Source organism: Mesobacillus sp. AQ2, from assembly GCF_030122805.1.
In the GTDB taxonomy this organism is placed as follows: Bacteria; Bacillota; Bacilli; order Bacillales; family Cytobacillaceae; genus Mesobacillus; species Mesobacillus oceanisediminis_A.
This window is the reverse complement of record NZ_CP126080.1, coordinates 1,983,624-2,039,124: the sequence shown is the minus strand read 5'-3', so window position 1 is coordinate 2,039,124 and position 55,501 is coordinate 1,983,624. Positions and strand designations below refer to the sequence as shown.

The following is a 55,501-nucleotide window of genomic DNA, read 5'->3' as shown; positions in this document are numbered from 1 at the left end:
GCTCAGCAAGGTCGAGTTCTCCTCACAGGAAAACCTATTAATCATTGCCTGTTCAGTTGGAATGGGCCTCGGAGTCACAGCAGTACCAGAGTTATTTTCACAGATGCCATCCAGCATCCGTATCTTGACAGACAACGGAATCGTCGCCGGAAGCCTGACAGCGATTGCCTTGAATCTAGTTTTTAATGTGTTTAAAGAAAACAAAAAAGTTCAACAAACCACATTTGCCGGACAAAAAGCTTCATAGGTTTATAGAAATGTAGAAAAGAGGTGCCCGCTTGTTGGCGCCTCTTTTCATTGTGAAAAATATAGGTGACATGATTTTCCCTACATTGGACTTTTCGGGCGTAATCGGCTTTATTGGTGACTTCTTTTTCCTAATACTAGAGTTATTGGGGACCATTAAGCTCTATTGGTTACACCGTTTTCCAAATACTGGATTTTCAGGGTCCCAATAAGCTCTATTGGTTACATCAGTATCCAAATACTGGATTTTTAGGGTCCCAGTAAGCTCTATTGGTTACACCATTTTCCTGAATATGGATATTCAGAGCCCCAATAAGCTCTATTGATTACATCATTATCCAAATAATGGATTGCAAGGGTCTCAATAAGCTCTATTGATTACATCATTATCCAAATACTGGATTTTCAGGGTCCCAATATGCTCTATTGGTTACACTTTTATCCAAATACTGGTTTTTCAAGTTCCCAATAAGCTCTTTTGATTACAGCGTTATCCAAATACTGGATTTTTAGGGCACCAATAAGCTCTATTGGTCACATCATTTCCCTAATACTGGAGTTTCAGGTATCCAATCGACTTCATTGGCGACCTCTTCTTCCTTATACTGGATTGCAAGGGCACCAATCAAGCTAATTAATTACCTTTTTCAGATTCTAACAGACTAGTTTTCCTTCTATTGTAACGCCTGACTCAAATCCTCCAGTAAGTCCTCTACATCTTCAATCCCGACTGATATGCGGATCAGACCGTCGGTAATTCCCAATTCTGCTCTTCTCTCTGCTGGAATAGAAGCGTGGGTCATTTTTGCCGGAACGGAAATCAAGCTTTCGACTGCCCCAAGACTTTCAGCAAGTGTGAAATATTTTAGTTTTCTAAGTACCTCTGCTGCTTTTTCAGCGCTCCCTACATCAAAGCTGACCATCCCGCCGAATCCGCCTGCCTGTTCTTTGGCGATTGTATGCTGGGGATGCGATTCGAGGCCTGGATAATAGACTTTTTCCACATTCTTATGATCAGATAGAAACTCGACGATTTTCTTCGTGTTCGCTTCATGCGCTTCCATTCGCAAGCCCAAGGTCTTTATTCCCCTGACTAATAGCCAGGAATCTTGAGGGCCTAATATCCCTCCGGTCGAGTTTTGGACAAAATGAAGATCTTCAGCAAGCTGTTCATCATTAACGACAACCAGACCAGCTACCACATCACTATGGCCGCCAAGATATTTAGTGGCCGAATGAAGGACGATATCTGCACCAGTATTTAACGGCGTTTGCCAGTATGGAGTGCTAAAGGTGTTGTCAACTATTGTCAACAGTCCATGTTCTTTTGCCAATCCGGCACTTGCCTTTATGTCTGTAACCTTCAAAAGCGGATTTGTTGGCGTCTCGATATATAAGGCTTTTGTGTTTGGCTGGATCGCCGACTTTATTGCATCGAGATCTGTTGTATCTACAAATGTTGACTCTATGCCAATCCGGTTAAGCACTTTATTCATGACCCGATAGGTTCCGCCATACACGTCATCTGTCAGGACAATATGGTCTCCTGAATTAAATAGCATCATAACGGCTGTAATCGCAGCCATTCCTGACCCAAAAGCAAATCCTCGCTTCCCGTCTTCCAGGTCCTTGATCAGTTCTTCCAGGGCAAACCTCGTCGGGTTCCCTGTCCTTGAATATTCATAACCGCTATGGACCCCGACATCTTCCTGTTTGTAAGTACTTACCTGGTATATTGGAAAGGAGACAGCACCAGTTGTTTTGTCACCTGGAATACCACCGTGAATCAATTTTGTTTTGCGTTTCATTTATATTCCCCCCTCGTATATTTTTTTGCTCAAATAACGCTCACTTCCATCAGGAAAGATCGTTACGATTTTTGTGCCTGGAGGGGCTTTCAGTGCTTCCAGTAATGCTGCATGAAGAGCTGCGCCAGATGAACTCGCAGCAAGTATTCCTTCATTAGCCGCAAGTTCTTTCACACGATCAAATGCATCCTGATCTGAGACAGTATGAATCTCATCAAAATAAGAAGTGTCCATATAAGACGGAAGAAATTCCATCCCTATGCCTTCTGTTTTATGGGAGCCAGCTGCGCCCCCGTTTAGAATCGAGCCTTCTGGTTCAACAATGACCGTCTTTACTCTTGGGTCCTTCTCTTTTAAAAACCTTGCAGTACCCATGAAAGTACCTCCCGTGCCAGCACCAGCTACGAAAATATCAATCTCCCCTTCCAAGTCATCCCAAATTTCCGGTCCTAACGTTTTATAGTAGGTTTCCGGGTTGGCTGGATTGGAGAATTGTGACGGCGAATAGGAATTTGGGATTTCTGAAAGCAATTGGTCTGCTTTTCGGATGGCTCCCTCCATTCCCTCCGAAGTCGGCGTATGGATGATTTTCGCACCGAGTGCCTTCATGATTGCCTGCTTTTCAAGGCTGAATTTTTCCGGGACGACAAAGATTACATTAATGCCTTTGTTGATCGCCGCTAATGCGAGCCCAATCCCGGTATTTCCTGCAGTCGGCTCAATCAATGTGCCACCGGATGCCAATTTCCCGGTACGGAATGCCTCGTCGAGTAAATCGATTCCCAGGCGGTCTTTAATACTGCCGCCCGGGTTCAGATATTCCAGCTTTGCAAAAAGACGTACTTCGGCAGGCAGATGGAACTGGGTAAGTTCGATCATAGGTGTATGCCCAACCAATTCATGGATACTGCGGTAAACCGTCATTGTATTTAACACTCCCTATTCAGCAAAAACCTGGCGCCATTCATCTTTCTTTTCCAGCATTTTCGCAGCAATTTCTTTAGCACCCTCTAAGCTGTGGCTTGCAGCCCAGCCGCACTGGATTTCGTTGCATGCTGGCACCTCATCTGCCTCAAGTACATCATTCAGTGTTTTTTCCAGTACATTGAGGATATTGTCGTAATCATCATGATTGATCACAGAAAGGTAGAATCCAGTCTGGCAACCCATAGGACTGATGTCTACAACTGTATCATGATGGTTGCGGATATTTTCAGCCATTAAATGTTCCAGCGAGTGAAGACCTGGCATTTCCATATGTTCCTTGTTCGGCTGGCAGAAGCGGATGTCATACTTATGAATGACATCCCCATTCGCACCCTGAGTTGTCCCAGCTAGCCTGACATATGGGGCAGCAACTTTTGTGTGATCAAGATTAAAACTTTCCACATTCATTTTCTTAACCATTATTCTTCAACTCCTCTAACATTAGTAAGATTAGTTCTGCGGAATTTTTAGCGGCCGTTTCAAGGAATTGATCGAATGAGACATTCGAGTCTTTCCCTGCAATGTCTGATAAAGACCTGATGATGACAAATGGCACTTGAAATTGATGGGCAACCTGAGCGATTGCTGCTGCCTCCATTTCCGCAGCATACAACTCAGGCATCTTGCTTCTGATGAACTCAACCCTTTCAGGATCGTTCATAAATGAATCACCAGATGCAATCAAGCCCTTCACAACCTGAATGTCATTGATTTTTTCAGCGCTCTTTTCAGCGACACTTACCAGGTTGTCATCCGGTGAAAAATAAGCCGGCATCCTTGGTACCTGGCCATATTCATACCCAAAGATTGTCACATCTACGTCATGGTGTCTTACCTCAGTTGAGATGACGACATCACCGACATTCAGCTCCTTATGGAAACCGCCGGCCGACCCTGTGTTGATGATGACATCAGGATGGAACTTTTCAATCAACAAGGCTGTTCCCATTGCCGCATTTACTTTCCCAATTCCCGACTTTAGCAGTACAACTTCCTGGTTATCAATCTTGCCATTGTAAAATTCACTTCCGGCAAGATTAATCTCTTCGATGTCTTCCATTTTACTGCGAAGCAAATCCACTTCTTCATCCATTGCACCGATAATTCCAATTCTCATTGCTGCAACTCTCCAATACTGTCTTTAATTTTTGTTTACCTTAACAGCCTCCATCAGCCAAACATAGGGATTCATCTTTTCAAAACGAACCTCAAAACCGTTTTTTTGAAAAAGATGTTTCAGTACTTCAAGAGTTGTATAGTACTCACGCTGAAGGTCTTCAAGGAGATTATTGAAACCCTGCTCTTTTACGATGCGATGCCTTTCCTCGCGATCCTTTTCATCCAAAAAGGCGGTATCAGCAAATACAATCTTTCCTTCAGCCTCTAACAATCCACTATATAATTTGATTGCGGAATCCTTTTCTTCATCTGTTAAATGATGAAAAGCATAGGTGCTGACGATGGAATCAACTTTTTGGGGTAATTCAGGGAAATGAATAAAATCTCCATCATACAAGTCCATATCCAAAAATCTTGCTTTCGTTTTCTCCCTCATCACTTTGGAAGGTTCTACACCGTAGACCACTCTTCCCAGAGAAATCAGCTTTTCTGTCAGGTTACCTGTTCCGACTCCAAACTCCAGTACTGTCCCTGTTGACTTAGATGCTACTGCATGTAATATTCTATCATAATCTTCGAATACTTCTTTATACTCAGCATCATGTCCTGATACGGTTTCGTCATAAAATTCAGCCCAATCATCGAACAACGGGATAAATTCTCTCCCCATTTTACCTCACCCGCTTTTAATTATTATAATTCCTATCAGTATAGTATGAATTAAAATATTATAAGACACATACTAGCACAGAAAAAATTTGAAATCAATTTTTTCTCGTCATTTTACGCTCAGCAAACAAGAAAACAACCCGGCAATAGTGTATACTTAATTCATATTAAGAACTTTCAGGGGGAAAATATGGGGAAGAGAGTATTGGTTGCAGAGGATGAGCAGAGGATTTGCCAACTGCTAAAGATGTACCTAGAGAGGGAGTCTTTTGAGGTTGAGGTTGCAAACAATGGTGTAACAGCACTGGAGAAAGCAATCCAAGGGTCCTTTGATATCATCATTCTTGACATTTTAATGCCTGGAAAAGATGGTTTCACAGTCTTGGAAGAAATCAGAAAAACCAAAGCCACGCCCGTGATCATGCTTTCTGCTAAAGGGGAAGCAAATGACCTTAAACGAGGGGAAGAATTAGGGGCCAGCGATTATATTTTAAAGCCCTTCAGCCCAAAGGATGTAGTGTCAAAAATAAAGGATTTAGTATAAACAAAAGGCATTGTGCAGTTACAATGCCTTTTTAGCTTATAAAAACTGACAGTTCCGAATCTCCTGCAATTCTCCATAAAATTCTATTTTGTCGTTATCGATGACGATACCATCACCATCGTTACAAAGGTATATTCCTTCATCATTGAGGGCGGAATAATCCAATAGCTTTTCGTGACGAGCTTCCAGCCGGCCCCCATGTGGCATGAATTCAAATCCTACCAGTCCCAAACCATTCAGACAATCTAACTCCACTTCATTTTCATCCAGAAATGCCGCTATTTTAATGGAATGTGACATGATCATGCTTCCTGCACTGACACCGATTAACAGCTTACCCTCGAGTGCCATCTTACTTATCAGTTTAAGCATATTCCGTTCCTGAAGGTTTTTCAAAAAGGAGAATGTATTTCCGCCAGACAAAAAAATCCCGTCACAACCTTTGAATTCCTCCAGCTTACTTTCATCGAACTCCTGATCGACATCGAAATATAAGAAGTCCGAAACACCCAGCTTCTCCAGCTCCCGCTTCCCTTTTTCAAAATACATTCTTTCCTTATCGGTTCCCGACGGGACATAGGCAAGCTTAAAAGGACTTTGAGACATTAATTCCCCGATTCTGCTCACCAGAGCTGGATTATTATTACTGACCTCACTCAGCAGTACTAATTTTTTCATCAAATCAAACTTTCAAGAATTTTTACCAGTTATGTTCAACATTCATCTCATTAAGTCCTTTAAAAAGCTGAAAAAAGAGCCTGGAAATCCAGACTCCTCATTTTTTATTCGACCAAATCACAAATGGTATCAACACAAGCGATAGTACCCCGCCTGCCAGAGATAAGAACGCAAAGCTCGAATTAGCCACGACCATGCCCGATAGCATCCCGCCAGACGCTCCTGACAACGCGACCATAACATCAATCGTTCCTTGCATTTTTGCCCGGTTTGTTGGATTTGTTGCATCGACTAGCAATGCTGTACCGCTGATCAAACCGAAGTTCCAGCCCAGCCCAAGTAAGATGAGAGCCAAAGTAATCCAGAGCATGGACTCACCCGGGGCAACTGCAGCCATAACGCCTGAAGCGAGCAATGTAACTCCTGAAGCAACCGCCATTGCCGCGCGTCCGATTTTATCCACAAGCACACCTGTCAGTAAAGATGGAAGATACATGGCTCCAATATGGAAACCGATGACCATCCCCACTGCACTCAAACCATGGCCATGACTCCCCATATGAACTGGTGTCATGGTCATGATCGCAACCATCACCATTTGGGTCAACACCATGATCAGAGCAGCCACGGCAATACCCCGTTTATCCGTTGCTTCTTCTTCCTCGATAAACTCCCGTCTGGCGACTCTTGCATTCCGTTCTGCCAACGCTATTTCCCTTGCAACGACAAACGGGTCAGGACGAAGGAAAAATAACAGGATCAGACCTGCAACAATATAAGCTGCAGCAGCCAAAATAAAAGGTCCGGATAAAGCCGGAACTCCTACCGATAGTGCGAAGTTCCCCATAACATCTACAAGGTTCGGACCGGCCACAGCACCAAACGTTGTTGAGACCATTGCAATACTGACAGCTGTCGCACGCTGTTTAGCACTGGCTAAATCGGTACCTGCATAACGAGCCTGCAAATTGGTCGCACTACCTGCACCATAAACCAACAGAGCTGCAAACAGCAGATATATATTATTGGTAACAGCAGCAATAATGACTCCAATTGCACCGATTCCACCCGTCAAAAATCCGGAAGCCAGGCCGGCGCGCCGTCCATACCGCTGGGAAAGCCTTCCGACTACGAGGGCTGCCCCAGCCGATCCTAAGGTAAAAAGAGCGGTCGGAAGCCCGGCCACAGTATCAGTGCCAAGCATATCCTTTGCCAGCAACGCTCCTACCGTGATTCCAGCAGCGAGACCTGCACCCCCAAAAATCTGTGAAAGGACAACGATGATTAATGTCCTCTTATATAAAGCTTTCTGCTTTTCGGGAGATTCCACGTAAGCTTGCAGCCACTCCGGCTGACTCTCCGCCGCCGCTGCTTCATCATATTGTTTTGACATTTTTTCAGCTCTCTCTTTCTCTTCATAGATAAATCAATTATACCACAAAGGGTATATTTCGGAGTGCAAATGAATCAATAATTTTCAAGCTCAGCCAACAAAGACTGTTGTAAGACGTCGACATCCACCACTGCAGAGTCTATGTCCGCAGGAAAATTCGAGGGCTTGATTCCATCAGCCTTCATCCCTGGTATCCATTTTTCAAGCAAATCCTCCAGCTCAATCCTTTTTGGGGTGCAAGCTTCCCATTCGTCCTTTACAAAGGCTTCAGCGAATTTTTCATTAGGGAATAATGGCAGCAATAACCTTTCCATCTCATCCTTAGCGGTTGCCCATCCATCATGGTATAGGCCCCAAACCTCTTCATAATCTGCGGCTTTTTTGATAAAGTACTCGTATCTAATCTTAGCAGGCTGCCGTATTACAGCCTCAAATTCTTTTTGGTTCATAACCGTTCGTTTCTCCTATCTATGCCCGTCTTTTCTCGCCTGAATATATCCATAATAGGCGCAAGTCCCGTTCTGACTAAGATCCTTCACCTCGAAACCGCATTTTTCATAAAAAGTGAAGTTGTTCGCTGAAGTATGGGCAAACCAGTCTCCGTGAGGCAATTTTTGAAGACATAACTGCACTAGCTTCTTTCCGATACCCTTTCCTCTGTACTCCGATAGTACAGCCAGATCCATAATATTTGCAGCCATAATTTGATCTGAAATGACTCTGACCATACCAACCATTTCATTATGGTCCCATACCGTGAAAGCCCAGGTAGAATTTCTAAATATCAATGTAAACTTCTCCTTTTGCCATTCAGGAGTATTCCTTGACCATCCAGCGTCTTGGAATAACTTCTCTACCTGACCTGCAGGAACCCCATTTGTACCTTCGCGGATCACCAATCCGTTAAAATACTGATACATACTTTTTCCCCTTTTTTATGTTTGTCAGGGAACTATATTCTTTATCAGCCACAAGATGTCCTGCCATAGTTTCACATTTACTTTTGCCGGTTAAATTCATCTGCAATGACAAAATCTAATTAAAGGAGGTGCTTTATATATGGTCAGAATCCATAATCCTATTAATGCTGATAAAAACAAGCGAGGCACAGACGGACAATTACATGGCGGAACATTAGAAACGGCAGATGAGTTTTTTGACTCGATTTTTCAGCAAGGAGCAAAAAAGAAGGCCGGAGACAAACAAAAATAACGCCGATTTTGGCGTTATTTTTATTGATTAGTTGAATCAGCCAATTCAAGATCCCCTCTATCCTTTTAAAAGGCCATTAAGAGAGTTTCTTAGACATTTCACCTTCTGTGCCACTTCAAATTGTCCATTAAATCCGGTTTCTTAGACATTTCCACTCCTAATCCACTCCGAAATGTCCATTAAATCCAGTTTCTTAGACATTTCAGTTCCTAAGCTACTCCAAAATGTCCATTAAATTCGGTTTCTTAGACATTTCAGCTTCTTAACCACTTCAAAATGTCCATTAAATTCGGTTTCTTAGACATTTCAGCTCCTTACCCACTTCAAAATGTCCAATAAAACTCCACTAATAAGAAAAGCACCCATCCATATGATGAGTGCTTGTCCTTCTTTATTATTTTCCTGTCTGCTTGTTCATTGCTGACATCATTTGATTGATTTTCTTCTGGGATGGTTTCATACCCATTTGCATCATCATCATTTTAAGCATTTGTTCGTTGATTGGCGGATTTTTCTTTAAGTAGCTCTCCATGTATTTACGAGCAATGAAAAATCCTAGCGCTACACCGACAACTAATGCCAGTATACCAACTAGAATTATTGTCCACATAAAACTTCCTCCTTCATGTTGTCTAACATACAGTGTACTAAACCAACAGCTATTATACAATATCTGTGTATTTTTTTCTCTATCAAAAACACTCTTTAATGAACTTTTTCGTCATTTTCTATAAAAAAGCTACCTCTAAAATGTACAGGTGAAAATATCACACGTATTTCCGCTCTTTGATCGGCTTCAGCCATCCATATTTGTTTGATTCAAGGTCGATCGCAAGGAATGATGATTCACATTTGCGGAGGATTTCAAAGAAGACTGTTTCAGTATCGACTTGACCATCGGAATCCAACTCGAGCCACCTTTCATGGACCCTAAGTATGGCTAAACTATTGTTTGTTTTGTTTTCATATACATATGTTCCGTTCTCGACATAAAACCCTTGTGTTTTGGAAAGCTGCTGATGCAGAAGCTGATGGATTCGAAGGGCAGGAATGGACCTGGTCACGAAGTCTACTTGTTTTGATATGATGGATTTCAAATAACCTTTTGCTTGACTATATTCTAGAAATAATTGATAAAACATCCGTTCTCTTCCGAAATAATGGGAGGCAAATTCATCTTCTATTAGATATAGCTGGTAGGATCTCACCTGATCCCCTCCTCTGCAGACAAGCTTTTGTCTTTATTATAGAAAAACCATCGGTCTGCGTTTGTCTAAATATGCCGAAAATATCCACTAATCTTGTCGAATTCAAAACTTTCTTACATTTTATTATAAATTTTTTCTCTTCTATTGTCACCACTTTCACAGCAATGCCAATTTTGGAGTGAATGATACCTTTTTTTGGAGCGAGAACCCTTGCATAAGGGTGTTTTTCGACTTAAATGGTACCCTTATTGGCGCAAGAACCCTTCCATAAGGGTACCTCTTGCCTTAAATGGTACCCTTATAGGAACGAGAACCCTTCCATAAGGGTATCTCTTGCCTTGAATGGTACCCTTATTGGCGCAAGAACTCTTGCATAAGGATATCTCTTGCCTTGAATGGTACCCTATTGGCACAAGAACCCTTGCATAAGGGTATCTCTTGCCTTGAATGGTACCCTTATTGGCACGAGAACTCTTGCATAAGGGTATCTCTTGCCTTGAATGGTACCCTTATTGGCGCAAGTACCCTAGCTTAAGGGTATCTCTTGCCTTGAATGGTACCCTTATTGGCGCAAGTACCCTTGCTTAAGGGTATCTTTTATCGAAAAAGAGGAATAGTGGGTCCTATTTAGGGGAATATATCAATGTTACTTTGAAATAGAAAGGATGACTATACATGGCTACTGTACTTTATATTACTGCTAATCCGAAAGCCGTTGAAGAATCATTCAGTTTAACGGTTGGTGAGGAATTCATCAAGGCTTACCGCGAGAACAATCCTGCAGATGAAGTCGTTAGACTCGATCTTTATAAAATGGACGTTCCGTTTATCGATACAGATGTTTTCAGCGGCTGGGGCAAGTTACAGAAAGGTTCTGCTTTCGAACAGCTCAGTGACGATGAGAAGCAAAAAGTTAGTGCAATCAATACCCTTACTGACCAATTCGTTGCAGGAGACAAATATATCTTTGTAACTCCGTTCTGGAACTTCAGCTTCCCTCCGAAAATGAAGGCTTACATTGATAATATTGCGATTGCCGGAAAAACTTTTAAATATACAGCAGAGGGACCGGTGGGCTTGCTTGGCGGAAAGAAAGCTCTCCATATCCAGGCGCGCGGCGGAGTCTATTCTGAGGGCCCGGCTAAAGAAATGGAGTTTGGTGACCGTTACCTGCGTACCGTCCTGGCATTCATGGGTATAGAAGATGCAGAAACACTTGCGATTGAAGGAATGGCAGCTATGCCTGAGAAAGCAGAGGAAATCAAGCAACAAGCCATCCAGCGTGCAAACGAACTGGCAAAACAATTTTAGACAAACAAAAAAGCCTGTTTTCAGGCTTTTTTTACTGAATTATTTAACTCCGTCCAATGGAATGTCCTTACGGTGGTCAAAGCTGTAAATGGTTCCTTCGCTAATTTGCTGTTCTACTGCCTTTTCCTGCTGGGCAGCCTGATCCACTAAAGCACCCTCCAACGGAATATCTTTCCCATACTCAAACATACGATACACCTCCTGTATCATATTATGGGTATTTATTACTAATATATTTACCTTTTTGTTTCTTTTTCCCGCAAATTTTCTCCATCTAGCAAAAAAAAACACCCATTAGATGGGTGTTAAGTTTTAAATGTGTCTCGATAAATCTGAATATAAATCTAAATCTAGTTTCAAATCCATCTGGTACTTTTGCTATTTGCAATAATCTTACAAAGGTGATTAAGTTATGCGAATAAACATTGGAAGTTCATGTACCTGTTGATAGTCATATGATAACCGGAGATGAAAGCTGTCACAAAGGGAGTTTCTCTACTTTCATTCGTATGAACGAAAAGCAAACATTCCGGTCTTTTCAATATTGGAACAGTCAATTGGAACAGTCAATTGGAACACTCAACCAGAAAAATTAAAATGCTCGTTTAGTTGAATCTTCATTTAAACTCCCAGGACTGTTGACCGAAATGGTTTCCATATGCCTGGCAACTTTTGTGCTATAGGTGAAATCTCCATAGCAATATGGATAGCGGAAATTATTCTTGTCCCCTCCACAATTATAGGTTTGCGGATTTTTCTCAACCTGGATCATCGAAAACTTCTTTGCGAGTTCCTCGCTGTGCTTGTTGCCATTTTGAGCAACAAAATCGATGTAGCCGATTCCCATATTATATGCCTGGATAACCGTTGGAAAATCGACTTGCATCTTTTTGCCATAATCCATAACCCGGTGAAAATACTTAACACCCTGCTGTATGCTTTGTTGGGGATCCTTGATCGAATTTGGCGCTAATCCCATGGATTCAGAAGCTTGCATGGGATCACCACCCTTTCCTTTGCTTTCCTGCATCATTAGTGCGGCAACAGTAACAGTATGTTCCTCGAGGCCGACCTTTTGCAATTCCTCCGCAATCAACGGAGTATATTTAGCAACCTCACCAATAGAACTGGTCACCCCGACATTCATCTTCTTTAGGTTATAAATATCTAAATCAAGGAACCTATCAAATAGGAAGAAACCTATAAAGGCAAGAAACAATAAAATTGCCAGATTGAAGTTCCTTTGGACTTGATTTTTCTTTTTAGGTTTCTTTTTGGTGTACTTCATTCGTTCTCTCCCAAATGATTTTCTATTTCTATTTTATTAGAAATCATCTGAAGTTAAAAGGGAGCAGCCATCATTTTTAGCAGCTCCCTGAATCCTTATTCTTCATAAATCATTTTACGAGTCATTCCTCCATCAATGACGAGGTCCTGCCCATTTATAAAATCATTATCCTTGTCAGCCAAATATAAGCACGCTCTTGCAATATCTTCCGGTTTCCCGACACGATTGGACCAATGCTGAAGATGGTCCTTCTCACGCAAATCTTCATAATCTACTGTCTGGATCCACCCGGGGCTTATTGAGTTGACTGTAATCCCTTTCTCTTGAAGCGAAGCGGCAAGTGCATGTGTCAAGGCAACGATTCCGCCTTTAGAGGAAGCATATGCTTCTGAATTTGGTTCAGACATAGTTGCCCTCGTTGATGCGATATTTATGATTCGTGCACCTTCATTCATCCTTCTGGCCGCTTCACGTGAGCCGATAAACACACTCCTGAGATTGGTAAATACAACATCCTCCCATTCTTCAGTAGTAAGCTCGAACAACGGCTTGAACCGCGACACTCCGGCATTATTTATCAATACATCTATCTGCCCGAAGTCACTCAACACACTGTCCACAAGATTGACAATGTCCTTTTCTTTTCTGACATCTGTTTGATAAAATCTTGCTTTTCCGCCGATTTCTTTAAGATCGGATATTAATTCTTTTCCCCTGGATTCATCTATGTCTGCGATACATACATTTGCATGTTCTTGCGCAAATGCTCTTGCAATCCCTTTGCCGATTCCATTAGCACCGCCCGTTATAATTACAGTCTTTCCTTTAAACCCACTCGACATAAACAATTCCCCCTCCTAATTTACCAAAGTTGATATATATAGTGATTCCACTTTGCGTAACCATTCAATCTCTTTATGTAAATAAAATAAGCCAGACTGCATATGCAGTCCAGCCGGGGATTATTTACTTTCTGTTGATACTTGCCACTCGATGCCAAACTTATCGGTCACCTGGCCGTAAGCGGGACTCCAGAAGGTTTCCTGAAGGGGCATTGTTACCTTTCCATCCACCTGCAATTTATTAAAGATTTCTTTTGCTTCAGCAGCATCATCCACCAGAAGCGCGATTGTTACCTGGGAACCAAGCTGGTATGGGTGGCCAGGGAATGTATCTGATAGCATGAGGCCAGCACCGCCAATTTTCAACTGGGCATTCAACACCCGGTTCTTCGCTTCTTCAGGAAGAGGATGATCAGGGTTTGCAGGCATATCACCGAATGTTTGCAGACTGATCACTTCTGCTCCCAATGCTTCCTGATAAAATTTCACTGCTTCCTGGCCATTCCCGTTTGTTACTATGTAGGGGACAATTCCTGTTACCATAACAGCACTCCTTCCATTTTTCAGAACATCAGTTCGTTAACATTTTAACATTTACTGTCTCTTTTTTCAAATTCTATATAAAAGAAGGTTATTTCCCCAAGGAATATAGTTTTGCTAAAATAGTCTAAAAAAAAGCGGAGGTTCTTTTAATCACAAAAGCACGCAACCATTAATGGTTACGTGCTCTTTTATAAAGTTAATTTTAGTCTTGCTCGATCAATGCTTTTACGCGAGCGACAACATTGTTGACAGAGAATCCATACTCTTCCATGATCTTTTCACCAGGCGCTGATGCACCAAATGTATCGATCGCAAGTACTTCTCCCTCGTCACCAACATAACGGTGCCAGCCAAGTGAAGAGCCCATTTCGATTCCTAGACGCTTCTTGACAGACTTTGGAATGACACTTTCTTTGTATTCCTTTGATTGCTGCTCGAAGCGATCCCATGCAGGCATGCTGACAACCGCAATGTCGATGCCTTCAGAAGCTAAAGCCTCTTGTGCCTTAACTGCAAGTCCTACTTCTGAACCTGCTGCAAGGATCAATGCATCTGCTGTTTCTTTTCCAGCTGGAGAGATGACATAAGCACCTTTTGAAACGCCTTCGTACGCATTCTTGTCCGTATTCTTGATTGTCGGCAGGTTTTGGCGAGTCAGCACCAGAGCTGTAGGATTCTTAGTTGATTCAACTGCCAGCTTCCATGCAGCTGCTGTTTCGTTGCCATCCGCAGGACGAATCACTGACAGGTTTGGCATTGCGCGAAGTCCGGCAAGCTGTTCTACAGGTTCGTGGGTTGGACCATCTTCCCCAACCGCGATGCTGTCATGTGTGAACACAAAGGTTACAGGCAATCCCATTAACGCAGCAAGTCTGATTGCTGGTTTCAGGTAATCAGAGAATACGAAGAATGTTCCGCCAAACACCTTAAGGCCTCCGTGAAGTGCCATACCGTTCATAGCTGCTCCCATGGCGAATTCACGCACCCCGAACCAGATATTGCGGCCTTCGAATGAACCTGGGAAGAAATCGCCTGTTCCCTTGATCATTGTTTTGTTTGAACCAGCAAGGTCAGCTGATCCGCCAATCAAGTAAGGAAGGTTTTTCGCAATGCCGTTAAGTGCTTCACCAGAAGATGCACGGCTCGCAAGGCTCTTGCCTTCTTCGTATACTGGAATGTCCTTATCCCATCCATCTACTAACTCACCCTTTATAGCTTTTTCAAGCTGGGCACCCAGTTCTGGATACTCCCTCTTATATTGAGAGAATTGTTCATTCCAAGCTTGTTCTGTTTGTTCACCTTTATCAGCGATTTGCTGTTTGAAGTGATCATAAACTTCACTTGGTACATGGAAGTCTTCTTCAAATGTCCATTTGTAAGCTTCCTTTGTAAGTTTCAATTCATCGGCGCCAAGTGGGGCACCGTGAACATCTGATTTACCAGAGAGGTTAGGTGAACCATATCCGATGATGGTCTTAACTTCTATCATGGTCGGACGATCTGCATCTGTTTTTGCTTCCTCGATCGCCTTTGCGATTTCATCGAGATTATTGCCATCTTCAACGCGGATATATTGCCATCCGTATGCTTTAAAACGGCCCTCAACACTTTCAGAGAATGACTTATTAAGATCGCCATCCAGTGAGATATCGTTTGAATCATATAGAACAATCATTTTACCCAATTTAAGGTGAGCTGCAAGTGAAGCTGCCTCAGCAGAAACGCCTTCCATAAGATCGCCATCACCGCAGATACTATATGTATAGTGATCAACGATATTGTAGTTATCCTTATTATAAACAGCAGCCAGGTGACGTTCAGCCATCGCCATACCAACCGCCATGGCAATTCCCTGGCCAAGCGGTCCGGTTGTTGCGTCTACACCGGCAGTGTGTCCAAACTCAGGATGTCCTGGTGTCTTGCTTCCCCACTGACGGAATTGCTTAATATCTTCCATTGATAGATCATAACCTGCAAGGTGCAGTAAGCTGTATAGCAGCATAGATCCGTGTCCGGCAGACAAGACAAACCGATCGCGGTTGAACCATTCTGGATTCTTAGGGTTGATATTCATATAACGAGTCCATAATGTGTAAGCCATCGGTGCTGCCCCCATCGGCATGCCTGGATGGCCGGAATTTGCTTTTTCAATCGCATCAATTGATAAAGTACGAATGGAATCAATTGAAAGCATATCAATTTCTTTAAACATTTAATACATCCTTTCTATAGGTACTGGCTACATCATTAATATTATAGCGAGAGAAATTATTATACAACAAATTATGCCTGAAGGAGACAGAAAACGCCGTATTGTTATTTATTTTGACACATACTCGCTGTACTTATGTAAGCAAACGCTTCAGATGAAGACGGAATATAGATTTTGACATAGAAGCTAAGAGGCCTTTAAAATTGTTCCATTGCTGATTTTTCACTTCAGTAGTCGAATATAACATTCAGTTTTTTCATCTGTCATGCTTCCAAAATAAAAATGGAATACATTCTCTCATGTATTCCAAATTGAATATATTAATGAAGTTTATTCTTCAATTTTTCTTCTTTTAGTTTTTCAGGTGTAACATCATTGCCTTCTGGATCAACAATGGTAACTCCCTTTAGTGTATTCAGCATAGAAGAACGGAATGACTGGAGATACTCGGCTCGAAGCTTTGTCTGTTCCTTTGCTTCCTCTTCTGTCAGCGTTGATGTTTTTGCTTTCCTTGCCAGTTCATTGATTCTAGCAATTTTATCACTTGATAGCATTGTAAAGCTCCTTTGTGTAAAAAATTACGTCAAATGACATCTTACTAAATTTTTTCTAGTTTTACAAGAAAGGAGCCTCATTCCTCATTTGATTCTATATGTTCAAGGTATCGCCGATTCACTGTTGCCTTGGATACATTGTAGCCAAATCCTTTCAGAGTAGCGGCAATTTCAGCAAAAGTAAGGCCATTATTCCGCAGCCTGACAATCTCTGCTATCGGCATATCTTTACGTTCCCTGCCGGAATGCTCGCCCTGATTTTTGAGATTGCGCTGAGGCTTGTATCCATGTTCAACCGCACGTTTCATTCCGCGTTTAATCTTTATGTTATGGATTTTCCTCTGATATTCTTCTACCATACTGACAATCTGGAGCACCATGGAATCCGATTCAGAAAGCTGAAGTTCCCCGCTGTGAGAGATGCTGTATAACTTAACGTTCTCCTTTAATATGCAATGGAGAATAGCTACCTTTGCATTACCCCTGCCAAGTCTGGTCTCATCCTGAATCAATACGGCACCGACTGACTTGTCCTTTATCAGCTCCAGCAGTTCAAGGATCCCGTCCCTTTCAAGGTCATACCCGCTGGCTTGTTCCTTGATGATGTTCATCACTTCAAATCCATACTGTTCTGCAAGGCGGAGCAATTCTTCCTCCTGCCTGGCAAGCGAAGTTTCCTGCGTTTCTTTCGTGGTACTTACCCGGCAATAAATAATCGCTTTCATGCTGTCACCTGATTCTATGTACAAATTATCTTTCAGCCCCGGCAATCTGTGTTGGCTCCAGATATTCAGCCGTCACCGGGATGACAAGTTCATCTCCCGGAAAAACCCTTTCTCCAACAATCCCATTTTCCTTTTCTACCCAGCTCACGAAATCATTTTTCGATAAACGATGCTCACTGGCGTACGTCTCTGCAATCTCCCATAGTGACTGCCCTTCTTCTATAGTAACAGTTATGTATGCATCATCGTTATGTAAATTTGCTTTTGCCACCAGCGAAAAAATCAGGCTGACAGCAAGAAGGATTAAAGCGTAAGAATAGTTTTCCCATAGTCTTTTCATAATCGACACTCCCTAACGAATATATGTTCGCCTATTTGATTTTTATTATAATACGAACATTTGTTTTGTGTCAACTCAAAATTCGAACTTATGTTTGTATCTATCAAATAGACATGGTATAATTAGGACAAGAAAAAATACGAGGTGCGTGAATATGACAAAGTTATCAAAGCGGCAACAAGATATTTTTGAATTCATAAAAGGTGAAGTCAAGAAAAAAGGATATCCGCCATCCGTACGTGAAATCGGCGAAGCAGTTGGACTGGCATCAAGTTCCACGGTACACGGCCACCTTGCAAGGCTCGAAAGCAAAGGGCTGATCAGACGCGATCCAACAAAACCGCGTGCAATTGAAATACTGGAAATCGAAGAGGAAAACCGTATCCCTAAATATAATGTTGTCAACGTGCCTGTTGTCGGTAAAGTAACAGCCGGTATGCCAATTACGGCTATTGAGAATGTTGAAGAATACTTCCCGCTTCCAGACCGCCTTGTTCCTCATGATGAGCAGGTTTTCATGCTCGAAATCATGGGTGACAGTATGATAGAGGCTGGTATCCTGGATGGAGATTATGTAATCGTCAAGCAGCAAAAGACAGCCAATAACGGAGACATTGTAGTAGCAATGACTGAGGATGACGAAGCAACTGTTAAACGTTTCTTCAAGGAGAAGGACTATTTCAGGCTCCAGCCGGAAAATTCATCAATGGAACCGATTATCCTTCGGAATGTATCGATTCTTGGTAAAGTCATTGGTGTATACCGTCATATGCACTAAAAAGCAAGCGGACTCCGCTTGCTTTTTTTCGTTCTATCAAACTTTTATTTTTTTAAAGGTTCTATGAAAAAAGCATATTCCTTTCCAAAGTAGGTACAAGCCCTGACAACTTGTCCCTTTCCGAATAAGATATCGTGTATTTTAGCTATGGAAGAAGTTTAAGCTCGAATGGGATCCAATCTAATAATAACGATTCAGCAGGAGTTTTTTACTCTAACCGCAACAACAAACAGGTAAGGGCGACAATTGATTTTGAAGATCTTTGCCGTGCTGACCGTCGTTGCATTATCAATGACTTGGTTGCTGGTGCTCAGGATGAGAATGATCGTGACCGCGATGATAGAAAGTGCGGATGCAGAGACTAATTTCCGCAAAAAAATCCCGAAAGGCTTGGACCTTTCGGGATTTCCCCTATACTAATGAATGCCACTAACAGGAAGCACTGCTGTTATTTCTTCCATAAATTCTGCTTTTTGCTTACCAGTAAGCCATAAATGGACGGCACCTTCGTCCTGGCTGCTCCTGATCAACCTGCCTATTCCCTGTCTTAACCGAAGCAGCATGTATGGAACGTCTACTTCTGCAGAAGGGTTGGCCGCATGCTTCCTTTTTGCCTGGAAGACCGGGTCATGAGGCGGGAATGGCAATGAAGCAATGATGACCTGGGTCAATGATTCACCGGGGACATCAAGACCTTCCCATAAACTGTATGAGCAAAGTACAGTGCTTTTGACATTCTGGAAGTCTTTTACGGTTTCACTAATCTCACGGTCGCCTTCAAACAGGATGTCAAAATCCCACTCCTGTTGATCGGACCATACTCTGAACCTTTCCATTTCCTGCATGGAAGAAAACAAAACCAGTGAGCTCCCGCTTGCAGTACGCAGATCCGTACCTATTTTCTCCCATTTTTGATTTTCAGCATCCTGAACATGCACTTTAATTTCCATTTGCTCTTGATAATCAAACGGTGATGCAACCGTGAAGGAAGTATATTTTTCAATTCCGAGACTCTTCGCTATATAGTTGAAGTCCCCTACCTGGGATAAAGTTGCTGAAGAAAAAACAAACGGGATATTTTGTGCAAAAACTTCTTTTTTCAGAATGTCCTCTACCAGACGAGGCATGATGACGAGTGAAGACTGAACTTCATTCTCTTCAAGCCAGAAAATCCCTTCATCGTTCTTCAGGAAGATCGATAGACCATATGCAAAAAACTCGAGATATTCTTCCATGATTTTTAAGTGGTATTCATCAATCAGGAACATTTCTGCGTCAAATACCAGCTGGTCCATTAATTCGCTGACCTTCTTTTCCAAAGTTTCAGCTGTCTTCCTGATTGCAGGATGCTTCGCAACTTCTTTTCGATTCGAACCCTCAACAGCAGTAGAGTTCTCAACCAGCAGGTCGAACCATGAGTCATGCAGCTCTATGATGTCCTCGATTAAATAGAGAGATTCCTCCCTGACATCCTGATGCATATAGCCTGTTAACACAGTCGTCAGAGTTTGCGAATTAAATCTGTATGTCAGCCCTTTTTGCGCTGCGAATTCAAGCAGATGACCTTCATCAAATATGACGGTGCTCGCTTCAGGCAGCAAAGGCATCTGGCCCTCTCTTTTCCGTGATTCTTTTGTCCACACATGCTCCATGTAAAAATCATGAGAACAAATAATCAAGTCTCCGGCATGCCGGTAGTAATCACGATTCAATGTTTGCCCGCAGCGATGGCGCCAGCTGCATGTCGAGCATTGCTGAAGTGGATCCCACGCCATCTGAGACCATTTTTCATTGGTGACCCAAGGATATTCCTTTCGGTCACCGTACCGGCTGAATGAATTCATGGAAATGCCTTCATCAAAAATAAAATCTGGCAGTTGGTCATGGACATCAAGAATTTCCATGTCGTCAGAGGTGTTCGAAAGCTCATCAAGCTTCTTGATACATACATATTGCTCTCTCGCTTTTGCCAGCCGGACGTCCACTTTAAGTCCCAATGCCTGCTCGAGTTTTTCGATGTCTCCGCCCTCTTTTACAAGCTGTTCGATCAGTGTTTCATCTGAGCAGGATACAATTGCAGGCTTCCCCATATAACGAGCGTAGAGGATCGCGTAAATCAAGTAAACGAATGTCTTGCCTGTTCCTACACCAGCTTCCGCAAACACAATCCCTTTGTTCTTAAAGGCCTGTTCCACCTGGAAAGCCATATAAATCTGTTCGTCGCGCAACTCATAGCCCTTTTCAGGCAAAATATCATAAAAAACATCACCAATGTAATCCCCTAATAAATCAAAGAATGTATCATTTTTAGTGATGGTAAATGGAAGATTTTTTGTCATTCAGGTTCTCCTTGAAAATTGATTCTGGCAAAAAGCCAGTTTTAATCATAACAGAAAAAAGTGCTGGAAGTGAAAGAATTCATTCTGGTAAAAATTCTGATTGCCCTTTTGGAATTTTCTGTTATTATTATCTCAACTTTATACAAAGGAGTGGTCATATGAAAACTAAATATTTTATAAACCTGACCAAATTCATTCTTGCTGCATTGATTTTACTCAATCTTTATCAGTATAAAAAAATCACTGACCTAGAAATTCAGGCAGGATCTGAATTCCAGCGGACAGTAAGAGACTCTATATTTCTACTGGAGAACGATGCTGATCCGACCCTATGGATAAAGATCTTGAAAGAAGAGGATGGCGAATTCACGTTTGCCAGTCATCTAGGGGAACTCTCTATTCTAAGCCGACAATATTATATGATGAATGGAAAGATTTCAAATTTAGGAGAAGTCTGGGATCAACTTGCAGACCATTATAAGCACTTAGCGTTCAATATTAGAAATGGCAGAGATTACACACAAATTGAAGAGCAAATCAACAAAGATAGGGAGTTTCTAGTTATGTTGTTAAATGATATCGACTCAATTTCGGGTGAAAATGAAAAGCGTTATTACCGGGAATTTTCTGATTCTGACTCCAAAACTTCTAATTTGGTATGGAGGGAGTTTAAGAAATATGAAGAGCGATGATTATTTTATTCGTTCTGAAGTTATTAAAGATATTCATGGTATCAGGGTTTTAAATCAAGCGGCTTTTGTAAATGGTGAAAATGAAGCACGTTTGGTTGAACTAATCAGGGATTCCGAAAATTTCATTCCTGACTTAAGCATGGTAGCTGTTGACGAGAACGGAGAAATCATCGGACATATTCTTTTCAGCATCATCAGTCTTCTTGCAAAAAAAGGAGTGATCCCAACAATCGCTCTCGCTCCAATGGCTGTGAAGCCCGGATATCAAAATAGCGGAATCGGTTCAGCACTCGTCAAGGAAGGTTTAAATAAATGCAAGTCTTTAGGATATCAACATGTATTTGTACTTGGCCATCCGAATTTTTACCCTAAATTCGGGTTTCAGCCCTCGAAGAATTTCGGTGTCAACGCTCCCTTTCCAGTACCAAATGAAGTGTTCATGGCAATCGAGCTTGAGCAGGGCTCATTGAATGGTTTAGAAGGAAAAATAGAATATCCCCCAGCTTTTAGTGCAGTAAGCTGAAAAAAGTGCTCGTATTGGCACTTTTTCTTTTTGTGACCCTAAAAGCAATGACCTATTCACCTGGCAGCAATGCTGATTCCAGGTCATGAACTTCAGTTTTATCTGTTAACCTTCCATACCCTTCGTTTTCCATTCTGCTGATAATGGTGGCAGTTTCTCCCTCAAACCATACTCGGTATTCATACAAGCTTTCCGGCATATTTTTCTCTTCCTGGATGAAGAAAACCGCCAGTACATCTTCTTTCCTTGTCATTTCCGGCTTCGTCTTTGGGGACCATTTGATTTTTTGGAACGCTTGCTCTAGAGTTTGGAGCTCATCTTTAGAAGCAATTATTCTCTCCTCACCGTCTTTATTGCCATCCTTTGTTAGTTTTTGCACATCAACCCTGGTCAATTGCGGTTGGAAATCTGAACTGCAGCCAGTCATGAATATTATTAGGATCATTGTTAAAATAGCAAGCTTTTTCATTTAATCCCCTCGATTGCACTATTCTAATAGATACTACAATGTTGGATTAGCATCCATGATTCTTAGCACTTATAATTGGAATATCATTCAAAATAGTGAAGCCAGTATCATAACACCATTTCAATGATTCTCCTGAACTCTTCTTCATCCGTTTCCAGTCCTGCCTTTTTATGTAGAACTCTATATAATCTCATTACTTCTGGAAACATTAATGTTAATGCCCCCAAAATTTGTTCCTTTTCTCTTTTACAATGCCATTTGGCCAGCAAGGATAATTGCCGCTCATTCAATAAACTTCTTTCTCCTTCAACCTTAGACCAAACACCATATGAAGAATCCAGATGATTGCCGGCTTCCATATACCAGCCGCCAGCAATCAACCATCTTACCCGGTCCAGGTTTGCCAATGCATAGTACCAATCTTTTCGCATTACAGCGCGGTATGTTTCATGGTAAAAAGCCAATATCTTACCTTTCCAAAACTCAACAGCTTCTGAATCTAACACAATTTCAATCCTTGAAGATTCTTCGAAAATATCTGTTAATATATCACCAGGATCATACAAAACCTCCAAGCCTTTCAGCCAAATTGAAGGCTTCACTTGTCCTTTAGTTTTATACCAAGTGTCCGCTTTAACAAAGGAATCAAAATGTGCGACCACAACTGGTGAATCCGGGTGACTGTCTTCAAAAAATAAAACATTTCCCCAATTCAAAGAGCGCTGCCTTTTATTGCGAATAAAATCTTCCAGACTGATATCCTCAACAATAATATGTAAATCTATATCTGAATAGTTATCATAATTTCCTTTTGCCAATGACCCGCCAAGATAAATTGCCCTTACTTTTTCATCGCCAGTAAAGTCTGCAACTGCTTTTAGTAAAACTTCATGACGGTCTCTCGATAAATTCATATCCCTTTCAAAATGCTTAGTTTCTAATCCCGCACATTATATATCACTCCTTTATTATGATAATACATCATTACTTAATGCTGTTTAATTAACCCCCTAAATCAAAACTTGATGATTTAACATTGAGATTTATGATGTTATAATCATCTTCTTTTAACTCTTCCACTGAGGTAATGACTTCAAGGAACCGTTTGTAAAAATCATTGATTCCAGGCTGTTGATCAACGGCATGAATACTGTCAGTATAGCTTTTTTCGTCCTGATAGATATGCATCTCAATCCACTTTGAACTGTCTGCCTTGCTTTGTAAGTAAAGAGTTTGTTTATTTGTGAAACGCGAATAAATTTGCTCTGCTTTAACTTGAATCTCAAGGTAGTCCTTTTCCCTTTCTGGCTTAATGCTGTAACTATATGTTTTTACGAACATAATGGAGATTATCGTCCTTTATATTTTTCTTGAGTAAATCTCAATCCTTCCGGTCGAAATACTCTTTATGGTTCTTGGTCAGTTGAAACAATTCAAATTCATTTGATTCAATCAGTTTCTTAATTTGCTTGGCCTCGGTTATTGCGATGTTATATAATTCCTCATTAATCACTCCTGTTAAAAGTGCTTCCTCTAGTTCATCATGATCTTTATAGTAGATTTCTCCGGTTGGCATTATGATAATATCCAGAAACAAGTCATCCCAATAGGGACGGTTGTTTTCAACCCCATTTCTAAGGCAAATGTCGATATACCACTGAACAACCTCCCCTTGGGAATTGAACATGGTTGTGACGGAATGGCGTTTTCCTTCTGGAAAATGCTGCAGCCAGGTAAATCCATCGTTTACTATACAAACCTTTTTATCTTCGTATTGAAAAAATAATGGTTCAGTGACTTTATTTACTTTCAATGAAGTTACATACCCTCGGAAGCCATCCTCTTCAAAAAATCCCTGTTTGAACTCCTTCTGGCTAACCCTTATCCAATCGGCGCGGTCACCGTACCTTCTTTTTAGCAAAGTCTCATTCATATAAATCTCCCATATTATTAGTCAACGGAATATTAAATTCTTGCAGCTTTTCCATAATTCTATGCTTGTTATAAGATACCTTGCTGTTATTTGGCAATTCAATCACTTTCCCATCGTTGGTGGTAAACATATAATGATCGGATACAGTTACTCCTTTGGTTTTGACGAATATCTCCTCAGCTTGCTTAATATCCTTCCAGCCATACGAATGTATATCATTGAAACTTTTTGCCTCATTAAAATGCAATCCCTCGTCATTAAGATAGTAATAATTCGAAATACCAAACATAAAGAATGGTACGCTTCCGAACATGAGAACAATAATGAGCCACTTGATCCCTTTCCGTTCAAATTTCCATTGAACAAACAAATATATGAGCAGGGTAACAGCAAGCCAAAGCATGCCGATCATGAACAGAATGTAAGCTGAGGGCGGTGTCGCATAAAACCATTTATCTTTAGTCAGGTACAGATAATCCTGTATAAAATAAACGAAAACGAGAGGCATGAATAAACTGCTGATGATCAGAATGATCGCCGAAACAAGAATTATATTCGAGGTATTCTCGGATTTGAGGGATAATTTAGCCATAACTATTTCCTCCTTTTACCAATATAAATAATATACGGGTAAAAGGGAAGGAAGGTTTCAAAAAAATCTGATTATTCGAGCTCTTCCTCATCCTTTAGATAATTTCTTCTTCCAGTCCTTTCACTGTTCTAATGAAAATAAGTAGGTATAATGAAAAAAACATAATTCCACCCATAAAAAATACTCAATAAAAAAGGACCCTTCTCCATTAATGACACCCTATCTGGTAAATTTGAAGCTAAAGATTCAAGCTGAACCAGCGGCCATGACCCTCGGTTTCCCCGATTGTGTTCAGGCTTTCTTTTCCATCCAGATAGTAATCCAGGTGGAGCCTTGAGTCGTAGATATTATTGTAAATATGAAAGATGTCCCTTCTTTCACCAATCTCTTTTACTTGGTCCAAAAGCTTTTTCTTGGTTGTGCCGGGCATTTGGTTGGCAACATGGGTATGAAAAACGCAGATTACCTGCTCATCAGGGATTTCACCAGCAAGGGAGCTGAGCATTTCTGCTCCATCCCCTTCTATTAATCTCAAAGACTGGTTAGCCACAAAGTTCGCTGCTTTTTCAAACAGTTCCCGCCTTTCATGATGTTCCGGCCAAATGAGAGCATTAAGCCAAAGATAATCCTCCATATTCTTCACATCATTAATATGCAGGTCGATTCCAATCCTCGTCTTCACCTTAGGGATGTCCATTTCACTAAATAGATTATTTTGTCCTTCGATCTTTGATGTTAAGTGAACAGGCGAATCAGTTTTCCCATATATTTGGCCTGTACCATATGAATAGCTATATTGATCCAGGAAAAGCTGCAAGCCCGCACTAGTCCCGATTTCAATCAAGGCCAATGGTTTTTGGACCATTCGGTAAATATGGCTGAAAACCGGGTATAGATAAGAACAGCGCCTTACCTCATTTGTCTGAACGATTTTGCTTTCAATTATCTCAGTGATCTCTTCTCTATATTCCCGGCAAAAATCCACGAAAGCAGCAAAAGCTTCATCACTCTCCCGTGGATTGTCAGTCAGGCTTGGGTAAAATTCAGCAAGTGGATGCTCATACCCTTGCATCAGCAAATAATGTACTGCCCCCAAAAGCAAATTTGGCACCGGCTGGCCAATCCTCACTTTACTTGCAAGTTCAAGCATTTCCCGATCCTCAGCTATTTTTAAAGAAAGACATTCATATAATGGACTTGATCCCCAGCATTCATGAACAGCAAAATGTTTAAACTTCTCGAAAATCTTTGAATCCATATCGATCCCCCCGAATGATGATCAGTCCCACCATAAGAATAATTTCTTCGACTCTTTCAATTCTTCCATTAATCCATTGATTGAACCTGACCCTTGCTCAACGATGTCTGGACAGAATTTATACATTTCGGTGGCGAAAGACCTCAAATTTTTACCATCAGGAATTACCTGGAACGTGGCTTCCACCCAGTCAAAATCCGCCCCTATGATGGTGAATGGATACCTGAGATGCCACTCCTTCAGTTTGGAAACAACCATTTCGTTGCTAATATCATAGTTATCTCCATTGGTTTGCTGAATTTTAATGATGTCAAACTGGTCTGAAACTTGGCTGATACACACCTTATTATGTTCGGTATCACATATAAAAGGGAGGAATCCTAATACCTCCATTTCCTTTCTCATTTTTAAAACAAGATTTTCCGCTTGATCCTGTTTTACCTCCATACAGACTCCTATGATTTCTCCCCTCTTATCTGTATACAGATCTGTTTTATAGAACGGCTTCAACTTGCCAGTGGTGAATTTACTTATGATGGAAAGCACCTCATCAGGAATCCCCAGGTCAGCTATATTACTGTCTTGGTTTGAACCTCCGCCAATGCTAAATATTTTTTTCCAATTCATTCACTATCACCTTCTATACAAAATGGAGCGTCCACCAATTGATGACATGTTAGGACTTTATCGGCTTTCACCCTCGGATTGAGCTTTTCCAGATAATAATCCTCCGCTTTCCAATATCTATTCTCGAACTTTTCGATATTCTTCCGAGTTCGGGCATTTTCCCTCCGAAATCTTATTTCACGTGGGCAATCGATAAAAATGGCATAGTCCAGATACGCTTTCCATTCTTCCCGCTGCAGGAATATCCCTTCGACCAAAACAACCTTCTTGCCTGTTAAGTCCAGCTTTTTATATACTTGCTGATCCAGTTGCTCATCATAGAATGGAAGCACCAGTTCATTTTCTTGTTGGAGTTTTTCAAATAATATTTCCTCCAGTTTCTCAACTTCCCACTGCAAGTAATAATACTCCTTCCACTCCGCTTCACCGGTTCCATATCTTTTCGTCCGATCGACAATATGGTCATCCAAATGGATGATCTGGCTTTTCATTTCGTATTCTTCGAGCAATGCAGCCAACTTCTTTACAATGGTCGTTTTCCCTGACCGGCTGAGCCCGTCAATGCCAATGATCAATCTATGCTTATGATTACTCATCGACATGAATTCACTGACTAACTTTTCTAAGATATTCAAATTTGCCTACCTCTCAATTCACTGAAGAAATTCCTTAACATATTCGATATCCGACCTTACATTTCCTTTTTTAGGCAAAAAAACAACCACCTTAATTGGTGGCCTTCATTGTCGAAGATTGAACATAACGCTCGGCTTCCTCTATGCTTTCCTTTAACCAGATTGGTGCTTTTGAATTTGCATAAATTTCTTCTGCAGACATCCAATATACCGCCTCCACCTCATCCGGACTTTTTGCAAACGGTTCTCCTGTTTCAATGACACAATGGAACACCAGGTCGAGTACTTCTCTCCCGTCAGGCAGTACAAACGAGCTGCTTCGCAGATATTTCAAATTGCAATTAATTTCGATTCCGACTTCCTCAAATAGCTCCCTTTTCAAGGTCCGCTCAAGCAAGTCTTTAGAAAATCCTTCATTTTCTACTTTGCCGCCAACAAGTGATAATTGCCCTCCAGCGTGTTCTTCCTTTGTACTCCTCTCAATAATGAGCCATTTTCCCTCTCTCTGGATCGCACCTTCCACATTCAATATAAACATTTTTGTCCTCCTCTTTAACAAATCATTCTTAATGCTTCAGACGCCCGTATCAAATGCGTTCTTTATGACTTTAGGCCTGTAACTTTTCCAAAATGGACAATAAAACATTATCTTCCAAAAAGTTACACATATTATTTACCATATAAATATACTGAAAATTCGATAAATTTACGCATGCTTTTCCACCATTAATACTTGTATAATAGTAATACATCCAGAATTACCTAAGGTCGACCAACAAAAATCTGGACTTTAGGAGAGTGATCAATTTGTTAGAAAACATGATTTTCGCAATGGTCATTGGTGGATTTGTTGGACTGACGGCACATGTAAGAAAACGCGGCAAAATCATCATGCCAAGAAAAACAAAGAAATTTATCTACCTCGGTTTTCTTGAAGAAATCCTTACAGGTTCCTTAGCAGCAGCACTGTTGGTAGTCTCATCCGAGGCTGACTCAATGCTCCGGGTATTTTTAATGTCCATAATGGCTGGTTTCGGGGGGGATGCCTTACTAAGAGGACTGGAATTATTCCGAATAAGCAGCGGTAATAATGGCGGGGAGGATATTGGCAATGAAAAAACCAATACCTCAGCCTGAGAGAAAGAAGTTTGCTAACGCCACTGGTCAAGCAGCTTCCTGAGTGCTTGTTTTTTTTTGATAAAAATGAACTTGGGAAATTTTAAGCCACTCCATTTATCCCCAAATATTCCTCAAAAATCCCTTTTAAATGCCATGCTAAATCATAATTGGAATATGAATCTTCAGTTCAGGTGCATCTTTTAAAGGATCAAAGCTTCCTGGATACTCTTCCAGATGCTCCAAATCATTTTGTATTAAGGTATAACCTTTTTCTTTGACCCAAGTATACAAACTTGTATATGCTTCATGCACTGCTGATCCTTTATATTCTAAGCTGGCAAATGTATACGCCGGAACCGTAATGAACTCCATTTCTTCAGGTATAGACTGAGTATCTTTCACTTCAAGGGCAAGATAATATGTAAAGCCATGTTCTGTGTTGTGATAAGATAGCCCCAAAATGTTTTCAGGCTCGATAGCATTTTTAATCTGATTCTTTCTTTCAAGGAATTCGTGATGAAAAGTCTTAATTTCCCCTCTGGCTGCCTGTTCAAAAGTTCCAATCCATTTAACTCCCACTGCTTTAAATGCTTCTTTTTTGACTACCTTTGCTTGCATTTATATAGTCTCCTTTTTCCATACATTTTTGGCATCAGCAAGGGAAAAGTAAAATTAAAACATTGAGGAGAAACATGATGGACCTTAAACTTTTCCAGCTGATCAACAGACTATCCGGCCGTTATTCAACAGCGGATAAATTAATGATCCTTATTTCAAATCGTATACGTTATGTTTATCTTTTCATCATTGTAGTGATGCTGTTCAAGAACAGGTTCAACAAAAAAATCGCAATTGAAACGAGCCTTTCAGTGGCCGTCAGCTTGGCTGCCCAGTTCTTCATCCACTTATTTTACTTTAAACCGCGCCCATTCATGAACCGGCGCGTTGGAATTCTTATTCCTTCAAAAATGGATTCTTCCTTTCCAAGCAAGCATACAATGCTCGCTTTCGCAGCATCTACCACTATCCTGATGTTCCACCGGACCCTGGGGACAATCATGATGTGGATGTCGGCACTTACAGGTTTTTCTAGAATCTGGGTCGGACACCATTACCCATCTGATATTGTTGGAAGTGCCTTTCTTGGAACAATGATAAGCGTTGTGACGAGAATCTTTTCATTCGGTAAATCCGGAAACAAACCTGAGCCCAGCTAGTTACACGAATTTCGCATAAGTTCAAGTAATTCCGGTCTGCGATTTATTAAAAATACATCTTCAATTGGCAAAGTTAGGTACCAGGATTGCTGAAAAGAACCACACAAAACCAGGCTGTCATACAACAAAGCGATATTTAACCGGTTATTTTCACGAGTTGTTTTTACTAAGCCTGCCAGTTCCTTGTATAACTTGGTCATGGCATCCCCCTCAAAGACACGTTCAACCGCTATTTTGCCAGCAAAACTTATCCACCATACCAGGAAAGCCTTTGAGCTTTCCTCAAACCCAAACACTCCCGCAGCCGTACCTTGAAATAACCTTTGAAACAGAGCCTTCTCATCAGTTAGAATGCCATTATGGTCGAACCTCTTATTTAAGTTTTTTTGAAGCAAAGTTTCCCATACTTCCTTAAAGGCATCAACAAATTGAACATTCCCCAGTAATCCCCATTTGCTCGAATCAACATAAGGAAAAACCTGCCGATCCTCCTGATACCTATTCTGATTCAAATAGATATTCTGGAGAAAAACCATATAGTTTAAGGCATAAGGAGCATTTACTTCTATTTCAAATGCATTTTCTTGCATGTAATCACTATCCTTTAAGACTTATTGCCAATTAGCAATGCTTCTCAACTTTAAAATTTCAATACTTTTATTCTATCCAAAACCTTCTTACCACATTGCCATCTTCCTCAGTAAAGCTGACATCCTCTACTCCGCCATTATTGATTATGGTTCTTGCGGATCCAATATTGACAGCATCACAAACGACAAGGACTTTCTCGATTCCTAATTCCTTCGTTTTTTCCAGTGAATAGGCAAGGATTTTTGTCGCGTACCCTTGACGCCTTTCACTAGGTCGAATCCCATAGCCTATATGGCCGCCAATGTTGAATAGTTTCTCAGTGAGGCCATGCCTGATGTTGACTACACCCAATACTTTTTTGTTATCGTTTACAAGCCAGTATGTAGAGTCTTTAACCCAGCCTTTCGGAATGTTGACTCCTTTTTCATTATCCAGCAAGAATTGGACCATGCTAGGAAAATCCGCTGGGTCCCTTGCAATTACCCAGGGAATCATATCTTCTCCGCTGTCTTTCCACTCATGATAAAACTCAAGATACTCACTTTCCAAATCTTCTGTTGGCTTAATCAGATGAACTTTTTCTTCCATTAGCAAATCCCCCCTAGTTTTAACACGCACATATTTTCTACCGAATATAACCAACATCAGCCCAATAGATAACCCAGCTGCTATAAAAAAGCCTGAGGCATAAGAAGGAATACTAGTTTCTGGAACGCTGTCATTGATTTCAAAAACCCCAAGAAATGAATACCCATTCCATCTCCATCAACATCAGTCCCTAGCTTCCATAAGTCCATCCCTTGTTTTAAAAACAATACAGAAACAACAATTAAAACGATTGACGCAAGCCAGTATTTCATCTTATTTTCTGCTCCTTTTTAAAGCCACCATTTTCCCTGAGGAACCAGGATAGTCTCCATTTTGTGTTTTTCGTGAAACCAGTCCCTAATCAATGTTTTCTTTACCAAGTATTCAGAAGCCGCATGAGAAACGCCGATCAACGACATGTTGGATTCGCTGACATAATCCATCATCTGCTGATATTTCCTTTTCCCATAATCATTATCAATATGGCAATGGATTTCACCTGTGATATATGCCTGAACTCCTCTCTTTTCGGCCTCCTTCATCCAGTCAACCTTGTCACCGCAGCCCGCAACAATCGCTACTTTTGTAATCCGGTCATGTTTCTTGCCTTCTAGATCAACATATGGGATTTCGAAAATTTTCTCTAGTTTAGTAACAAGATCATCGGTACCGATTTCGTTTATTTCACAAATAAACACCAGGTCCTCCCCATTATTCCCTGGTAAAAACCCATCGATTTTCCTCCCGCCAAGGGATTGCTGAATCGCTACACTAGTCCCCAATTCTCGGTGAAAATCCAATGGTTCATGAACTGTATAAACGGATAGCTTTTTATCTATTATTCTGTTTAAGAATTCTTCTTTTATTGGTACAAACCCGCGTCCCCATTCCCCATTAGGATCACCACACTCCATCAGGAGAGAGTGGTGCATGAAAAGCAGGTCTCCTTCTGTGCTGGTACGGATAAAATATTCAAGTACCTCATCGGTTGGAAACACAGCCAGGAATACCTTGCTCACTTCAGGCGTCCCTTTAATCATTAGCCCGTTAAAAAGCTCAGTATATCTCTTTTCAAAAACTTCCTGCCACTTAAATCCCGTAGATTCATATGCAGCCGGGATGAACCTGCTAAAGCCTGGGTCCTTGCCAAATGACTCCACATCGAACTCCCTATTTAAAGCAATCACTAACTCTTCCAGATTCAAAAAACCACTCCCCATTTGTTTCAATTTAAGGTCTTATTGATTATTACGGACACTTTTAACTTCATTTCTCTCACTTTTGTCCGTCATAGTCCAGTTAATGGACACTTTTGACTTCGTTTCTCTCATTTATATCCGTCACCTCGGTGATGTAACTTTTGCATTAGTCTCTCTCACTTTTGACTTTCATTGAACATCTTTCTTCGGTCTATATGCTGCCAGCTGCTCTCCCCAAGGAGCGACTTTTGTCTCAACAAAGCCCGCTTTCATGTAGGTTGCTTTTGCACCTGCGTTTTCCTGGTTGTAGCCGATCATTATGAGCGGAATTCCAGCAGTGTTTTTCTTTTTGATCTCGTCAACGATCAATTTTACAGCTTCCGTTCCAAGCCCTTTTCCCTGATGTGCCTCATCGATCATCAGCCGATAAATCCAATAGTTATTGTCATCCGGGTCAATGCCATACATCGCAAAGCCCACCATCTGATCACCATCATAAATCCCGTAAGCTTAGAACTGGTCAAGGAACTGGACTTCAGCAATTGAATACAGGTTTGAAGCCATAAAAAGCTTTTGCTCTTCTTTAACTTTTAACTCGATTGCCTCCTCCCAGTTGTCCTTTGTTATTGGCTTTAAAGTTAACATCCTAAAATACTCCTTTGTATCTATAAAAATATAAAACTTATCCGATGATAATCACGTTGATATTTTAGCTAATTTTACCATTAGTTGAAAAATTCTCAACCTTTTTGGGGGAGTTTTTTATCAAGGACTTTTTTCGCAATAATCAAATCATACTAACGAACATTTAAGAATAATAGAAAGGCTGTCATGAATCTTCATGGCAGCCTTTACACTTCATTATTCGAAACTATCCGCTTCTGCTGGCAGTTTCCTGACTTTCAACAAGTACTCCCTCATTTTCTGCTCATTCTCCCTTGGATACTGATACCCCAAACTCTCCCCGACTTCCTGGGCCAGACGGCTGAACAGGTCTGCAGTCCTGAAAAGGGCTGCCCAGTTTTCTTCAATCCCGGCTCCTGCATAAGTCCCCTCCAATTCTGACCATGTATCGGGATCCAGGTAACGTTTGAACCAGCGCCCGAACTTGTTGGGATTTATTGACCAATCATATTTGACCCCAAGATACCATTCAATTGCTGGCTGAAGGTAATCGAATCGGATCACATTGTCGAGCATGAATTTTGCAAAATACAGTTCATCACGCCAGAGACTGTTGGCTACGTATGCCGTATCTCCCCAAAAACTGTGGATGATCTCAGCATAGATTTCTTCCGAGGGCCTCTTTGTGATAAAAGCCTTATAGGAAGGAGCGGGCATTCTTTTAGTGTAATCATCCTTGTCCAATAGGACTTTATAGCCATTATCATATTTTGCCGGCAGCTCTTTAAGCTTTGTGAGGCTCTTTATGAAATCATTGGTTGATATCTGAAAATCGATTTTTGTGCCATCCTCGTAAAGGACTAGACGCGTACGCCAGTTCCCGTCCTGCAAAACCACTTTCTTGATGAGCGTACCAAATTGATCGAGCCAGCCATCGTCACTCATAAAACCATCTAAATCATCCACAAAGATTTCGAAATCATAGTCGGTAAATAAGTCTGTGAAAGCGTGCGGGTTGGCTCGGGAACTTGTCATAAGAACTGTGCGTATATGATCATTTCGCTGTGCCCAATCAACCAGCAGGCTCAATATTTCTTTTTCCTGTTTCATCTGCTAATTTCTCCCTTTCGAAACCACTTTACATAATAACTTTATGATTAACAAAGTTATCTGGATGCAACCAATCGCTATTCACTTCTCCGGCTCTCGTTGTCTTTACTCAACCGTTCAACTTCTTTTTCCAAAAAATCTAGCCGTCGATGGATTCGGTAAATTATCGGCTAATATCCAATAATGACAATAACCAACCAGCCCATTGATTTCCCCCTCTAAAAAATACTATTTATTATACTTCTTTTATAATTTGATTTATCCTTTAATTATAGAGAACAAGCTTTTAATTATTTGAATTCGCCACCCCATTTTGATACAGTTTTAAAAAGGAGTAGTTTTCCCTATATCTGTGTTGTTAATTACAGTAAAGTATATATTGAGGAGTGTACAAAGAAATGGAATCAACTTTTAACGAAAAAGATATAACCGATTTCATTAAAACAAATAGAGACCAGTTTGAAAAACAATTATTATCAGAAGCAGTGAATGTTGCTACTAAAATTCACGAAATCCTTCAAAAGGGAAATATTGACCTGTTAAAGAACGCTGAAAAGTTGATTGTCTACATAGTTGAGGAGCAAGAAGATGAACTGATCGCTTTTGCTGAACAAGAAGGGATCGCCTGGGCAGAACATTCTTTGACTGTTGCCTTCAAACTAGAATGGATTCAGGCCATCCGCCGGACGTTATGGCAATTTCTGAACCAGTATGACCAATTGCATAATAATGATACCGATCGCGAGGATTTTTTCCAGCTGGAGAAAAAGATCAATGACCAGGTAGACCAATTCTTGAATACCTTCTTCTTAACTTATACAAAGTACAAGGATGAACTGCTCAATTCACAGCGAAAATTGGTTGAACATCTCTCCGTTCCTATTATCCCTGTCAGCGCTACTGTTGCCGTACTTCCGCTAATCGGGATGATTGATGATTACAGAATGCAGATTATTGAAGAAAAGGTCCTGATGGATATATCCAGGCTAAAAGTCCAGACCTTGATCATGGACCTATCCGGAATTGCGGATATGGAAATGAACGTCATCGACCATTTCCAAAAAGTCTTGAATGGTGTTGCCATGATGGGCTCTAAGGCTGTCATAACCGGGATGCGCCCTGAGCTTGTAAGGAAAATGATCCATACTGGAATCAACCTGGATCAAAAAGCAGATACCAGGGGAACATTACAGCAGACTCTTAGGTCTTATCTAGATAGCGAACCAAAATAAAGACACTAAAAGCCCCTTTGTTTTTGACAAAGGGGCTAGCTTTTTATGATTAATGCACTCTCTGATCTAACTCAAGCAGAAGCTTATTATTTTCCTCAATATCGCTGTTGATGCCATCGATCTCTGAGGAGATATTCAATTCCTGTTGTTTAACTGAGCCAATTTTCCGCTGTTGGGCTTCTTCACGGTCAGTGATGTTTCGCAGACGGTCCGCCAGGGAGGTACTCTCGTCCTTAATGGACAGTATGCCAGACGAGATCGTTTCCAACTCTTTGTTTTGTGATTTTACCTTTGCGTCAATTTGCTGCATCAGCCCGTCAAAATCATTAAATGAAGAGAAACTTGAACTGATTTTATTTTCGATTTCTTCCAGTTGTGTGGAAATGTTTTGTGACGCATCTGAAGAAGCAGCTGCCAGTTTGCCAACTTCTTTTGCCACCACTGAAAAACCTTTCCCATGCTCCCCCGCTCTTGCCGCTTCAATGGAAGCATTCAAGGCAAGGATTTTTGTTTGGGCAGAAATTGAAGAAATAGTCGAGCTGATGCTTCCAATCGTTTGTGTCAAACCCACTAATTCCTTCAGCAATTCAGATGTTTGTTTCATATGGTCAGAGGCCTGTCTATTATCCTCTATGACAGCAACAGAGCCATCAACTACCTTATCAATTGCCTCACTGTATCGATTGATCTGTGATTCCATTTGCTCAAATACAGAAAAGAATTGTGATAACGCCTCTTTATTCTGAGTTAGCTGATTTTCCAGTTCATGAATGGACGATAGATTGTGTTTGACACTGGTTTGAATTGTATGGGTAGATAATACAATATCCTGGAAGGTCTCCCTCATTGCTCCAACAAAAACAGCAGCGTTCCCGGTACCCTCCGGTTCCTCCCCGGCTTCGCCAGGAAGACGGAATTCATCCACTTTGCTGAAAATCTCTTCGAGCGCCGGGCGATCGAATTGCGAATCCCCGATATAGCTGTAACGGATGACATGATCTTCATCCAAAATATAGGTGCTTGGAATTGCAATCCTGAAACTATCCCATTTAATAGGGACAAATACTTCATATCTCTTAATGACTTGCCTGGATTCATCAGACAAAATCGGAATTTTTATTCCTTCTTTGTCTACATACGATTGGATTCCTTTTAAATTCTGGCCTGCAATACCCAATACTTGAAGCCCTTTTTCTTTTAGGAAATCATAATGTTCATTCAGCTGGACCAGCTGATTCCGGCAGTTCGGTCACCATGTGCCTCTTAAAAAGACAAGAATGACCGGCTGGCCGGAAAAATCAGATAAACTATATTTTGTATTATTTGTCCCCTGCAGCGTAAAATCCGGTGCTTGCTTGCCTACGTTCAATCCTTTATTGGCCAATATAATCTCTCCTCTATCTATATCATGCAAAAGCTTGGCTCACAGATTATTATCGGCCTAACTAGAACTTTGTTAAAGCTATAACTCTCTAAGAAGTCATATCATAAGGATTTCGCGGATATCATCCTCTGTCAGCGTCACTGAGGATTTTTCTTCAATGATTTCTTCGATCATATTTCGCTTTTTCTCCTGCAGCTCATTCATTTTCTCTTCAATCGTTCCTTTTGAGATTAATTTAATGACCTGAACTTTATTTTTCTGGCCCATACGGTGTGCCCGGTCAGCAGCCTGCTCTTCAACCGCTGGATTCCACCATAAATCATAAAGGATGACTGTATCGGCTCCAGTCAGATTCAAGCCCGTCCCTCCTGCTTTCAATGAAATCAGGAAAAAATCCCGCTCTCCGGCATTGAACTTTTCGCAAGTTTGTACCCGGTCTTCGGATGGCGTCTGTCCATCCAGGTAAAAGTAGGGAATGCCCTGATATGCTAACTCCCTCGCAATCATGCCAAGCATTTTAGTGAACTGTGAGAAGATCAATACCCTCCTGCCAGCATATCTGGATTCCTCGATTATTTTCTTCAATTGTTCAAACTTTGCAGAACTTCCCTTGTATCCATCGACAAACAGGCCCGGGTGGCAGCAAATTTGCCTGAGTCTGGTAAGTCCGGCGAGGATTTTAATCCGATTTTTTCTGATTGTGTTCTTATCAAGCTGCTTTAAGGTTTGATGACGAAGCTTGGCCAAATATGCTGCATAAAGCTTCTTTTGTTCAGGAAGCAATTCCACTCTATCAATGGATTCTATTTTTTCAGGCAGCTCTCCAAGTACCTCCTCTTTTACTCTCCGCAGCAAGAATGGCCGGATTCTTCGTGCGATTGTTTTGCTTGTCAGATGGCTGTATTCCTTTAATCCCTGGAACAGCTCCGGGAATACTACCCTGAAAATGGACCACAGTTCTTCTGTTGAGTTTTCAATCGGCGTTCCAGTCAAGGCAAATCGGTGCTCTGCCTGGATATTCATAACCGCCTTTGCCGTTTGCGTCAACGGATTCTTGAAGGCTTGTGCTTCATCGAAAAAGACAGTATGGAATTTTATTTTTTCATATAAGTGGATGTCTTGCCTTAACAGCATGTAAGAAGTGATGACGACATCCATTTCCGAAACAGCTGTTAATAGTCTGGCCCGTTCGTTTTTATTTCCGTCAATGATTACAGCATCTATTTCTGGTGTGAATTTCAAAAATTCACTCAGCCAGTTATAGACCAGTGATGAAGGACAAACAATCAGAATTGGCTGGTTCCTATCCCTTGCATCTGGGAGTTCTGAAGCTATATAAGTGATGCTTTGAAGCGTTTTCCCCAGCCCCATGTCATCAGCTAGGATGCCTCCAAAGCCATAACTTGCGATTGTCTTAAGCCACTGGTAGCCCTGCTTTTGGTATTCGCGCAAAACTGGCTCTAGTTTTTCAGGAATCACGTATTTAGCTTCTGACGGAAGGGTGATTTCCTCCAAAAATTTCCTGAAGGATTCTTCTGCAAGAATGACAGATTGATCATCGAATGAATCCAGCATCTGCATTCCCCGTATGATCGGCATGTTCAACCCTTTTTCCAGGTCCTCTGCCTGGATCGGCCCTGCTTTTAAGAAACGCTGGATTTCTTCCCATTCTCGTGTTTCAAGCGACATTAGCATCCCATTGCGCAAACGGAAGTATTTCTGCTTCTCTTCCAGTGCTTCAAGGATTTCCCGAATTTGCTTTTCGGCTATTCCATCCATTTCAAACTTGAACTCAAGCCAGTTTGTCCGTTCTTTTTTTACCTTCACACGGATTTGCGGTCTGGCCGGCTCCCTGAATATCCTGTTCCTGACCGCAGTCGTTGCATAGACCTGAACAAATTTCTGGAGTTTCGGCAGCACATGATACAGGAATTCATATTCGAGTTCTTCATTATGCAAAAAATAACCGCCATCCGTTTTGGCGAAAGAACTTTCGTCCAGTATATCAATGATCACATCTTCTTTTTCAACATCACGGATCAACAGCGAATTCACCCGGGGTTCCCTGTCCTCGAGCGGGTTGAATACAATATTGCCATATTGGAACTCCAGTCCTGCCAGCAATCGGTTATTGACCCTGTCAAGGTAAAGCTTCGCCGCCAAGGGGTCTGTCAGGAATTGCTTCGCCATATCGCCATCGATTTGCACCTCGCCAATACGGCGCAGGCCGGGAACGACTTTTTCCACGAAGAATCCCATTTGATCCTGTAAAATTGGAATGCTGTCTGTCTTTGATTTCGCCAGCATATTTTTCAGTTCAAACAATCGGCTGAAATCCTCCGGGCTTAGTTCCACTAATTGGCTGTTGGACAAAACCACGTTATATTTATCGAAAACAGTCAAAGCATGGATGCCGACAATTTTCAAGGAATAGTCATTCGCTGTATTTTTTTCAAAATTGAATTCCAGCGGAAGCTTTTCGTTGCTAACAGTGAATTCTGTAATCTCGCCGCCACTTTCCAGTTTTGCATCTGGCACCTTCCTAAGCAGCTGCAGTATTTGCTGCCAAAATGATGGCGGTATGATCACTATCGAAGCATCGTCTCCTTTATTAATAGCCAAATCCGCATCCTGGACAATTTGAGTCAGCAGCATAATGACAGAATCCGTTTCATTTTGAAAGCAATGGAGCTGTGGATCGTATTGGAACAGAGGAGAAATCGCTGCTGGCTCGCGTTTCGCTATACTCAATAAAAAGCTTGCCAGATCATCGACTTTGACTGGCCCCAGGCTGATGGAGACACCTAACAAATTCTCCTGGTTGCTGCCTGCCAGTGGCTTGATTACAAACTGAGTATTCAAGATTTTCCTCGTTTCAAAATGCAGCTGATGGCCGCTTTTCCTCCTGGGCTCTTCAGTGAAAATGGCCAGCATTCCATCAGCAAGTTCGTTTTTCGTTGGAATTATCCTGGTAGTACTTCCCCGCTTCTGTTGATCGAGAATCGCAATCAGGACAGATGCCACATGCTGGCACTCTTGTGTGACAGATGCAAGCTTCGGGCATGTGCACTCAGTCTGGAAACGTCCATCCCCGGTATTCATGACAGTGACCTGGAAGTCATCTGCACCTGATACAATTGCTTCTGCACGATTGGCACTATAATCAGTAAACTTCACTTTATCCGCACGGTAAAACGCATCCCCGCGTTTAAAGGAAACAGTTCCACATAAATCTTTGATGAGTTTTTGATTCAGTTTGATTTCCATGCCTGCTTCCCTCCTGGCAGATGCGTTTATCAATAATTATTAGTGTAGACTTTATCACAGCATTTGTTAAGCAGGAATGTAAAAAGCATGGAGGATTCTCCATGCTCACAAGGATTAATTAGGCAGATTCAATTGCCAGGAGACGCCAAACCTGTCAACTGTCCAGGCGAATTTTTTACTGAAGGAATAATCCCCTAAGGGCATTAATACTGAACCTGCTTTAGACAGTTTTTCATACAAATGGTCAATTTCATCTTCAGAACTGCAGGTAAGGTAGATTGAAAAAGATGGAGTAAACGTGAATTCATGATGTATATTGCTGTCGATGCACATGAATTCCTGCCCTTTTAAGGTAAAGGTCGCCAGAATGACGCTCCCTTCCTGTCCTGGCCCATCTGATCCATACCTTGATATGGAGGTGATTTTGGAATCTTCGATAAGCGAAGTATAATACTTCATTGCTTCCTCTGCATTACCTTCGAACATCAAAAACGGGGTTGCTTTTTCCATGTGATTGCCTCCTATTATTCATCAGATTCCACAAAGTTTTTCAGTGCCGATAATTTGTTATCCCAATAGATTTCGAAAAAGGATAGCCATTCCTGTAATTCACGGAGCGGTTCCGGCTGCAATAGGTAACGTGTTTCCCGTCCAATTTTCCTGCTGGTGACGAGCCCCGCTTCTGATAACACAAATAAATGCTTATTGACGGCAGTCCTGGTTATCGGGAATCTTTCAGTTATGGAGGCGATCGGCATCTCCTTATCGGCAAGAAGCTTTAAAATTTTTCGGCGAGTCGGATCCGCGACAGCCTGGAACACATCATGTCTCGCTTGAGAAGCTGGCATGTTAACCCTCGATATAGGAAGGAAGTGCTTCTTTGACGATCTTATCCCAGCCATTATCCATGATACCCTGGACAATTGTGTGTGGCTGGCCGAATTCAGTAACCTTTTCAGGATCCCAGCCGGAGTGTATTAATGTAAATTCAGTCTTGCCATCAAGATCGCTTAACTCAAATACAAGATGCCAATCCTTTCCCCAGTCAAAACCAAGTCGATTTGGCGGATCCAATTCTGTCACCTTGCATGGCGAATCACCAAAAGGCCCAGCGTGCAGAATGAACTCCCTGCCAAGTTCTGCTTCGAACGTATTCGGCATCCACCATGCGGCTATTCCTTCCGAAGTGGCAACTGCTTTCCACACTTTTTCAATTGGTGCATTCAATAAGATTGTTTTGCGTATTTCAGGTTGTATAGTCATGGTTTGACCTCCAATGTTTTTATAACACCTTTTTGTGTCACTTTCTAATTTATAACACCATATAGTGTTATGTCAACCAAAAAACCAGATACTTGATCAGTACCTGGTTAGATTTCAATGATAATCGGCAGGATCATCGGCTTCCTTCTTGTCTGCTGGAAAATATGCTGGCCAACCGCCTTTTTGATTCCCTGCTTGATGACATTCCAGCGGTGAACATTATCCTCCTGCAGTTCAGTTACAGTCTTCGTAACGAGATTATTCACATCACGCATCAGGTCCTCCGAGTTTTTCACAAACACAAAGCCTCGCGAAATGGTATCAGGCCCCGAGATTATTTTCCGTTCGGCCTTGCTCAAAGTCAGGACAATCACCAGCATGCCATCCTCGGAAAGCTGCTTGCGGTCCCTGAGCACGATTTCGCCAACATCCCCGACACTGACACCATCCACATAGGTATCACCAGCCGGAATATTCCGCGTCTGGCGTGCTTCACCATTTTCAATGTCAACGATATCCCCATTTTTGATAATGAACGTATGCCCTTGTTCCACTCCCACCGATTCTGCCAATAAACGGTGATGGTGAAGCATCCGGTATTCTCCATGAATCGGGATAAAATATTTCGGTTTCATCAATGTAAGCATCAGCTTGAGGTCTTCCTGATAGCCATGCCCTGAAACATGCATGCCCGTTGTACTGCCTGAGCCGTAAATGACTTTCGCACCGAGCCTGAATAAATTGTCGATGATCTTCGATACATCTTTTTCATTCCCTGGAATCGGGGATGCCGCCATGATGACCGTATCTCCTGGGTATATGTTGACATCACGGTAATTTCCTGTGGAGAGCCGGGATAGTGCCGCCATCGGTTCCCCCTGGCTGCCTGTACAAAGAATGGCCACCTTGCCCGGGTCCAACTGGTCGACAGCTTGCGGCTGTATCAGCATTCCTTCCGGGACATTCAAGTATCCTCGTTCTATCGCAACATCCACAACATTCACCATGCTCCTGCCAAGCAAGACAAGCTTCCTGTCTGTTTTGATTGCTGCTTCGACAACCTGCTGTACCCTGTTCACATTCGAGGCGAAAGTAGAAACAAAAATTTTGCCTTCCACCTTCATGAACGCCTCTTCCAAATGGCCGGCAACCATCCGTTCAGATGGTGTCAATCCTGTCCGTTCTGCATTTGTGCTCTCAGAAAGCAAGGCCAAAACACCATCTGTCCCGATCCTCGCCATTTTATGGATTTCCGATTGTTCATCATTCGCAGGGGTAAGGTCGAATTTGAAGTCTCCTGTATGGACGACATTCCCTTCAGGAGTTTGGAAAACAATCCCGAGGCAATCCGGTATGCTGTGGCTCACTTTGAAAAAGGAAACCTTGACCTTGCCGAAATCCAGTTCTGAATCTGAATTGATTTTCTTCAGTTCCGTACCTCTTAATAGCTTGTGCTCACTCAGTTTCAACTCGATTAATCCAAGCGTGAAATCTGTCGCATATACAGGCGTCTTAAGCTTTTTGAAAAAATAAGGAACACCGCCAATATGATCCTCATGTCCATGAGTCACAATCAACCCGCGGATTTTTTCCCGATTTTCCTCCAGAAAGGTCATTTCAGGGATGATCAAATCTATTCCGAGCAAACTCTCATCAGGAAACTTGCCTCCGCAATCAATCACAAAAATATCGTCCTCATACTGGACAACATACATATTTTTGCCGATTTCATTGATGCCGCCCAGGGCAAAGATAGATAAAGTCACATTATATCCTCCTAAACGTAATCGATTTTGATAGTATTGCCCATTGTTTTTCCGATTATTTCGTCTTGAAGAGGAAAAGCCTATCTTTTCTATACCCTTTTCCATGGGGTGAATATGCTTATAAGCGAAAAACTCATTTTATTGGCGGAGTTCACAATTTTTTTTGGCGATAAATTAAATTTATTGGCGACTTGGAAAAAAGCGCGCATTTTTTCCAAATTTATAATCATATAAAAAGGCCAATCCACCTGCCAGCGAATTAGCCTTTTTTCCTATTTCTCAATCCATGTATACATATACTGATCATCTTCAATATCTTTAGCTTTTTTAACGGTCTTCAGCGGGCGGAAGGTATCAATCATGACGGCAAGCTCAAGTGTCTCTTTCTTGCCGATGCTTGCTTCAGTCTTACCCGGATGCGGACCATGCGGGATTCCGCTTGGGTGCAAAGTGATCGAACCTTCCTTGATGCCTTTCCGGCTCATGAAGTTTCCTTCTACATAGTACAACAGTTCATCACTGTTGACGTTGCTATGGTAGTAAGGTGCCGGAATCGCTTCAGGATGGTAATCGTAAAGCCTCGGCACAAACGAACAAACTACATAGTTATGTCCTTCGAATGTCTGATGGACCGGAGGCGGCTGGTGGATACGGCCAGTGATCGGCTCGAAGTCCTCGATATTGAAGGCCCACGGATACAGATATCCATCCCAGCCGACGACATCAAGCGGATGATGGTTCAGCACATGGCGGTGAAGATGCCCGCGCGTCTTTGTAATAACCTCGTGTTCCCCTTTTTCAGAGACCGTTTCCAATGTCTCTGGTCCGCGGATATCACGCTCGCAGAATGGGCTGTGTTCAAGCAGCTGGCCATATTCGTTGCGATATCGGCGCGGTGTCGTAATCTGGCTGAACGATTCCACAATAAGCGCTTTCGTCATTTCTAAACCGTCAGGCACCACCCTGTAAATCGTGCCAATCGGAATCACTACATAATCTCCCGGCTGATAATTCAAAGTCCCAAACATCGTTTCAATCTTACCTGATCCATGGTGGAAAAAGAACATTTCATCTCCATCGCCATTTCGGTAAAATTGTTTCATTGGTTCATCAATACTGGCAAAACCAATGAGCAGATCGTCATTGCCAAGTATATATTCTCTTCCGCTGAGGGCGTCACCTTTTGCCGTAATCTGATCAGTCAGAAAATGCCTGTGATTCAGCGATCCCTGCTCCTCATATTCAGGCAAATAACTGCCGATCAATTCGCTTTTTACTACTTCAGTCGGCATATGGTGGTGATAAAGGATCGACTGAGTACCGGAAAAGCCCTTTGTTCCCATTACCTGCTCACGGAATAGCGAACCATCCTCTTTTTTAAAAATGGTATGGCGTTTCTTCGGGATTTCTCCCATCTGACGGTAGTACATGAATCCACCTTCTTTCTAGTCTTCAATAATTTTATTTTTAAGGGCACCCAGTCCCTCAATCTCAAGTTCGACTTCATCGCCAGGCTCCAGCCAGCGGTGCACGTCACTGCCAAGCTCGAGTATGCAGCCTGTTCCGACAGTGCCTGAGCCAATCACTTCACCCGGGTACAGCGTCGTCCCCGCCGAAGCACGTTCAATCATCTCTCCAAAGGAATAATAAAGATCCTTCATATTGCCAGAAGAGAGCTCTCTGCCATTCACTCTTGCTTTCATTTGCAGGTCATATCCTTTGCCGGCTTTACGTGATTCCAGCTCATCCTTTGTAACTAGATATGGACCGAAGGATGTGGCAAAATCCTTTCCTTTTGCCGGACCAAGTCCGACCTTCATTTCCTTCCTCTGAAGGTCTCGCGCACTCCAGTCATTCATGACCATAAAACCAAAAATATGCTGTTCGGCATCTTCGGCTTTTATGTTGCGGCCTTCTTTTCCGATGACACAGGCGATTTCAAGCTCGTAATCCAGCCACTCGCATGTGCGCGGCCGCCTGATTTCTTCTTCAGGATCCTTGATTGCGAGATGGTTGGTAAAATAAAAAACGGGGATCTCATACCATTCCGGAATCATCTCAAGTCCTCGGTTCTCCCGGGCAGTTTTTACATGCTGTTCAAAGGCGTAGAAATCACGGACGCTCTTCGGGTTATGCAGCGGCGCTTTCAACCTGACTTCTTTCAGCAGATATGTTCCCGTTTCGCTGTCCAATAGTGCTTGATCCTGTTTGATATATTCCAAATGTTCTTCATGATTATCAAGGAATGACAGCATATTTTCCGGCAAATGCCCATTGGTTGCTTCATGCATATCCACGGCTTCATTGCGTGAATTAATCCAGCCGGCACGGATGGAACCATCTTTTTTCAAAAACGTTATGAATTTCATGTCATCACCTATTTCCTTTGCAGCTCAAAGGTCCTGGCAAGCGGCAGCGTGTACGTTGCGCCAGCCAGCCTGCCGACCGGGTTCAGCTTTTCTGAATTGATCCTGCCATTTTCATATAAATCATCGTCGACATGTACATGAACGACTTTTCCAATTACAAGGCTGCCGGCACCAGCTTCGTCCTGCCCGAAATGGAGGACCTGATCAAGTTCACACTCAAGGTGTACCCTGGACTCCCGGACCCTCGGGGGTTTAACAACGGCACTTTCTGTCTTTGTCAGACCAGAGGCCTCAAACTCATCAACATCAGATGGGAATTCAGTTGCGCAATCATTCATTTGTTGGATGAAATCCTTACTGACAATATTGATGACAAACTGTTTCGTTGCTTCAATATTGTTCAATGTATCCTTCTTCGCTCCATCCGTCCCTCGCCTCATCGGAGAAAAGCAGACCATCATCGGATTGGCGCTGATGACGGTGAAAAAACTGAAAGGCGCCAGATTGGTAGTTCCGTTTTCATCCTGGCTTGAGACGAATGCGATTGGGCGAGGCAGCACCGAACCCTGCAAAAGTTTATATGCGTCTTTCCATTCGAGACTGTCTGTTTTGATTTCCAACTCCTACACCGCCCTTTCGTGAAAATGCTGGCTGACGACGTGCAGGATGAATTCATGATCCTCACGGGTGCCAAGTGTGATCCTGAACGCTTCCTTATAGCCAGGAAGCTTCATCTGGCGGACAAGGACACCGTTCTCTGTCAGTGTCTGGATGACGGGAGTGTTCGTGTAAGCAAAAAGGAAATTGGATTGTGAAGGGAAACTCTGAATCTCCAACTCCCTGAACTTTTTACGGAGGAATTCCCGTTCTGCACTATTTTTTGCTGCGCAATCCTTTACGAAGTCCTGATCCCCAATTGCTGCCATGGCCGCAGCCTGCGCCAGCTGGTTCACATTGAATACATCCCTGACTTTATGAAGCTCTTTTGCGATTTCCGGATGCATGATTCCATAGCCTATCCTCAGGCTAGCAAGACCATAGATTTTCGAAAAGGTCCTTAAGATGGCGAGATTTTCATATTGATCAAGCAGAGGCATCGAATCCAGAAAGTCCTCGGAATCGGTGTATTCAAAGTATGCTTCATCCATTACGACCAGTACTTTTGATGGCACATTGCCGATAAAAGAAAGCAGCTCCTGTTTCGCAACAATCGTACCTGTCGGATTGTTTGGATTGCAGACAAATACCAGCTTCGTTTTTTCAGTGATGGCTTCAAGCATTGCATTCAGGTCATGCCGTCCTTCAATCATCGGAACAGTGACCGCTTTTCCGCCTTCTATAAGGACATTCGTTTTATAGCGTGGAAACGTTACTTCTGCCATAACCGCTTCATCATTTTTATCGATATAGGCTCGTGTCAGCAGCCGGATGATTTCCTCTGATCCATTAGAAACCAGAAAGTGCTCCGGTTCCAATCCATAATGTGCTGACAGCTTTTCGGTGATGCCTGAAGTCATTCCGTCTGGATAAAATGCCAGATTCCCAGATGCCTGCAGGATCGCTTCTCGCACCTTTGGTGAAGTCCCATAAACATTTTCGTTATCAGATAGTTTCCTTACTGTTGTAAGCTTGTATTGTTCTTTGATTTCCTCAATTGTCTGGCCGAGGGCATATGGTGTGATCCCTTCAAGTTCTGCTCTAGCATTTACCTTCATGTTCATCCCCCATTTTTCAATTCGCCGTTTATGACAAAAGGGAGCAATCCGCCCCCTTTTATCCCGGTCTTTATAGGTTGCCGCGTCGTTCCTGTTCACGTTCAATCGATTCGAATAGTGCCTTGAAGTTGCCTTCTCCAAACCCTCTCGCGCCTTTACGCTGGATGATTTCGATGAAAAGAGTTGGGCGGTCGACGATTGGCTTTGTGAAGATTTGCAGCAGATAGCCCTCATCATCACGGTCTACTAAAATACTAAGCTCTTTCAGCTTCTCGATTTCTTCGTCAATTTCACCAACACGCTCTGACAGCATTTCATAGTAAGAATCAGGAGTGTTTAGGAACTCAACGCCGTTTTCACGCAATTGTGATACCGTGCTGACAATGTCTTCTGTTAAAATCGCAAGGTGCTGGACGCCAGGACCATTGTAAAATTCAAGGTATTCCTGGATCTGTGATTTGCGCTTTCCTTCAGCCGGCTCATTAATCGGGAATTTAATCCGGCCTCCATTATGCATAACCTTGGACATTAGCGCTGAATACTCAGTCACAATGTCCTTATCTGTGAAGTGCTTCATTTCCTTGAAGCCCATGACGTTCGCGTAATAATTCACCCATTCTTCCATTCTCTCAACATTGCCGACAACATGGTCGATGCCGATGAAACCTGCTTCATTGACCGGAACTGTTGTTGTATGCTCAACAAATCCTGGCATGAAAAGACCTTTATAATTCTTCCGCTCAACCAGTGTATGGATGGTATCACCGTATGTACCGATGACCGCCTTTTTCAAGACACCATTTTCATCCGAGACCTCATGCGGCGGCTGGATTTCGATTGCTCCGCGGCTGACCGCTCCCTCGTAGGCCTTCTCGACATCATCCACTGCCAGTGCGATATCCTTCACGCCATCTCCGTGCGTTTTCACAAACTGTGCTACACGGGATGAGTCATTATAAGTTCCAGTTACCACAAGACGGATTTTGCGCTGTTGCAGCACATAGGACGTCGTTTCCCGGTTACCTGTTTCAAGTCCTGAATAAGCGACTACTTTAAAGCCAAAAGCTGTCTGGAAAAAATGTGAGGCCTGCTTGGCATTGCCTACATAGAGTTCCAAATAATCTACATCCTGTACCGGAAAAAAATCTTCTGTTGTCTGGCCAGATACCATTACCTTCTCTTGCATCATAAAACCTCCTGTTAAAAATATTTAAAATATTTAAAATAATTTTATAGTAATTCTATCTGCTCTCTCAAGAGCACGATGTAAAGCTATAATGCTTTTATGTGGTGAAGAATTCTGATTGGATTACTTCAATTCAAGAAGCATCATCTTCGGATTCTCGATTAACTGGGCGAAGCGGTTTGTAAATGCTACTGCTGTTGCACCATCGGCTACCCGGTGGTCAAAAGCCATCGACAGATTCATGATCGATCGGATCGCAATTTCATCTTGTTCCGTCACGACGGGACGTTTCTTTGTTTTATGGAAAGAAACAAGCGCTGTCTGCGGGTGCTGGATGATTGGGGTTGCGCCGATGCTGCCGCCGAGAGGTCCAACATTGCTCACCGTGAATGTACCGTCTGAGATATCTTTGACCTTGAGCTTGTCATTCAGGGCAAGCTTTGTCAGCTGCTTCATCTCTTCATGAATTTGTTTCAGGTTCTTCTTCTCGACATTCCTGATGACCGGGACAATCAGTCCTTCTGGAGTGTCCACGGCAATCCCGATATGATGTTCACGAAGCAGCTGGATGCTTTCATTTTCTTCATCCAGCTTTGCATTGAACACCGGAAATTCTTTCAGCCCGATCGAAAGGGCTTTTATAAAGAAGGCAGTCGCTGAGATGGAATTTCCTGATGCCTTGATCTCTTCCCTTAATGCAATCAGTTCACTGACATCCACTTCCTCGAAATGGGTGCAATGCGGAATGGTATACAGAGACTGAACCATCTTTTTGGCAATCTGCTTTCTGCGTCCCCGGAAGGGCAGGATATCTCCGGAAGTTTCCGCAGTATCATTCTGTACATCTTCGGTATATGCTCTTTCAGTCACAGCCAGGTGTTCAGAATGGCCTCTGCCGGTTTCTTCAGAACTACCTTCCGAAAACTTCACAGCCCGTCTTTCGGAACCTGCTTCTGAAACACTCGGAGCCACCTGTTCGGAACCAGATTGTGAAACCTTCGCAACCTGCAGTTCGGAACCAGCTTCCGAACCATTCACAGGCTTGCTGTCTCGTAAACTGGCAAAAGCTAATACATCCTGGTCTGTGATCCGCCCAGCCGGTCCAGTACCTATGACCTCCATAATATTCACACCATTTTCCCGGGCGATTTTCCTTGTATATGGAGAAGCAAGAATCCTTCCAAGACGAACACTGACACCAACGGGTACAGCAGGCTCTGCAGGTCTGCCAAGAACTTCTACTGCTTCTGCAGGCTTTGTTTCCTCATCCCCAGCTTCCCTGACTTTTTGCAGCCCAACATTTGCTCCCAATCCGGATTGGTCTTCAATAATCAACAGTGACGTCCCTACTTTTACCGTTTGTCCTTGTTTCAATAATAATTCTTTTACAACACCGGAACAGGGTGCCGGAATCTCAGCGGTCATCTTGTCGGTCTGGACTTCCACCAACGGATCATCGGCCTTGACTAAGTCGCCAGGCTTCACCAGGTAACAATTAATGTCCGCTTCGGTCATCCCTTCTCCAATGTCGTGGAGTTTCACTTCAACCATCGGCAAGCCTCCTAAAACTTCATCACTTTCTCGATTGCTGCTGCGACTCTTTTCGGGGTCGGCAGATAGTGGTTTTCGAATCCAAAGTATGGAACTGGCGTATCAAAGCCTGTTACTCTTTCAGCCGGCGCTTTTTGATAAAGAAATGCTTCATCATTGATCAATGAGATCAAATCACTTCCCGTGCCGCCTGTTTCATGTGCTTCATGGACAATGACGGTGCGTCCCGTTTTCTGGACCGATTCGATGACAAGGTCTTTATCAATTGGATATAGTGTCCTGAGGTCGAGGAGCTCGCATTGCACTCCCTTATCCTTCATCTCTTCTACAGCCTTCATGGCTACAGGAACCATCGCGCCCCAGGAAATAACCGTCACGTCCTCGCCTTCAGTCAGCTTCTTGCCTTTGCCAATTTCGACAGTATATTTCCCGTCAGGTACTTCATCGCGGGATGATCGATAGCTGCGCATCGGCTCCAAAAAAAGAACAGGATCCGGATCTTCAATCGCGGCAATCATCAACCCTTTTGCGTCATATGGATTGGATGGGCAAACTACCTTGATACCTGGCATGTGGGTGAAAATTGATTCCGTGCTGTCACAATGAATCTCAGGAGCACGGACACCTGCGCCATAAGGAGCGCGAATGACCATCGGCACTGTATAATGGCCCATAGTGCGCATTCTCAGTCTAGATGCATGTGTCATGATTTGTTCGTATGCTGGATAAATGAATCCCAGGAACTGGATTTCCACCACAGGCCTGAAACCATTCGCCGCCATTCCAATGGCAGCACCGACAAAACCTGCTTCACTTAGTGGTGTATCAATCACACGTTCCTCGCCATATTTCTCCTGAAGGCCATCAGTCGCACGGAATACTCCTCCGTTTTTACCAATGTCTTCACCAAGGAGTATGACCTCATTCTTTTCTGCCAGCATCGTATCCAGCCCATCGGTAATCGCCTGGACCAGCGTCAAGGTCTTGGTCTGAACTGCAGTTTCCATCAAGCCTCACCCCCGATCAATTCAAGGTACTTCCGCTTTTGTTTCTCGATTGTCCATGTTGGCTTTTCAAAAACATAATCAAAGATCACTGACGGATCTGCAGCTGGGAAACTCTCCATTTCCTTCACTGCTGCATCAATTTCTGCAGCAGCCTGCTCTTCGATTTCTTTTGCCCATGCTTCATCATAAAGTTCTTCATTCTTCAGCCAGCGTTCCAGCCTGAGCAGCGGGTCTGTTTCCATCCGCTTCATTACACTTTCATTCTGGTCACGGTATTTGGAAGCGTCATCTGCTGTTGTATGGGAACCATAGCGCCATGTCATCGCCTCAATCAATGTTGGCCCTTCGCCATTGCGTGCTCGTTCAAGTGCCTTTTCAGTTTCGAGAAATACGGCAAAAACATCATTGCCATCCACCCTCACTCCAGGCATATCATAGGCCAGCGCTTTTTGCGCAATCGTGGCCGAATTCATCTGCTTGCTGATTGGCACTGAAATCGCATACTGGTTGTTCTGGCAGAAATAAACGACCGGAGATTTAAAAACGCTGGCAAAATTCAGCCCTTCATGAAAATCTCCTTCAGACGTGGCTCCATCACCGAAATAACAAATTGCTGCATTCTTTGTGCCTTTTTGTTTTTCAGCGAACGCTGCTCCAGCAGCATGAGGGATTTGGGTCGCAATCGGTATAGCCGGCGGGAATATCTTTTTCCCATCCGGCGGGACACAGCCTTCGTTTCGCCCATTCCAAAACAGCAGGATATTCCGCAGTGAATGGCCGAACACCATTGCCGCACCATGGTCGCGGTAAGTCGGGAACATCCAATCATCACTTCCAAGCGCAAGAGCGGTTCCAACCTGGGAAGCCTCCTGGCCTTCGAATGGAGCATATGTCCCGATCCTTCCCTGGCGCTGCAGGCTTACTGATTTTCTGTCCAGCGTCCGGATTCTTACCATTTCCGCATAGAACTGCTTCGCTCGATCTTCAGTCACCAAATTTTTATATTCCTCGGACACAATGTTTCCGTTTTGGTCCATCACTTGTAAAGTTGGAAAATCCTTATCCATGTGCTCACCCTTTTTTTTAAAATCGCACTGAATTTTTTATAGCAAACAAACTTAATTTCTAAGATTCTATTACATTCTCACAGCCCATTTAGGACGTTTCATATGAGAGAAGAAGCTGTTCCTTCTGGTCCTAGCTTCTATCCGGTTTTCACAGAATTTATTTGCTGCTTCCATTGTGGTGATTCCTTCTCGTTCTGCATGGCTATATACATTCAAAAGAGAATTATAGATTGCTTTTGTCTTTTTAAGGACGCGCTCTTTGTTCGGTGAATAAAGCTCATCCGCCACCTGGATCAAACCGCCGGCATTGACAATATAATCAGGTGCATACAGAATTCCTTTTTCCTGGAGGGCATGGCCATGGCGTTCTTCCTTGAGCTGATTATTGGCAGAGCCGACCACCGCTTTTACCTGCAGCTGAGGTATAGTGTCATCATTGATGATTCCCCCCATAGCACATGGAATGAAGATATCGGCAGGCTGTGAATAAATTTCATCACTGCCCACAACCTTGATCCCTGCTCCCATTTCCTTCGCTTTCTGGACTATCTGGTCGATCGCTTTTTGATTAATATCTGTTACATACAGGCCTGCACCATTTTCCAGCAGATATTCTGCTACCTTGTAGCCAACCTTGCCCAGACCCTGGATGGCATAGGATTTGCCAGAGAGATCATCCGTGTCCCACAGAGCTTTGCTAGTTGCCTGCAATCCAAAGATGACCCCCTGCGCAGTCGGCACAGAAGAATCACCGCTGCCGCCATATACTTCATCAACGCCAACGATACAATTCGTTTCCTTCAATGCGTGGACAAAATCCTCCGGGTCGGTCCCCATGTCTGTTCCTGTATAAAAACGTCCTTGGATCGACTCAACGAACTGGCCAAATGCCCTGAACAATTCTGGGCTCTTATCCTTCGTCGGATCACCGATAATGACTGCTTTTCCCCCTCCGAAATCTACATCGGCAGCTGCGCATTTATAAGTCATCCCTTTTGAAAGCCGGAGTACATCTTCAAGTGCATCATCGACTGACTTATAAGGGTACATGCGGCAGCCTCCCAATGCTGGTCCCAACCGTGTACTATGAATCGCGATAATCGCCTTTAACCCCGTTGCTTCATCATTACAAAACACGACCTGCTCGTGTTCACGAATTTGTTCAAACATATCCATTTTTTCTTTCCCCCTTTATTCCGTTAAACCATGTTAGCGCTTACATTTTTGCGCGAAAATTTTTAGCTGCCTGTCAATAATTCAGTTATCCTTGCCTTGGGAAGGACTACTTGTTTAACTTCCCCAACACCAACCAAACGCCCATTGGTTTCTGCCCGGACATTGGTAAGGATGGAATTATCCTGCAGATCTGTGACGGTCGCTGTAATGACCACTTTAGCTCCTTCAATACAAGGAGCAATATGCTTGACGGTCACTGCACCACCCATTCCCTCTTCATCATCTTCTAAAAAGGGAAGTATAATTTGTCTCGAAGCCCACTCCATGTGATACACCATCGATACCGTGGAGTATACTGGATGGACGAGCTTTCCTTCAAAGCGGGCAAACATATCTGGTGTAACAATGACTTCGATGGAGGCCGTGTGCCCTGCTTTTAAGCCATCTCGCATCATATCCCACCTTTCCAAGTTGCAAATATGTATAACGTTTATTTAACGTTATCATAACATTCCGTTAAATAAATGGTCAATAAATTGTAAGAAATTTTGGTATTTTCTTAAAAATAATTCTGATATAATGATCTATTCTTCTTTTTAACCATAAAAAAAATCAACCAGCTATTTCCGTAGCTGGTTGATTTTTTAGCTGAGCAGCGCCCTGTCACTTGCCATCTTCGTTCCGCGGATACGCTGGAATTCATTCAGCAGGTCTTCAATTGTCAGCTTGGCTTTTTGTTCTTCATTGACTTCGAGGATGATTTGTCCTTTATCCATCATGATCAGCCTGTTGCCGAGGTCGAGTGCCTGCTGCATATTATGGGTTACCATCAGCGTTGTCAGGTGGTACTTATCAACGATTTCTTTTGTCAGATTTGTGATAAGCTCAGCACGTGAAGGATCAAGTGCTGCAGTGTGTTCATCCAATAAGAGGATGGATGGCTCAGTGAATGTAGCCATCAGCAGGGATAACGCCTGGCGCTCCCCGCCTGACAGCAATCCGACTTTGGCATTCAAGCGGTTTTCAAGGCCTAAGTGCAAGGACTCCAATACTTCCTTAAATAGCTCCCGGCGTTTTTTTGTCACCCCACGGCCAAGAGTACGTCGCTTGTTCCTTGAGTACGCAATCGCCAGGTTTTCCTCGATTGTCATGCTAGGAGCCGTACCGGCCATTGGATCCTGGAAGACACGCCCGATCATTTTGGACCGGTTGTACTCAGACATATAGGTAACATCCTTCCCATCCAATTCCACTTTTCCATGGTCAGGAATCATCACCCCCGAAATGATGTTCATCAAGGTAGACTTCCCGGCACCGTTACTGCCGATGACGGTAACGAAATCACCTTTTTTCAATGTGAGATTGATATTATCCAGGGCTATCTTCTCATCTGGAGTGCCTTCGTTGAATACTCTATGAATCTGATTTAAGTGCAGCACCAGCCTCACCCTTTCCTTCAGAAGGAACAGCTACCATCTTCATGTTCTCAAGCTGTCTTTTGACCTTCCTATTTTTCTCTTTGTAGCTTTCAATCATCTTCGGAGCAGTCAGAGCAAGGATGACAATCACTGCTGTAATCAGTTTCATGTCACCTGGTTCAAGGAACTCTACCCTTAGGGCCAGTGTAACCACGATACGGTATATAATCGAACCGCCAATAACAGCGAATGTTGTCCTGGCAATTGATTTTGTTCCGAACAGCGCTTCACCAATAATGACGGAAGCAAGCCCGATGATGATCATCCCGATTCCCATGCCTACGTCCGCGAATCCACCCTGCTGGGCAATGAGTGCACCAGAAAATGCTACCATCGCATTCGAAAGTCCCAGGCCGAGGATGATCATCAGATTGGTATTGGAAGAAAAACTGCGGATCATTCTTTTATTGTCACCTGTTGCCCTGATTGCAAGTCCGATTTCGGTTTTAAGGAATGCGTCTGTCAGGAACTTGATCGCAAAGGTCACAAAAATCATGAACATCAGAATTCCCCATGTACGCGGGAGGCTATCTCCCAGTCCTACAGCTGTCAGCATGCTATTAAAGAAGCCATCGATTCCTGTTTTCTCAAAAAAGTCCCTCACAGAGGTCATTGCAGTATCGGTGTTCAATAGCGGCACATTCGACTTGCCCATAATCCTCAGATTGATAGAATATAAGGCAATCATCATCAGGATCCCTGATAATAAAGCATTCACTTTACCGACAGTATGAATCACACCGGTCAGGCACCCTGCAATGAATCCCGCAACAAGTGCCACCATTGTCGCGGCAAATGGATTTGCGCCATTCACGATCATAATCGCGGCAACCGCAGCTCCAGTTACGAAGCTGCCGTCGACCGTCAAATCCGGAAAATCCAAAACCCGAAAGGATAAGTATACGCCCAGAGCCATGATTGCATAAATAATGCCTGACTCAAATGCTCCAAATATTGAAGTAAACAAGTTGAATCATCCTTCCTCTTATTCTTCGTAAAACTCAGCGTTGTCTCCCCATTCTTCCTTGACCTCAACACCTTGTGCTTCTGCAGCTTTTTTATTGATT

Annotated in this window: 65 protein-coding genes and 1 pseudogene (2 of these 66 only partly in view); 11 read left to right on the top strand and 55 right to left on the bottom strand. The window is 42.7% G+C overall.

From position 1 onward, the window contains the following. Positions 1 to 247 carry the 3' end of a nucleobase:cation symporter-2 family protein gene (locus tag QNH36_RS10080; protein WP_283905111.1) on the top strand. It extends 1,064 nt beyond the left edge of the window, so the window shows 247 of its 1,311 coding nt (coding positions 1,065-1,311); the start codon falls outside the window, past its left edge; its stop codon occupies positions 245 to 247. A 673-nt stretch (positions 248 to 920) separates the two neighbouring features. On the opposite strand, the gene QNH36_RS10075 is transcribed toward QNH36_RS10080, so the two are convergent. Genes QNH36_RS10075 through QNH36_RS10055 form a run of 5 tightly spaced genes read right to left on the bottom strand, consistent with a single transcriptional unit; the run spans position 921 to position 4,830 of the window. Further along, positions 921 to 2,054, bottom strand: coding sequence for a bifunctional cystathionine gamma-lyase/homocysteine desulfhydrase (locus QNH36_RS10075; protein WP_144475968.1), 1,134 nt, complete (start codon positions 2,052 to 2,054; stop codon positions 921 to 923). After that, positions 2,055 to 2,978 (bottom strand): PLP-dependent cysteine synthase family protein, encoded by a 924-nt coding sequence (locus tag QNH36_RS10070; RefSeq protein ID WP_144475969.1) that lies wholly within the window; start codon positions 2,976 to 2,978, stop codon positions 2,055 to 2,057. A gap of 15 nt (positions 2,979 to 2,993) precedes the next feature. Beyond that, positions 2,994 to 3,461 (bottom strand): S-ribosylhomocysteine lyase, encoded by a 468-nt coding sequence (locus QNH36_RS10065; protein ID WP_144475970.1) that lies wholly within the window; start codon positions 3,459 to 3,461, stop codon positions 2,994 to 2,996. After that, a complete protein-coding gene (gene mtnN / locus QNH36_RS10060) occupies positions 3,454 to 4,158 on the bottom strand; it encodes a 5'-methylthioadenosine/S-adenosylhomocysteine nucleosidase (RefSeq protein ID WP_144475971.1) in 705 nt (234 codons plus the stop codon). Before mtnN ends, QNH36_RS10065 begins: the two co-directional genes overlap by 8 nt. Before the next feature lie 24 nt (positions 4,159 to 4,182). Beyond that, positions 4,183 to 4,830 carry a class I SAM-dependent DNA methyltransferase gene (locus tag QNH36_RS10055; protein WP_144475972.1) on the bottom strand — a complete coding sequence of 216 codons (648 nt, stop codon included), beginning with the start codon at positions 4,828 to 4,830 and terminating at the stop codon, positions 4,183 to 4,185. A 189-nt stretch (positions 4,831 to 5,019) separates the two neighbouring features. Here QNH36_RS10055 and QNH36_RS10050 point away from each other — a divergent pair, with 189 nt between their 5' ends. Further along, complete coding sequence (locus QNH36_RS10050; protein ID WP_144475973.1) at positions 5,020 to 5,373, top strand: response regulator transcription factor; 354 nt, start codon at positions 5,020 to 5,022, stop codon at positions 5,371 to 5,373. 36 nt (positions 5,374 to 5,409) lie between these two features. On the opposite strand, the gene QNH36_RS10045 is transcribed toward QNH36_RS10050, so the two are convergent. The 4 genes from QNH36_RS10045 to QNH36_RS10030 form a co-directional block, all read right to left on the bottom strand. After that, the gene (locus tag QNH36_RS10045; protein WP_144475974.1) at positions 5,410 to 6,051 is read right to left on the bottom strand and encodes a Type 1 glutamine amidotransferase-like domain-containing protein; all 642 of its coding nucleotides are present in this window, start codon (positions 6,049 to 6,051) and stop codon (positions 5,410 to 5,412) included. 97 nt (positions 6,052 to 6,148) lie between these two features. Beyond that, positions 6,149 to 7,444, bottom strand: a complete 1,296-nt coding sequence (locus QNH36_RS10040; RefSeq protein ID WP_283905110.1) for an MFS transporter — start codon at positions 7,442 to 7,444, stop codon at positions 6,149 to 6,151. Between the two features lie 74 nt (positions 7,445 to 7,518). Further along, complete coding sequence (locus tag QNH36_RS10035) at positions 7,519 to 7,893, bottom strand: DUF2750 domain-containing protein (RefSeq protein ID WP_144475976.1); 375 nt, start codon at positions 7,891 to 7,893, stop codon at positions 7,519 to 7,521. Between the two features lie 15 nt (positions 7,894 to 7,908). Continuing rightward, a complete protein-coding gene (locus tag QNH36_RS10030) occupies positions 7,909 to 8,364 on the bottom strand; it encodes a GNAT family N-acetyltransferase (RefSeq protein WP_144475977.1) in 456 nt (151 codons plus the stop codon). A gap of 139 nt (positions 8,365 to 8,503) precedes the next feature. Between QNH36_RS10030 and QNH36_RS10025 the strand changes: the two genes are divergently transcribed. Continuing rightward, on the top strand, positions 8,504 to 8,656 hold the full coding sequence (locus tag QNH36_RS10025; protein WP_186326732.1) for a hypothetical protein: 153 nt from the start codon (positions 8,504 to 8,506) through the stop codon (positions 8,654 to 8,656). A gap of 394 nt (positions 8,657 to 9,050) precedes the next feature. Here the strand turns inward: QNH36_RS10025 and QNH36_RS10020 are convergent, their stop codons facing one another. After that, positions 9,051 to 9,266, bottom strand: coding sequence for a YneF family protein (locus tag QNH36_RS10020; protein WP_079508605.1), 216 nt, complete (start codon positions 9,264 to 9,266; stop codon positions 9,051 to 9,053). Positions 9,267 to 9,423: 157 nt separating this feature from the next. Next, positions 9,424 to 9,864 carry a sporulation inhibitor of replication protein SirA gene (gene sirA / locus QNH36_RS10015; RefSeq protein ID WP_144475978.1) on the bottom strand — a complete coding sequence of 147 codons (441 nt, stop codon included), beginning with the start codon at positions 9,862 to 9,864 and terminating at the stop codon, positions 9,424 to 9,426. 675 nt (positions 9,865 to 10,539) lie between these two features. Here sirA and QNH36_RS10010 point away from each other — a divergent pair. After that, positions 10,540 to 11,175 carry an FMN-dependent NADH-azoreductase gene (locus QNH36_RS10010; RefSeq protein ID WP_144475979.1) on the top strand — a complete coding sequence of 212 codons (636 nt, stop codon included), beginning with the start codon at positions 10,540 to 10,542 and terminating at the stop codon, positions 11,173 to 11,175. A 39-nt stretch (positions 11,176 to 11,214) separates the two neighbouring features. Here the strand turns inward: QNH36_RS10010 and QNH36_RS10005 are convergent, their stop codons facing one another. The 8 genes from QNH36_RS10005 to yneA form a co-directional block, all read right to left on the bottom strand. Then, positions 11,215 to 11,364 (bottom strand): hypothetical protein, encoded by a 150-nt coding sequence (locus tag QNH36_RS10005; protein ID WP_186326733.1) that lies wholly within the window; start codon positions 11,362 to 11,364, stop codon positions 11,215 to 11,217. Positions 11,365 to 11,767: 403 nt separating this feature from the next. Then, a complete protein-coding gene (locus QNH36_RS10000) occupies positions 11,768 to 12,463 on the bottom strand; it encodes a lysozyme family protein (protein ID WP_144475980.1) in 696 nt (231 codons plus the stop codon). Between the two features lie 95 nt (positions 12,464 to 12,558). After that, complete coding sequence (locus QNH36_RS09995; RefSeq protein ID WP_144475981.1) at positions 12,559 to 13,305, bottom strand: SDR family NAD(P)-dependent oxidoreductase; 747 nt, start codon at positions 13,303 to 13,305, stop codon at positions 12,559 to 12,561. Positions 13,306 to 13,425: 120 nt separating this feature from the next. Then, the gene (locus QNH36_RS09990; protein ID WP_144475982.1) at positions 13,426 to 13,848 is read right to left on the bottom strand and encodes a VOC family protein; all 423 of its coding nucleotides are present in this window, start codon (positions 13,846 to 13,848) and stop codon (positions 13,426 to 13,428) included. A gap of 202 nt (positions 13,849 to 14,050) precedes the next feature. Continuing rightward, positions 14,051 to 16,060: a transketolase gene (gene tkt, locus QNH36_RS09985; RefSeq protein WP_144475983.1), complete on the bottom strand. Its 2,010-nt coding sequence runs from the start codon at positions 16,058 to 16,060 to the stop codon at positions 14,051 to 14,053. A gap of 320 nt (positions 16,061 to 16,380) precedes the next feature. After that, positions 16,381 to 16,614, bottom strand: a complete 234-nt coding sequence (locus QNH36_RS09980) for a DUF896 domain-containing protein (RefSeq protein WP_283905109.1) — start codon at positions 16,612 to 16,614, stop codon at positions 16,381 to 16,383. A gap of 77 nt (positions 16,615 to 16,691) precedes the next feature. Then, positions 16,692 to 17,339, bottom strand: a complete 648-nt coding sequence (locus tag QNH36_RS09975; protein WP_144476083.1) for a YneB family resolvase-like protein — start codon at positions 17,337 to 17,339, stop codon at positions 16,692 to 16,694. Between the two features lie 25 nt (positions 17,340 to 17,364). Then, entirely contained in the window at positions 17,365 to 17,679 is a 315-nt protein-coding gene (gene yneA / locus QNH36_RS09970) for a cell division suppressor protein YneA (protein ID WP_144475985.1), read from the bottom strand. Positions 17,680 to 17,833: 154 nt separating this feature from the next. Between yneA and lexA the strand changes: the two genes are divergently transcribed. Continuing rightward, complete coding sequence (gene lexA / locus QNH36_RS09965; RefSeq protein WP_144475986.1) at positions 17,834 to 18,457, top strand: transcriptional repressor LexA; 624 nt, start codon at positions 17,834 to 17,836, stop codon at positions 18,455 to 18,457. A gap of 134 nt (positions 18,458 to 18,591) precedes the next feature. After that, the gene (locus tag QNH36_RS09960) at positions 18,592 to 18,822 is read left to right on the top strand and encodes a hypothetical protein (protein WP_283905108.1); all 231 of its coding nucleotides are present in this window, start codon (positions 18,592 to 18,594) and stop codon (positions 18,820 to 18,822) included. Between the two features lie 51 nt (positions 18,823 to 18,873). Here QNH36_RS09960 and QNH36_RS09955 read toward each other — a convergent pair whose 3' ends face one another. Then, positions 18,874 to 20,796, bottom strand: a complete 1,923-nt coding sequence (locus QNH36_RS09955; protein WP_283905107.1) for an ATP-dependent DNA helicase — start codon at positions 20,794 to 20,796, stop codon at positions 18,874 to 18,876. A 158-nt stretch (positions 20,797 to 20,954) separates the two neighbouring features. Here QNH36_RS09955 and QNH36_RS09950 point away from each other — a divergent pair, with 158 nt between their 5' ends. Continuing rightward, complete coding sequence (locus QNH36_RS09950) at positions 20,955 to 21,488, top strand: hypothetical protein (RefSeq protein WP_144475988.1); 534 nt, start codon at positions 20,955 to 20,957, stop codon at positions 21,486 to 21,488. Continuing rightward, positions 21,475 to 22,011 carry a GNAT family N-acetyltransferase gene (locus tag QNH36_RS09945; protein ID WP_144475989.1) on the top strand — a complete coding sequence of 179 codons (537 nt, stop codon included), beginning with the start codon at positions 21,475 to 21,477 and terminating at the stop codon, positions 22,009 to 22,011. The genes QNH36_RS09950 and QNH36_RS09945 overlap by 14 nt, the downstream gene beginning before the upstream one ends. 52 nt (positions 22,012 to 22,063) lie before the next feature. On the opposite strand, the gene QNH36_RS09940 is transcribed toward QNH36_RS09945, so the two are convergent. From QNH36_RS09940 to QNH36_RS09900, 9 genes are all read right to left on the bottom strand, one after another. Further along, positions 22,064 to 22,480: a hypothetical protein gene (locus tag QNH36_RS09940; RefSeq protein WP_144475990.1), complete on the bottom strand. Its 417-nt coding sequence runs from the start codon at positions 22,478 to 22,480 to the stop codon at positions 22,064 to 22,066. 107 nt (positions 22,481 to 22,587) lie between these two features. Then, positions 22,588 to 23,394, bottom strand: coding sequence for a nucleotidyltransferase domain-containing protein (locus tag QNH36_RS09935; protein ID WP_144475991.1), 807 nt, complete (start codon positions 23,392 to 23,394; stop codon positions 22,588 to 22,590). A gap of 88 nt (positions 23,395 to 23,482) precedes the next feature. Continuing rightward, on the bottom strand, positions 23,483 to 23,821 hold the full coding sequence (locus QNH36_RS09930) for a hypothetical protein (RefSeq protein ID WP_251541818.1): 339 nt from the start codon (positions 23,819 to 23,821) through the stop codon (positions 23,483 to 23,485). 40 nt (positions 23,822 to 23,861) lie between these two features. Continuing rightward, positions 23,862 to 24,413, bottom strand: a complete 552-nt coding sequence (locus QNH36_RS09925) for a ribonuclease FAU-1 family protein (protein WP_144475993.1) — start codon at positions 24,411 to 24,413, stop codon at positions 23,862 to 23,864. Next, the gene (locus QNH36_RS09920) at positions 24,406 to 25,005 is read right to left on the bottom strand and encodes a hypothetical protein (RefSeq protein WP_144475994.1); all 600 of its coding nucleotides are present in this window, start codon (positions 25,003 to 25,005) and stop codon (positions 24,406 to 24,408) included. Before QNH36_RS09920 ends, QNH36_RS09925 begins: the two co-directional genes overlap by 8 nt. 238 nt (positions 25,006 to 25,243) lie before the next feature. Next, the gene (locus QNH36_RS09915; protein WP_283905106.1) at positions 25,244 to 26,263 is read right to left on the bottom strand and encodes a DUF2332 domain-containing protein; all 1,020 of its coding nucleotides are present in this window, start codon (positions 26,261 to 26,263) and stop codon (positions 25,244 to 25,246) included. A 21-nt stretch (positions 26,264 to 26,284) separates the two neighbouring features. Next, positions 26,285 to 26,890, bottom strand: a complete 606-nt coding sequence (locus tag QNH36_RS09910; protein ID WP_144475996.1) for a DUF4253 domain-containing protein — start codon at positions 26,888 to 26,890, stop codon at positions 26,285 to 26,287. Next, positions 26,887 to 27,486 (bottom strand): kinase, encoded by a 600-nt coding sequence (locus QNH36_RS09905; protein WP_144476084.1) that lies wholly within the window; start codon positions 27,484 to 27,486, stop codon positions 26,887 to 26,889. Before QNH36_RS09905 ends, QNH36_RS09910 begins: the two co-directional genes overlap by 4 nt. A 130-nt stretch (positions 27,487 to 27,616) precedes the next feature. After that, positions 27,617 to 28,063, bottom strand: a complete 447-nt coding sequence (locus QNH36_RS09900; RefSeq protein ID WP_283905105.1) for an NUDIX hydrolase — start codon at positions 28,061 to 28,063, stop codon at positions 27,617 to 27,619. A 269-nt stretch (positions 28,064 to 28,332) separates the two neighbouring features. Here QNH36_RS09900 and QNH36_RS09895 point away from each other — a divergent pair, with 269 nt between their 5' ends. Continuing rightward, a complete protein-coding gene (locus QNH36_RS09895) occupies positions 28,333 to 28,662 on the top strand; it encodes a DUF4257 domain-containing protein (protein ID WP_144475998.1) in 330 nt (109 codons plus the stop codon). 138 nt (positions 28,663 to 28,800) lie between these two features. Here QNH36_RS09895 and QNH36_RS09890 read toward each other — a convergent pair whose 3' ends face one another. Beyond that, positions 28,801 to 29,262, bottom strand: coding sequence for a GyrI-like domain-containing protein (locus tag QNH36_RS09890; protein ID WP_283905104.1), 462 nt, complete (start codon positions 29,260 to 29,262; stop codon positions 28,801 to 28,803). Between the two features lie 74 nt (positions 29,263 to 29,336). On the opposite strand from QNH36_RS09890, the gene QNH36_RS09885 reads away from it, so the two are divergent. Then, on the top strand, positions 29,337 to 29,861 hold the full coding sequence (locus tag QNH36_RS09885; RefSeq protein ID WP_313959711.1) for an undecaprenyl-diphosphatase: 525 nt from the start codon (positions 29,337 to 29,339) through the stop codon (positions 29,859 to 29,861). Here QNH36_RS09885 and QNH36_RS09880 read toward each other — a convergent pair. The 6 genes and pseudogenes from QNH36_RS09880 to QNH36_RS09855 all read right to left on the bottom strand — a co-directional run bounded on the left by QNH36_RS09880 (position 29,858) and on the right by QNH36_RS09855 (position 33,973). After that, the gene (locus tag QNH36_RS09880) at positions 29,858 to 30,451 is read right to left on the bottom strand and encodes a hypothetical protein (protein WP_283905103.1); all 594 of its coding nucleotides are present in this window, start codon (positions 30,449 to 30,451) and stop codon (positions 29,858 to 29,860) included. The two genes, QNH36_RS09885 and QNH36_RS09880, sit on opposite strands and share 4 nt — an antisense overlap. A 67-nt stretch (positions 30,452 to 30,518) precedes the next feature. Continuing rightward, a complete protein-coding gene (locus QNH36_RS09875; protein ID WP_144476001.1) occupies positions 30,519 to 31,040 on the bottom strand; it encodes a GNAT family N-acetyltransferase in 522 nt (173 codons plus the stop codon). Between the two features lie 80 nt (positions 31,041 to 31,120). Next, a complete protein-coding gene (locus QNH36_RS09870; protein ID WP_283905102.1) occupies positions 31,121 to 31,312 on the bottom strand; it encodes a hypothetical protein in 192 nt (63 codons plus the stop codon). Positions 31,313 to 31,330: 18 nt separating this feature from the next. After that, complete coding sequence (locus QNH36_RS09865) at positions 31,331 to 32,260, bottom strand: Nif3-like dinuclear metal center hexameric protein (RefSeq protein WP_283905388.1); 930 nt, start codon at positions 32,258 to 32,260, stop codon at positions 31,331 to 31,333. Between the two features lie 168 nt (positions 32,261 to 32,428). Then, a pseudogene (locus QNH36_RS09860) lies at positions 32,429 to 32,884 on the bottom strand (GNAT family N-acetyltransferase). 216 nt (positions 32,885 to 33,100) lie between these two features. Continuing rightward, positions 33,101 to 33,973, bottom strand: a complete 873-nt coding sequence (locus QNH36_RS09855; RefSeq protein ID WP_283905101.1) for an aminoglycoside 6-adenylyltransferase — start codon at positions 33,971 to 33,973, stop codon at positions 33,101 to 33,103. A 398-nt stretch (positions 33,974 to 34,371) separates the two neighbouring features. Between QNH36_RS09855 and QNH36_RS09850 the strand changes: the two genes are divergently transcribed. Beyond that, positions 34,372 to 35,205: an STAS domain-containing protein gene (locus QNH36_RS09850; protein ID WP_144476006.1), complete on the top strand. Its 834-nt coding sequence runs from the start codon at positions 34,372 to 34,374 to the stop codon at positions 35,203 to 35,205. Positions 35,206 to 35,254: 49 nt separating this feature from the next. Here the strand turns inward: QNH36_RS09850 and QNH36_RS09845 are convergent, their stop codons facing one another. The 19 genes from QNH36_RS09845 to QNH36_RS09755 all read right to left on the bottom strand — a co-directional run. Next, positions 35,255 to 36,574 (bottom strand): redoxin domain-containing protein, encoded by a 1,320-nt coding sequence (locus tag QNH36_RS09845; RefSeq protein WP_260983573.1) that lies wholly within the window; start codon positions 36,572 to 36,574, stop codon positions 35,255 to 35,257. 111 nt (positions 36,575 to 36,685) lie between these two features. Further along, positions 36,686 to 39,856 carry a DEAD/DEAH box helicase gene (locus tag QNH36_RS09840; protein WP_144476009.1) on the bottom strand — a complete coding sequence of 1,057 codons (3,171 nt, stop codon included), beginning with the start codon at positions 39,854 to 39,856 and terminating at the stop codon, positions 36,686 to 36,688. 114 nt (positions 39,857 to 39,970) lie between these two features. Further along, on the bottom strand, positions 39,971 to 40,366 hold the full coding sequence (locus tag QNH36_RS09835; RefSeq protein WP_144476010.1) for a VOC family protein: 396 nt from the start codon (positions 40,364 to 40,366) through the stop codon (positions 39,971 to 39,973). Between the two features lie 14 nt (positions 40,367 to 40,380). Beyond that, positions 40,381 to 40,704: an ArsR/SmtB family transcription factor gene (locus tag QNH36_RS09830; protein WP_144476011.1), complete on the bottom strand. Its 324-nt coding sequence runs from the start codon at positions 40,702 to 40,704 to the stop codon at positions 40,381 to 40,383. A gap of 1 nt (position 40,705) precedes the next feature. Then, the gene (locus QNH36_RS09825) at positions 40,706 to 41,119 is read right to left on the bottom strand and encodes an SRPBCC family protein (RefSeq protein WP_144476012.1); all 414 of its coding nucleotides are present in this window, start codon (positions 41,117 to 41,119) and stop codon (positions 40,706 to 40,708) included. A 107-nt stretch (positions 41,120 to 41,226) separates the two neighbouring features. Continuing rightward, the gene (locus QNH36_RS09820) at positions 41,227 to 42,834 is read right to left on the bottom strand and encodes a ribonuclease J (RefSeq protein ID WP_481825321.1); all 1,608 of its coding nucleotides are present in this window, start codon (positions 42,832 to 42,834) and stop codon (positions 41,227 to 41,229) included. Between the two features lie 323 nt (positions 42,835 to 43,157). Then, on the bottom strand, positions 43,158 to 44,315 hold the full coding sequence (locus QNH36_RS09815; RefSeq protein ID WP_144476014.1) for a homogentisate 1,2-dioxygenase: 1,158 nt from the start codon (positions 44,313 to 44,315) through the stop codon (positions 43,158 to 43,160). A 15-nt stretch (positions 44,316 to 44,330) separates the two neighbouring features. Next, positions 44,331 to 45,254 carry a fumarylacetoacetate hydrolase family protein gene (locus QNH36_RS09810; protein ID WP_144476015.1) on the bottom strand — a complete coding sequence of 308 codons (924 nt, stop codon included), beginning with the start codon at positions 45,252 to 45,254 and terminating at the stop codon, positions 44,331 to 44,333. Positions 45,255 to 45,262: 8 nt separating this feature from the next. Continuing rightward, on the bottom strand, positions 45,263 to 45,874 hold the full coding sequence (locus tag QNH36_RS09805; RefSeq protein WP_144476016.1) for a flavin reductase family protein: 612 nt from the start codon (positions 45,872 to 45,874) through the stop codon (positions 45,263 to 45,265). Between the two features lie 3 nt (positions 45,875 to 45,877). Then, positions 45,878 to 46,969: a histidinol-phosphate transaminase gene (gene hisC / locus QNH36_RS09800; RefSeq protein WP_260983565.1), complete on the bottom strand. Its 1,092-nt coding sequence runs from the start codon at positions 46,967 to 46,969 to the stop codon at positions 45,878 to 45,880. Between the two features lie 70 nt (positions 46,970 to 47,039). Further along, on the bottom strand, positions 47,040 to 48,158 hold the full coding sequence (hppD, locus tag QNH36_RS09795; RefSeq protein WP_395883507.1) for a 4-hydroxyphenylpyruvate dioxygenase: 1,119 nt from the start codon (positions 48,156 to 48,158) through the stop codon (positions 47,040 to 47,042). 120 nt (positions 48,159 to 48,278) lie between these two features. Further along, a complete protein-coding gene (locus QNH36_RS09790) occupies positions 48,279 to 49,706 on the bottom strand; it encodes a dihydrolipoamide acetyltransferase family protein (RefSeq protein WP_144476018.1) in 1,428 nt (475 codons plus the stop codon). A gap of 11 nt (positions 49,707 to 49,717) precedes the next feature. Beyond that, positions 49,718 to 50,713 carry an alpha-ketoacid dehydrogenase subunit beta gene (locus tag QNH36_RS09785; protein ID WP_144476019.1) on the bottom strand — a complete coding sequence of 332 codons (996 nt, stop codon included), beginning with the start codon at positions 50,711 to 50,713 and terminating at the stop codon, positions 49,718 to 49,720. Further along, the gene (pdhA, locus tag QNH36_RS09780) at positions 50,713 to 51,780 is read right to left on the bottom strand and encodes a pyruvate dehydrogenase (acetyl-transferring) E1 component subunit alpha (RefSeq protein WP_144476020.1); all 1,068 of its coding nucleotides are present in this window, start codon (positions 51,778 to 51,780) and stop codon (positions 50,713 to 50,715) included. The genes QNH36_RS09785 and pdhA overlap by 1 nt, the downstream gene beginning before the upstream one ends. 69 nt (positions 51,781 to 51,849) lie before the next feature. Beyond that, complete coding sequence (locus QNH36_RS09775) at positions 51,850 to 52,956, bottom strand: Leu/Phe/Val dehydrogenase (protein ID WP_144476021.1); 1,107 nt, start codon at positions 52,954 to 52,956, stop codon at positions 51,850 to 51,852. A 62-nt stretch (positions 52,957 to 53,018) separates the two neighbouring features. After that, positions 53,019 to 53,408: a thioesterase family protein gene (locus QNH36_RS09770; protein WP_144476088.1), complete on the bottom strand. Its 390-nt coding sequence runs from the start codon at positions 53,406 to 53,408 to the stop codon at positions 53,019 to 53,021. A 192-nt stretch (positions 53,409 to 53,600) separates the two neighbouring features. Beyond that, positions 53,601 to 54,395: an ABC transporter ATP-binding protein gene (locus QNH36_RS09765; RefSeq protein ID WP_251541857.1), complete on the bottom strand. Its 795-nt coding sequence runs from the start codon at positions 54,393 to 54,395 to the stop codon at positions 53,601 to 53,603. Then, entirely contained in the window at positions 54,370 to 55,401 is a 1,032-nt protein-coding gene (locus tag QNH36_RS09760; protein ID WP_144476023.1) for an ABC transporter permease, read from the bottom strand. Before QNH36_RS09760 ends, QNH36_RS09765 begins: the two co-directional genes overlap by 26 nt. A gap of 18 nt (positions 55,402 to 55,419) precedes the next feature. Beyond that, on the bottom strand, positions 55,420 to 55,501 hold the end of the coding sequence (locus QNH36_RS09755; protein WP_144476024.1) for an ABC transporter substrate-binding protein. Its footprint extends 917 nt past the window's final position; 82 of the gene's 999 nt are visible here — the last part of the coding sequence; its start codon lies off the right edge, out of view; the stop codon is at positions 55,420 to 55,422.

What these genes read in the sequence shown, in the direction of transcription:
- hppD (WP_395883507.1), bottom strand. Translation starts at nt 48,158, where the DNA reads ATGATGCAAGAGAAGGTAATGGTATCTGGCCAGACAACAGAAGATTTT.
- QNH36_RS09840 (WP_144476009.1), bottom strand. Translation starts at nt 39,856, where the DNA reads ATGGAAATCAAACTGAATCAAAAACTCATCAAAGATTTATGTGGAACT.
- QNH36_RS10005 (WP_186326733.1), bottom strand. Translation starts at nt 11,364, where the DNA reads ATGTTTGAGTATGGGAAAGATATTCCGTTGGAGGGTGCTTTAGTGGAT.
- QNH36_RS09955 (WP_283905107.1), bottom strand. Translation starts at nt 20,796, where the DNA reads ATGACAAAAAATCTTCCATTTACCATCACTAAAAATGATACATTCTTT.
- pdhA (WP_144476020.1), bottom strand. Translation starts at nt 51,780, where the DNA reads ATGGATAAGGATTTTCCAACTTTACAAGTGATGGACCAAAACGGAAAC.
- QNH36_RS09930 (WP_251541818.1), bottom strand. Translation starts at nt 23,821, where the DNA reads ATGTTCGTAAAAACATATAGTTACAGCATTAAGCCAGAAAGGGAAAAG.
- QNH36_RS10070 (WP_144475969.1), bottom strand. Translation starts at nt 2,978, where the DNA reads ATGACGGTTTACCGCAGTATCCATGAATTGGTTGGGCATACACCTATG.
- QNH36_RS09900 (WP_283905105.1), bottom strand. Translation starts at nt 28,063, where the DNA reads ATGTTTATATTGAATGTGGAAGGTGCGATCCAGAGAGAGGGAAAATGG.
- QNH36_RS09980 (WP_283905109.1), bottom strand. Translation starts at nt 16,614, where the DNA reads ATGCTATCAAGTGATAAAATTGCTAGAATCAATGAACTGGCAAGGAAA.
- QNH36_RS09885 (WP_313959711.1), top strand. Translation starts at nt 29,337, where the DNA reads ATGATGGACCTTAAACTTTTCCAGCTGATCAACAGACTATCCGGCCGT.
- QNH36_RS10020 (WP_079508605.1), bottom strand. Translation starts at nt 9,266, where the DNA reads ATGTGGACAATAATTCTAGTTGGTATACTGGCATTAGTTGTCGGTGTA.
- QNH36_RS10065 (WP_144475970.1), bottom strand. Translation starts at nt 3,461, where the DNA reads ATGGTTAAGAAAATGAATGTGGAAAGTTTTAATCTTGATCACACAAAA.
- QNH36_RS10025 (WP_186326732.1), top strand. Translation starts at nt 8,504, where the DNA reads ATGGTCAGAATCCATAATCCTATTAATGCTGATAAAAACAAGCGAGGC.
- QNH36_RS09975 (WP_144476083.1), bottom strand. Translation starts at nt 17,339, where the DNA reads ATGAAAGCGATTATTTATTGCCGGGTAAGTACCACGAAAGAAACGCAG.
- QNH36_RS09910 (WP_144475996.1), bottom strand. Translation starts at nt 26,890, where the DNA reads ATGAATTGGAAAAAAATATTTAGCATTGGCGGAGGTTCAAACCAAGAC.
- QNH36_RS09865 (WP_283905388.1), bottom strand. Translation starts at nt 32,260, where the DNA reads ATGGGGAGTGGTTTTTTGAATCTGGAAGAGTTAGTGATTGCTTTAAAT.
- QNH36_RS09940 (WP_144475990.1), bottom strand. Translation starts at nt 22,480, where the DNA reads ATGAAAAAGCTTGCTATTTTAACAATGATCCTAATAATATTCATGACT.
- QNH36_RS09935 (WP_144475991.1), bottom strand. Translation starts at nt 23,394, where the DNA reads ATGAATTTATCGAGAGACCGTCATGAAGTTTTACTAAAAGCAGTTGCA.
- QNH36_RS09995 (WP_144475981.1), bottom strand. Translation starts at nt 13,305, where the DNA reads ATGTCGAGTGGGTTTAAAGGAAAGACTGTAATTATAACGGGCGGTGCT.
- QNH36_RS09945 (WP_144475989.1), top strand. Translation starts at nt 21,475, where the DNA reads ATGAAGAGCGATGATTATTTTATTCGTTCTGAAGTTATTAAAGATATT.
- QNH36_RS09855 (WP_283905101.1), bottom strand. Translation starts at nt 33,973, where the DNA reads ATGAAACAGGAAAAAGAAATATTGAGCCTGCTGGTTGATTGGGCACAG.
- QNH36_RS09915 (WP_283905106.1), bottom strand. Translation starts at nt 26,263, where the DNA reads ATGGATTCAAAGATTTTCGAGAAGTTTAAACATTTTGCTGTTCATGAA.
- lexA (WP_144475986.1), top strand. Translation starts at nt 17,834, where the DNA reads ATGACAAAGTTATCAAAGCGGCAACAAGATATTTTTGAATTCATAAAA.
- QNH36_RS10010 (WP_144475979.1), top strand. Translation starts at nt 10,540, where the DNA reads ATGGCTACTGTACTTTATATTACTGCTAATCCGAAAGCCGTTGAAGAA.
- QNH36_RS09825 (WP_144476012.1), bottom strand. Translation starts at nt 41,119, where the DNA reads ATGACTATACAACCTGAAATACGCAAAACAATCTTATTGAATGCACCA.
- QNH36_RS09905 (WP_144476084.1), bottom strand. Translation starts at nt 27,486, where the DNA reads ATGAGTAATCATAAGCATAGATTGATCATTGGCATTGACGGGCTCAGC.
- QNH36_RS10035 (WP_144475976.1), bottom strand. Translation starts at nt 7,893, where the DNA reads ATGAACCAAAAAGAATTTGAGGCTGTAATACGGCAGCCTGCTAAGATT.
- QNH36_RS09925 (WP_144475993.1), bottom strand. Translation starts at nt 24,413, where the DNA reads ATGAATGAGACTTTGCTAAAAAGAAGGTACGGTGACCGCGCCGATTGG.
- QNH36_RS09775 (WP_144476021.1), bottom strand. Translation starts at nt 52,956, where the DNA reads ATGGATATGTTTGAACAAATTCGTGAACACGAGCAGGTCGTGTTTTGT.
- QNH36_RS09920 (WP_144475994.1), bottom strand. Translation starts at nt 25,005, where the DNA reads ATGGCTAAATTATCCCTCAAATCCGAGAATACCTCGAATATAATTCTT.
- QNH36_RS09990 (WP_144475982.1), bottom strand. Translation starts at nt 13,848, where the DNA reads ATGGTAACAGGAATTGTCCCCTACATAGTAACAAACGGGAATGGCCAG.
- QNH36_RS09785 (WP_144476019.1), bottom strand. Translation starts at nt 50,713, where the DNA reads ATGGAAACTGCAGTTCAGACCAAGACCTTGACGCTGGTCCAGGCGATT.
- hisC (WP_260983565.1), bottom strand. Translation starts at nt 46,969, where the DNA reads ATGAAGGTAAATGCTAGAGCAGAACTTGAAGGGATCACACCATATGCC.
- QNH36_RS10000 (WP_144475980.1), bottom strand. Translation starts at nt 12,463, where the DNA reads ATGAAGTACACCAAAAAGAAACCTAAAAAGAAAAATCAAGTCCAAAGG.
- QNH36_RS09890 (WP_283905104.1), bottom strand. Translation starts at nt 29,262, where the DNA reads ATGCAAGCAAAGGTAGTCAAAAAAGAAGCATTTAAAGCAGTGGGAGTT.
- QNH36_RS09815 (WP_144476014.1), bottom strand. Translation starts at nt 44,315, where the DNA reads ATGTACTACCGTCAGATGGGAGAAATCCCGAAGAAACGCCATACCATT.
- QNH36_RS10030 (WP_144475977.1), bottom strand. Translation starts at nt 8,364, where the DNA reads ATGTATCAGTATTTTAACGGATTGGTGATCCGCGAAGGTACAAATGGG.
- QNH36_RS09830 (WP_144476011.1), bottom strand. Translation starts at nt 40,704, where the DNA reads ATGCCAGCTTCTCAAGCGAGACATGATGTGTTCCAGGCTGTCGCGGAT.
- tkt (WP_144475983.1), bottom strand. Translation starts at nt 16,060, where the DNA reads ATGTTTAAAGAAATTGATATGCTTTCAATTGATTCCATTCGTACTTTA.
- mtnN (WP_144475971.1), bottom strand. Translation starts at nt 4,158, where the DNA reads ATGAGAATTGGAATTATCGGTGCAATGGATGAAGAAGTGGATTTGCTT.
- QNH36_RS09875 (WP_144476001.1), bottom strand. Translation starts at nt 31,040, where the DNA reads ATGGAAGAAAAAGTTCATCTGATTAAGCCAACAGAAGATTTGGAAAGT.
- QNH36_RS09880 (WP_283905103.1), bottom strand. Translation starts at nt 30,451, where the DNA reads ATGCAAGAAAATGCATTTGAAATAGAAGTAAATGCTCCTTATGCCTTA.
- QNH36_RS10040 (WP_283905110.1), bottom strand. Translation starts at nt 7,444, where the DNA reads ATGTCAAAACAATATGATGAAGCAGCGGCGGCGGAGAGTCAGCCGGAG.
- QNH36_RS09950 (WP_144475988.1), top strand. Translation starts at nt 20,955, where the DNA reads ATGAAAACTAAATATTTTATAAACCTGACCAAATTCATTCTTGCTGCA.
- QNH36_RS09810 (WP_144476015.1), bottom strand. Translation starts at nt 45,254, where the DNA reads ATGAAATTCATAACGTTTTTGAAAAAAGATGGTTCCATCCGTGCCGGC.
- QNH36_RS09835 (WP_144476010.1), bottom strand. Translation starts at nt 40,366, where the DNA reads ATGGAAAAAGCAACCCCGTTTTTGATGTTCGAAGGTAATGCAGAGGAA.
- QNH36_RS10075 (WP_144475968.1), bottom strand. Translation starts at nt 2,054, where the DNA reads ATGAAACGCAAAACAAAATTGATTCACGGTGGTATTCCAGGTGACAAA.
- QNH36_RS09870 (WP_283905102.1), bottom strand. Translation starts at nt 31,312, where the DNA reads ATGAAATACTGGCTTGCGTCAATCGTTTTAATTGTTGTTTCTGTATTG.
- QNH36_RS09820 (WP_481825321.1), bottom strand. Translation starts at nt 42,834, where the DNA reads ATGTATGTTGTCCAGTATGAGGACGATATTTTTGTGATTGATTGCGGA.
- QNH36_RS09850 (WP_144476006.1), top strand. Translation starts at nt 34,372, where the DNA reads ATGGAATCAACTTTTAACGAAAAAGATATAACCGATTTCATTAAAACA.
- QNH36_RS10050 (WP_144475973.1), top strand. Translation starts at nt 5,020, where the DNA reads ATGGGGAAGAGAGTATTGGTTGCAGAGGATGAGCAGAGGATTTGCCAA.
- QNH36_RS10055 (WP_144475972.1), bottom strand. Translation starts at nt 4,830, where the DNA reads ATGGGGAGAGAATTTATCCCGTTGTTCGATGATTGGGCTGAATTTTAT.
- QNH36_RS10045 (WP_144475974.1), bottom strand. Translation starts at nt 6,051, where the DNA reads ATGAAAAAATTAGTACTGCTGAGTGAGGTCAGTAATAATAATCCAGCT.
- yneA (WP_144475985.1), bottom strand. Translation starts at nt 17,679, where the DNA reads ATGAAAAGACTATGGGAAAACTATTCTTACGCTTTAATCCTTCTTGCT.
- QNH36_RS09770 (WP_144476088.1), bottom strand. Translation starts at nt 53,408, where the DNA reads ATGCGAGATGGCTTAAAAGCAGGGCACACGGCCTCCATCGAAGTCATT.
- QNH36_RS09790 (WP_144476018.1), bottom strand. Translation starts at nt 49,706, where the DNA reads ATGGTTGAAGTGAAACTCCACGACATTGGAGAAGGGATGACCGAAGCG.